The 56,551-nt window shown below is 70.8% G+C and carries 53 protein-coding genes (1 of these 53 running past the window's edge); 27 read left to right on the top strand and 26 right to left on the bottom strand.

Features of this window, described 5'->3' with window-relative positions; all coding sequences use genetic code 11:
* Together OG417_RS13525 and OG417_RS13530 are read left to right on the top strand one after the other, a co-directional pair.
* Positions 1 to 274 carry the 3' portion of a family 2B encapsulin nanocompartment shell protein gene (locus OG417_RS13525; RefSeq protein ID WP_329255081.1) on the top strand. It extends 1,127 nt beyond the left edge of the window, so the window shows 274 of its 1,401 coding nt (coding positions 1,128-1,401); its start codon lies beyond the left edge, outside the window; its stop codon occupies positions 272 to 274.
* 80 nt (positions 275 to 354) lie between these two features.
* Positions 355 to 1,392 (top strand): family 2 encapsulin nanocompartment cargo protein polyprenyl transferase, encoded by a 1,038-nt coding sequence (locus OG417_RS13530; protein ID WP_329255084.1) that lies wholly within the window; start codon positions 355 to 357, stop codon positions 1,390 to 1,392.
* A gap of 27 nt (positions 1,393 to 1,419) precedes the next feature.
* On the opposite strand, the gene OG417_RS13535 is transcribed toward OG417_RS13530, so the two are convergent.
* Positions 1,420 to 2,007 (bottom strand): HD domain-containing protein, encoded by a 588-nt coding sequence (locus OG417_RS13535; RefSeq protein ID WP_329255086.1) that lies wholly within the window; start codon positions 2,005 to 2,007, stop codon positions 1,420 to 1,422.
* A gap of 105 nt (positions 2,008 to 2,112) precedes the next feature.
* On the opposite strand from OG417_RS13535, the gene OG417_RS13540 reads away from it, so the two are divergent.
* The 5 genes from OG417_RS13540 (at position 2,113) to OG417_RS13560 (ending at position 9,081) form a co-directional block, all read left to right on the top strand.
* Positions 2,113 to 2,712, top strand: a complete 600-nt coding sequence (locus OG417_RS13540) for a DUF7691 family protein (protein WP_329255088.1) — start codon at positions 2,113 to 2,115, stop codon at positions 2,710 to 2,712.
* Between the two features lie 84 nt (positions 2,713 to 2,796).
* Positions 2,797 to 3,543: a class I SAM-dependent methyltransferase gene (locus OG417_RS13545; protein WP_329255092.1), complete on the top strand. Its 747-nt coding sequence runs from the start codon at positions 2,797 to 2,799 to the stop codon at positions 3,541 to 3,543.
* A gap of 374 nt (positions 3,544 to 3,917) precedes the next feature.
* Positions 3,918 to 4,877, top strand: coding sequence for an ABC transporter ATP-binding protein (locus tag OG417_RS13550; protein WP_329255094.1), 960 nt, complete (start codon positions 3,918 to 3,920; stop codon positions 4,875 to 4,877).
* Between the two features lie 94 nt (positions 4,878 to 4,971).
* On the top strand, positions 4,972 to 6,324 hold the full coding sequence (locus OG417_RS13555) for an ABC transporter permease (RefSeq protein WP_329255098.1): 1,353 nt from the start codon (positions 4,972 to 4,974) through the stop codon (positions 6,322 to 6,324).
* Positions 6,325 to 6,327: 3 nt separating this feature from the next.
* Positions 6,328 to 9,081 carry a bifunctional YncE family protein/alkaline phosphatase family protein gene (locus OG417_RS13560; RefSeq protein ID WP_329255101.1) on the top strand — a complete coding sequence of 918 codons (2,754 nt, stop codon included), beginning with the start codon at positions 6,328 to 6,330 and terminating at the stop codon, positions 9,079 to 9,081.
* A gap of 78 nt (positions 9,082 to 9,159) precedes the next feature.
* On the opposite strand, the gene OG417_RS13565 is transcribed toward OG417_RS13560, so the two are convergent.
* A complete protein-coding gene (locus OG417_RS13565; RefSeq protein ID WP_329255103.1) occupies positions 9,160 to 10,089 on the bottom strand; it encodes an RNA polymerase sigma-70 factor in 930 nt (309 codons plus the stop codon).
* Between the two features lie 214 nt (positions 10,090 to 10,303).
* On the opposite strand from OG417_RS13565, the gene OG417_RS13570 reads away from it, so the two are divergent.
* Both OG417_RS13570 and OG417_RS13575 read left to right on the top strand, forming a co-directional pair.
* Positions 10,304 to 10,687 (top strand): DoxX family protein, encoded by a 384-nt coding sequence (locus OG417_RS13570; RefSeq protein ID WP_329255106.1) that lies wholly within the window; start codon positions 10,304 to 10,306, stop codon positions 10,685 to 10,687.
* Positions 10,688 to 10,775: 88 nt separating this feature from the next.
* Positions 10,776 to 11,750: a zinc-binding alcohol dehydrogenase family protein gene (locus OG417_RS13575; RefSeq protein WP_329255109.1), complete on the top strand. Its 975-nt coding sequence runs from the start codon at positions 10,776 to 10,778 to the stop codon at positions 11,748 to 11,750.
* A gap of 106 nt (positions 11,751 to 11,856) precedes the next feature.
* Here OG417_RS13575 and OG417_RS13580 read toward each other — a convergent pair whose 3' ends face one another.
* On the bottom strand, positions 11,857 to 12,330 hold the full coding sequence (locus OG417_RS13580) for a hypothetical protein (protein ID WP_329255112.1): 474 nt from the start codon (positions 12,328 to 12,330) through the stop codon (positions 11,857 to 11,859).
* A 76-nt stretch (positions 12,331 to 12,406) separates the two neighbouring features.
* Positions 12,407 to 14,542 carry an alpha-galactosidase gene (locus tag OG417_RS13585; RefSeq protein WP_329255115.1) on the bottom strand — a complete coding sequence of 712 codons (2,136 nt, stop codon included), beginning with the start codon at positions 14,540 to 14,542 and terminating at the stop codon, positions 12,407 to 12,409.
* A gap of 145 nt (positions 14,543 to 14,687) precedes the next feature.
* On the opposite strand from OG417_RS13585, the gene OG417_RS13590 reads away from it, so the two are divergent.
* The 7 genes from OG417_RS13590 to OG417_RS13620 all read left to right on the top strand — a co-directional run bounded on the left by OG417_RS13590 (position 14,688) and on the right by OG417_RS13620 (position 23,296).
* Positions 14,688 to 16,667: a hypothetical protein gene (locus tag OG417_RS13590; RefSeq protein WP_329255118.1), complete on the top strand. Its 1,980-nt coding sequence runs from the start codon at positions 14,688 to 14,690 to the stop codon at positions 16,665 to 16,667.
* A 141-nt stretch (positions 16,668 to 16,808) separates the two neighbouring features.
* On the top strand, positions 16,809 to 18,413 hold the full coding sequence (locus OG417_RS13595; protein ID WP_329255121.1) for an ABC transporter substrate-binding protein: 1,605 nt from the start codon (positions 16,809 to 16,811) through the stop codon (positions 18,411 to 18,413).
* 73 nt (positions 18,414 to 18,486) lie between these two features.
* The gene (locus OG417_RS13600; RefSeq protein WP_329255123.1) at positions 18,487 to 19,446 is read left to right on the top strand and encodes an ABC transporter permease; all 960 of its coding nucleotides are present in this window, start codon (positions 18,487 to 18,489) and stop codon (positions 19,444 to 19,446) included.
* Positions 19,443 to 20,330 carry an ABC transporter permease gene (locus OG417_RS13605; protein WP_329255126.1) on the top strand — a complete coding sequence of 296 codons (888 nt, stop codon included), beginning with the start codon at positions 19,443 to 19,445 and terminating at the stop codon, positions 20,328 to 20,330. The genes OG417_RS13600 and OG417_RS13605 overlap by 4 nt, the downstream gene beginning before the upstream one ends.
* Positions 20,331 to 20,344: 14 nt before the next feature.
* The gene (locus OG417_RS13610) at positions 20,345 to 21,364 is read left to right on the top strand and encodes an ABC transporter ATP-binding protein (RefSeq protein WP_329255129.1); all 1,020 of its coding nucleotides are present in this window, start codon (positions 20,345 to 20,347) and stop codon (positions 21,362 to 21,364) included.
* The gene (locus OG417_RS13615; RefSeq protein ID WP_329255132.1) at positions 21,361 to 22,365 is read left to right on the top strand and encodes an ABC transporter ATP-binding protein; all 1,005 of its coding nucleotides are present in this window, start codon (positions 21,361 to 21,363) and stop codon (positions 22,363 to 22,365) included. The genes OG417_RS13610 and OG417_RS13615 overlap by 4 nt, the downstream gene beginning before the upstream one ends.
* 55 nt (positions 22,366 to 22,420) lie before the next feature.
* A complete protein-coding gene (locus tag OG417_RS13620; protein WP_329255135.1) occupies positions 22,421 to 23,296 on the top strand; it encodes an IclR family transcriptional regulator in 876 nt (291 codons plus the stop codon).
* A gap of 9 nt (positions 23,297 to 23,305) precedes the next feature.
* Here the strand turns inward: OG417_RS13620 and OG417_RS13625 are convergent, their stop codons facing one another.
* From OG417_RS13625 to OG417_RS13635, 3 genes are all read right to left on the bottom strand, one after another.
* Positions 23,306 to 24,196 (bottom strand): hypothetical protein, encoded by an 891-nt coding sequence (locus tag OG417_RS13625; protein ID WP_329255137.1) that lies wholly within the window; start codon positions 24,194 to 24,196, stop codon positions 23,306 to 23,308.
* A 166-nt stretch (positions 24,197 to 24,362) separates the two neighbouring features.
* The gene (locus OG417_RS13630) at positions 24,363 to 24,758 is read right to left on the bottom strand and encodes a helix-turn-helix domain-containing protein (RefSeq protein WP_329255140.1); all 396 of its coding nucleotides are present in this window, start codon (positions 24,756 to 24,758) and stop codon (positions 24,363 to 24,365) included.
* Positions 24,758 to 25,084: an ATP-binding protein gene (locus OG417_RS13635; RefSeq protein ID WP_329255143.1), complete on the bottom strand. Its 327-nt coding sequence runs from the start codon at positions 25,082 to 25,084 to the stop codon at positions 24,758 to 24,760. The genes OG417_RS13630 and OG417_RS13635 overlap by 1 nt, the downstream gene beginning before the upstream one ends.
* Positions 25,085 to 25,323: 239 nt before the next feature.
* On the opposite strand from OG417_RS13635, the gene OG417_RS13640 reads away from it, so the two are divergent.
* Genes OG417_RS13640 through OG417_RS54295 form a run of 3 tightly spaced genes read left to right on the top strand, consistent with a single transcriptional unit; the run spans position 25,324 to position 26,317 of the window.
* Entirely contained in the window at positions 25,324 to 26,136 is an 813-nt protein-coding gene (locus OG417_RS13640) for a helix-turn-helix domain-containing protein (protein ID WP_329255145.1), read from the top strand.
* Complete coding sequence (locus tag OG417_RS54290; protein WP_442875747.1) at positions 26,133 to 26,219, top strand: DUF397 domain-containing protein; 87 nt, start codon at positions 26,133 to 26,135, stop codon at positions 26,217 to 26,219. Before OG417_RS13640 ends, OG417_RS54290 begins: the two co-directional genes overlap by 4 nt.
* A gap of 2 nt (positions 26,220 to 26,221) precedes the next feature.
* Positions 26,222 to 26,317: a DUF397 domain-containing protein gene (locus OG417_RS54295; protein WP_442875681.1), complete on the top strand. Its 96-nt coding sequence runs from the start codon at positions 26,222 to 26,224 to the stop codon at positions 26,315 to 26,317.
* Here the strand turns inward: OG417_RS54295 and OG417_RS13645 are convergent.
* Entirely contained in the window at positions 26,296 to 26,679 is a 384-nt protein-coding gene (locus OG417_RS13645; protein WP_329255147.1) for a RidA family protein, read from the bottom strand. The genes OG417_RS54295 and OG417_RS13645 overlap by 22 nt on opposite strands.
* Positions 26,680 to 26,777: 98 nt before the next feature.
* Between OG417_RS13645 and OG417_RS13650 the strand changes: the two genes are divergently transcribed.
* Both OG417_RS13650 and OG417_RS13655 read left to right on the top strand, forming a co-directional pair.
* A complete protein-coding gene (locus OG417_RS13650) occupies positions 26,778 to 28,544 on the top strand; it encodes a sialidase family protein (protein ID WP_329255150.1) in 1,767 nt (588 codons plus the stop codon).
* Entirely contained in the window at positions 28,541 to 29,386 is an 846-nt protein-coding gene (locus OG417_RS13655) for a PIG-L deacetylase family protein (RefSeq protein ID WP_329255153.1), read from the top strand. Before OG417_RS13650 ends, OG417_RS13655 begins: the two co-directional genes overlap by 4 nt.
* 87 nt (positions 29,387 to 29,473) lie before the next feature.
* On the opposite strand, the gene OG417_RS13660 is transcribed toward OG417_RS13655, so the two are convergent.
* Genes OG417_RS13660 through OG417_RS13685 form a run of 6 tightly spaced genes read right to left on the bottom strand, consistent with a single transcriptional unit; the run spans position 29,474 to position 35,768 of the window.
* The gene (locus tag OG417_RS13660; protein WP_329255156.1) at positions 29,474 to 30,556 is read right to left on the bottom strand and encodes an alanine racemase; all 1,083 of its coding nucleotides are present in this window, start codon (positions 30,554 to 30,556) and stop codon (positions 29,474 to 29,476) included.
* Entirely contained in the window at positions 30,553 to 31,380 is an 828-nt protein-coding gene (locus tag OG417_RS13665; RefSeq protein WP_329255159.1) for an amidohydrolase family protein, read from the bottom strand. The genes OG417_RS13660 and OG417_RS13665 overlap by 4 nt, the downstream gene beginning before the upstream one ends.
* Complete coding sequence (locus OG417_RS13670) at positions 31,377 to 32,951, bottom strand: N-acyl-D-amino-acid deacylase family protein (RefSeq protein WP_329255161.1); 1,575 nt, start codon at positions 32,949 to 32,951, stop codon at positions 31,377 to 31,379. Before OG417_RS13670 ends, OG417_RS13665 begins: the two co-directional genes overlap by 4 nt.
* Positions 32,951 to 33,796: a fumarylacetoacetate hydrolase family protein gene (locus OG417_RS13675; protein ID WP_329255164.1), complete on the bottom strand. Its 846-nt coding sequence runs from the start codon at positions 33,794 to 33,796 to the stop codon at positions 32,951 to 32,953. Before OG417_RS13675 ends, OG417_RS13670 begins: the two co-directional genes overlap by 1 nt.
* The gene (locus OG417_RS13680; RefSeq protein ID WP_329255167.1) at positions 33,793 to 34,752 is read right to left on the bottom strand and encodes a Gfo/Idh/MocA family protein; all 960 of its coding nucleotides are present in this window, start codon (positions 34,750 to 34,752) and stop codon (positions 33,793 to 33,795) included. The genes OG417_RS13675 and OG417_RS13680 overlap by 4 nt, the downstream gene beginning before the upstream one ends.
* Positions 34,749 to 35,768, bottom strand: a complete 1,020-nt coding sequence (locus OG417_RS13685) for a Gfo/Idh/MocA family protein (RefSeq protein WP_329255169.1) — start codon at positions 35,766 to 35,768, stop codon at positions 34,749 to 34,751. The genes OG417_RS13680 and OG417_RS13685 overlap by 4 nt, the downstream gene beginning before the upstream one ends.
* A gap of 195 nt (positions 35,769 to 35,963) precedes the next feature.
* On the opposite strand from OG417_RS13685, the gene OG417_RS13690 reads away from it, so the two are divergent.
* The gene (locus tag OG417_RS13690; protein WP_329255171.1) at positions 35,964 to 37,292 is read left to right on the top strand and encodes an aspartate aminotransferase family protein; all 1,329 of its coding nucleotides are present in this window, start codon (positions 35,964 to 35,966) and stop codon (positions 37,290 to 37,292) included.
* A 182-nt stretch (positions 37,293 to 37,474) separates the two neighbouring features.
* On the top strand, positions 37,475 to 38,767 hold the full coding sequence (locus OG417_RS13695; RefSeq protein ID WP_329255172.1) for an SGNH/GDSL hydrolase family protein: 1,293 nt from the start codon (positions 37,475 to 37,477) through the stop codon (positions 38,765 to 38,767).
* A gap of 24 nt (positions 38,768 to 38,791) precedes the next feature.
* On the opposite strand, the gene OG417_RS13700 is transcribed toward OG417_RS13695, so the two are convergent.
* From OG417_RS13700 to OG417_RS13720, 5 genes are all read right to left on the bottom strand, one after another.
* Complete coding sequence (locus OG417_RS13700) at positions 38,792 to 39,631, bottom strand: alpha/beta fold hydrolase (protein WP_329255174.1); 840 nt, start codon at positions 39,629 to 39,631, stop codon at positions 38,792 to 38,794.
* 123 nt (positions 39,632 to 39,754) lie between these two features.
* The gene (locus tag OG417_RS13705; protein WP_329255177.1) at positions 39,755 to 41,752 is read right to left on the bottom strand and encodes an N-acetylmuramoyl-L-alanine amidase; all 1,998 of its coding nucleotides are present in this window, start codon (positions 41,750 to 41,752) and stop codon (positions 39,755 to 39,757) included.
* Positions 41,753 to 41,907: 155 nt separating this feature from the next.
* A complete protein-coding gene (locus OG417_RS13710; RefSeq protein ID WP_329255180.1) occupies positions 41,908 to 43,086 on the bottom strand; it encodes an FAD-dependent oxidoreductase in 1,179 nt (392 codons plus the stop codon).
* A gap of 53 nt (positions 43,087 to 43,139) precedes the next feature.
* Positions 43,140 to 44,066: a 2-hydroxyacid dehydrogenase gene (locus OG417_RS13715; protein ID WP_442875682.1), complete on the bottom strand. Its 927-nt coding sequence runs from the start codon at positions 44,064 to 44,066 to the stop codon at positions 43,140 to 43,142.
* Positions 44,063 to 45,358 (bottom strand): MFS transporter, encoded by a 1,296-nt coding sequence (locus OG417_RS13720; RefSeq protein WP_329255182.1) that lies wholly within the window; start codon positions 45,356 to 45,358, stop codon positions 44,063 to 44,065. Before OG417_RS13720 ends, OG417_RS13715 begins: the two co-directional genes overlap by 4 nt.
* Positions 45,359 to 45,522: 164 nt before the next feature.
* Here OG417_RS13720 and OG417_RS13725 point away from each other — a divergent pair, with 164 nt between their 5' ends.
* Positions 45,523 to 46,296, top strand: a complete 774-nt coding sequence (locus tag OG417_RS13725; protein ID WP_329255185.1) for an IclR family transcriptional regulator — start codon at positions 45,523 to 45,525, stop codon at positions 46,294 to 46,296.
* 26 nt (positions 46,297 to 46,322) lie between these two features.
* Here OG417_RS13725 and OG417_RS13730 read toward each other — a convergent pair whose 3' ends face one another.
* From OG417_RS13730 to OG417_RS13740, 3 genes are all read right to left on the bottom strand, one after another.
* Positions 46,323 to 47,315 (bottom strand): threonine ammonia-lyase, encoded by a 993-nt coding sequence (locus OG417_RS13730; protein ID WP_329255188.1) that lies wholly within the window; start codon positions 47,313 to 47,315, stop codon positions 46,323 to 46,325.
* Between the two features lie 91 nt (positions 47,316 to 47,406).
* Positions 47,407 to 48,564, bottom strand: coding sequence for an epoxide hydrolase family protein (locus tag OG417_RS13735; protein ID WP_329255190.1), 1,158 nt, complete (start codon positions 48,562 to 48,564; stop codon positions 47,407 to 47,409).
* A gap of 52 nt (positions 48,565 to 48,616) precedes the next feature.
* On the bottom strand, positions 48,617 to 49,378 hold the full coding sequence (locus OG417_RS13740; protein ID WP_329255193.1) for an SDR family oxidoreductase: 762 nt from the start codon (positions 49,376 to 49,378) through the stop codon (positions 48,617 to 48,619).
* A 188-nt stretch (positions 49,379 to 49,566) separates the two neighbouring features.
* Between OG417_RS13740 and OG417_RS13745 the strand changes: the two genes are divergently transcribed.
* Positions 49,567 to 50,382: a helix-turn-helix domain-containing protein gene (locus tag OG417_RS13745; RefSeq protein WP_329255196.1), complete on the top strand. Its 816-nt coding sequence runs from the start codon at positions 49,567 to 49,569 to the stop codon at positions 50,380 to 50,382.
* Here the strand turns inward: OG417_RS13745 and OG417_RS13750 are convergent.
* Positions 50,379 to 50,753 (bottom strand): TetR family transcriptional regulator C-terminal domain-containing protein, encoded by a 375-nt coding sequence (locus tag OG417_RS13750; protein WP_442875683.1) that lies wholly within the window; start codon positions 50,751 to 50,753, stop codon positions 50,379 to 50,381. The genes OG417_RS13745 and OG417_RS13750 overlap by 4 nt on opposite strands.
* 217 nt (positions 50,754 to 50,970) lie before the next feature.
* Here OG417_RS13750 and OG417_RS13755 point away from each other — a divergent pair, with 217 nt between their 5' ends.
* Positions 50,971 to 51,771 (top strand): SDR family oxidoreductase, encoded by an 801-nt coding sequence (locus OG417_RS13755; protein WP_329255202.1) that lies wholly within the window; start codon positions 50,971 to 50,973, stop codon positions 51,769 to 51,771.
* A gap of 144 nt (positions 51,772 to 51,915) precedes the next feature.
* On the opposite strand, the gene OG417_RS13760 is transcribed toward OG417_RS13755, so the two are convergent.
* Positions 51,916 to 52,896: an alpha/beta hydrolase family protein gene (locus OG417_RS13760; RefSeq protein WP_329255205.1), complete on the bottom strand. Its 981-nt coding sequence runs from the start codon at positions 52,894 to 52,896 to the stop codon at positions 51,916 to 51,918.
* A 118-nt stretch (positions 52,897 to 53,014) separates the two neighbouring features.
* Here OG417_RS13760 and OG417_RS13765 point away from each other — a divergent pair, with 118 nt between their 5' ends.
* Positions 53,015 to 53,932: an AraC family transcriptional regulator gene (locus OG417_RS13765; protein ID WP_329255208.1), complete on the top strand. Its 918-nt coding sequence runs from the start codon at positions 53,015 to 53,017 to the stop codon at positions 53,930 to 53,932.
* Between the two features lie 339 nt (positions 53,933 to 54,271).
* Here OG417_RS13765 and OG417_RS13770 read toward each other — a convergent pair whose 3' ends face one another.
* Entirely contained in the window at positions 54,272 to 55,186 is a 915-nt protein-coding gene (locus tag OG417_RS13770) for a hypothetical protein (protein ID WP_329255212.1), read from the bottom strand.
* An 840-nt stretch (positions 55,187 to 56,026) separates the two neighbouring features.
* Positions 56,027 to 56,215: a hypothetical protein gene (locus OG417_RS13775; protein ID WP_329255214.1), complete on the bottom strand. Its 189-nt coding sequence runs from the start codon at positions 56,213 to 56,215 to the stop codon at positions 56,027 to 56,029.
* Positions 56,216 to 56,551: the final 336 nt, after the last annotated feature.

Here is a 56,551-nt window from a genome sequence, read left to right on the forward strand (position 1 = left end):
GCGCGGGGTGCCGATCTTCCCCTGCGACAAGATCCCGATCGGCGACGACCGTACGACCTCCATCATCGCGATGCGGACCGGTGTCGACGACCAGGGCGTCATCGGCCTCCACCAGACCGGCATCCCGAACGAGGTGCAGCCGAGCCTGTCGGTGCGCTTCATGGGGATCAACGATCAGGCCGTCCTCTCCTATCTCGTCAGCGCGTACTACTCCGCGGCCGTTCTCGTGCCCGACGCACTGGGCATCCTCGAGAACGTCGAGATCTCCCGCTGACGAGAGGTGCCCATGACTGAGCCGAGCGAGGGAATCGAAGGCATGCCCCAGTGGTCACGCCCTCTGGCGAAGGAGGACTCATGACCACCACCGACCATCCGAGGACCACCCGCGCGGCGGGCGAGATCCTGGCGTGGAGCCGGAGCATGGTCGATCCGGCACTCCGGTCGGCCATCGACACGCTCCCCGCGTCGATGCGGCTGGTCGCGGGCCACCACTTCGGCTGGTGGGACGAGCGCGGTCAGCCGACCAACGCCGCCGGAGGCAAGGCGATCCGCCCGACGCTCACCCTGCTGGCCGCCGAGGCCGTCGGTGCAGAGCCGTCGTCGGCGGTGCCCGCCGCAGCCGCGATCGAGCTGGTGCACAGCTTCTCTCTGCTGCACGACGACGTGATGGACGGCGACCGTACGCGCCGGCATCGCCCCACGACCTGGGCCGCGTTCGGGGTGGGCGCCGCGATCCTCGGCGGCGACGCCCTGCTGACGCTCGCCTTCGACGTGCTGGCGGCCAGCGAGCACCCGGCCGCCACCGCCGGCATGCGGTGGCTGAGCACCGCCGTGCAGAGGCTCGTCGCCGGTCAGAGCGCCGACATCGCGTTCGAGACGCGTGCCGACGTGGAGCTGTCCGAGTGTCTGTCGATGGCCGGCGGAAAGACCGCGTCGCTGCTGGGCTGCGCGTGCGGCCTGGGCGCGCTGTTCGGCGGGCAGCCCGACCAGGCGGTCCGGCTGCGCGCCTTCGGCGAGCAGCTGGGCCTGGCGTTCCAGCTGGCCGACGACCTGCTGGGCATCTGGGGCGACCCGAAGCTCACCGGCAAGCCCGTCTACGCCGACCTGCGCCGGAGAAAGAAGTCGCTGCCGGTGGTCGCCGCACTGACCTCGGGCACACCGGCCGGCCGCGAGCTGGCCGCGCTCTACCGCCGAGACCTGCCGCTGTCCGACGCCGAGCTCATCCACGCCGCCGATCTGATCGAACGCGCCGGAGGCCGCGCCTGGTGCCGGCGAAAGGCCGGCGACCTGCTCGCCGACGCCCTCCACCACCTGCGCTCGGCCAACCCGGCCGCGCGCCCCGCCGAGGAACTGACCACACTGGCCCGAATGATCACTCACCGCGATCACTGATGGGGCGTCGGGGACGCGAGGTCCGAATCAGGAGGTGATGGGATAAGCGGACTGGAAGGCCAGCCGCCGGTCGGCGCCGGCGGCGAGTTCGGTGAGCAGGTCGTCGAGCGCCATGAACACCTCCCACGGCTCCCGCCCGGCCGTGGACACGAGGTGGTCGACGACGCGCTGCTCCAGGTCGGGCACCCGTTTGCCCTTCCACACCTTGTCGGCCAGGCTCACCAGCAGATCCTCGAACGTGACGTCCGGTCCGTCCCAGGTGCCATGGGTCCCGGCGAACCGCGCGAGCCTTTCGTCCACACCGTGGTCGAGGAGCAGCCGATGCCCGCGCGGCTCGTGCTCCGAGCCGGGTCCCGAGAGCTCCTCGGTCACGTAGGCCTTGCCGACGTCGTGCGTGGCCGCGCCGTACCGCACCGCCTCCTGGTCGACGTCGACCCCGGGAAACCGCTCGCCCAGTGAGTCGAGCAGCCGGCACGCGACGTCGTGCACCGCCCGCAGATGCGCTCCGAGCCGAGGAGGCGCGTCGAGCCGGTGGAGCAGCCCCTCCACATCCTCGGGCAGCCGCCGGAGCCCCGCCTCGTCCCGCAACGCCCGATCGAGAGCCGAGGATGCCATCCGCGCACGATAGTGAACCCCGGCCGATCCGCACCACCCGGCCGACGTACGTCCCGGCGATCTGGCGAGGACGGCGCTGTCGGCGCCGGACGCTACGGTCTCGGCATGAGCTACTCGCTGACCCTCTATCTCGTCGACCTCGAGAAGGCCCGGGGCGCCATCGGCTCCGGGGACGACAAGCTCCGCCGGATGATCGGAGGCCGGTTCAAGACCGCGCTCGCTCACGCGGACGAGTGGTTCGACAGCGAGATCGAGTCGGGTGCTCCCACGCGGTACGAAGCGGTCAAGGCCGTGATCAACGGCGGGCCCTACGACGCCGCGCACGGCTTCCAGTACGGGTACGCGTACCAGACGATCTGCGAGTTCTACGGCAGGTTCCTGGACAACAACGATTTCTCGCCGTTCCGCGGTGAGTGGCTGGAGATGGTCGACGAGGGCCTCGCCAAGCTCGGCATCGGTGTTCGCGTCACCGACTTCATGTACGGCTCCATTCCCTCGCAGCTGCCTCGTCCTGAGCATCTGCCCTGCTACGGCGAATGGTCGCCGCAGGAGTGCGCACAGGCCTTGGCCGAATGGGAGGCCACGACGGCGGAGCAGCGCGACGCTCTCGACCGCGAGGTTCTCGCGGCGATCAACTCGTGCATCGGCTGGACGCGCGAGGCGCAGGCCAGGCCTGGTTGGGGCGTCGCCGGCTTCGGCTTCTGACTCCCGGACGGCATCGCCCTCACCTTCGCGGCGCGCTGCCATGGCCGGACACATCGCCATCCGCGGCAGGAATGCGCGGGCCGAATGGGAGGCCGCAGGGCGATCGCAGAAGAGATTCTCACCGGCGTCGCGGCCGGTGGAACCGAGGCGGGCGGAGACGCGGCGTACGACTGTGCGAGGCTGGTCGGCATGGTGGCATTCGACAGCCATGATGGTGTTCGCCGGACTTACGACGCGGTCGCCGAGCCGTACGCGGCCGGCTTCCGGGACGAGCTGGCCCACAAGCCGCTCGACCGGGCGTTGCTCACCGCCCTGCTGGAGCAGGCCGGTGCCGGCGCGCCGGTGGCGGATCTCGGCTGCGGGCCCGGACACGTCACCGGCTGGCTCGCCGGCCAGGGTGCGGCCGCGGTCGGCGTTGATCTGTCGGGTGCGATGGTCGAGCTGGCCCGCAAGGAGCATCCCGCCGTCGAGTTCCGCCAGGGCGACCTGCTCGATCTGCCCGCCCGCGACGGGGAGTTCGCCGCCGTCGTCGCCCTGTACTCGATCATCCACCTGACCGCGGCCGAGCTCACCCGCGCCTTCCAGGAGATCCACCGGGTGCTCCGCCCGGGCGGCCGGCTGCTCGTCTCGTTCCACATCGGCTCCGAGGTACGGCACCTGACCGAGTGGCTGGGCCGCGACGTCGACGTCGACTTCCACTTCTTCACCCCGGACGACATCGCCGACGAGCTCGACGCCGCCGGCCTCACGACATACGCGCGGCTCGAACGCGGGCACCACCCCGAGGAGGTCGAGACCCGCCGCGGGTACCTCATGGCGCACCGCCGATGACCACCCTCGCCTGATCCTCGCCCGCCACGGAGCGGTCCGCCGCACCTGCCGGCCATGCTGGGTGCCTGTCAGGCCTGTTGACCGCGCCGGGACCCAGCCCCGCCTGCCGGGCCTTGCCGGAGCGGCCCGTTGTGCCTGTCGACGGTGCCTGAGCGATCCGCTCCACCCCCTAGCCGGGCCGGGCGTGACCTGCCCCGCCTGACGGACTGGGTGGGGCCGTTGCCCGGTGTGGCCGGGCCATGGCCGGGCTGAGCGCTATGGCCGGTTTAGGTCATATATCGGCGAGTTTGCCCAATGTTTGTCTGCACGCTCTCCCCGCGCAAACCGTGATCTTTAGGTTCCTGGTGCTGAAGATCAAGCCAAGGGAGATCCACATGCACGGGAGCCCCGCAGTCCGGGGTCGCGGGATCACGAAGTCCTTCGGCGACGTACTCGCGCTCGACGGCGTCGATCTGGACGTGGCGTGCGGGCAGGTGCACGGCCTGGTCGGGCCGAACGGCGCGGGCAAGACGACGCTCCTCGGTCTGCTGCTGGGCCTGGCGATGGCGGACAGCGGCAGCCTCGAGATCCTGGGTTCGCCGGTCGGCCGGACGCTCGCCGTCCCCGACGGCGTCGCGGGCTTCGTCGACGGGCCCGGGCTCTATCCGTCGCTCACCGCGCGGCAGAACCTCTCCGCCCTGCTCTCCCTGCGCGGGTACGACACCGGTCACGCGGTCGGCGTCGACGACGCACTGGAGCAGGTGGGGCTCACCGACGTCGCCGACGATCGCATCCGGGGGTTCTCGCTGGGCATGCGCCAGCGACTCGGGCTGGCCGCCGCCCTGCTCACCACACCGCGGCTTCTCGTGCTCGACGAGCCGTCCAACGGCCTGGACCCGGCCGGCAAGCACCACGTGCACCGCGTCATCACCCGGCTCGCCGAGGACGGGACCGCGGTCGTCCTGTCCAGCCACCGGATGGACGACCTCGCCGCGCTGTGCTCCGAGGTCACCCTCCTCTCCACCGGGCGGGTCGTCTTCTCCGGGCCGGTGGGCAAGCTCGCCGCCGAGAGCGGGGAGCTCGACTACCGGGTACGCACCTCCGACCGAACGGCGGCCCACCAGATAGCGGTGGACACGCCGGGGCTCCGCGTCGTACCCGGTCGTGACCGCGTCGAGCCGGACGCCGACGTGCTCGTGGTCCGCGGCCCCGTACCGGCCCTCGACGAGCTGGTGGTGCGGCTGGTGCACGCCGACGTGGCGGTACGAGAGCTGGCGCCCGTGGTGACGCCGCTCGAGGCCGCGTTCCTGGCCCTCACCGGGGCCGGGCAGACCGACGAGGAGGACCTCTCGTGACCGGGCGAAGCGAGCGAACCGGAAGACACCGCACCTCGGCAGTCCCCCAGTGGGAACGCGGAGTGCTTTCGCCGGCTGGGCCGGGGGAGGGTTCATGACCGCGACCGTCGCTCCACCGCCGGTCGAGGCCCGGCCGGCGCCGGTGTCGCGGAGCTACCGGTTCGAGCTGGTCAAGCTGCTGTCCCAGTGGCGGATCCGCGTGCTGCTGCTCGCCTGCTGGATCGCCCCCGCGGGTTTCGTGGCCGTCGTGAGCCTGCAGAGCATGCTGCCCGCCGACACGGTCTTCGGCCGCTGGATGCACAGCACCGGCTGGGCGGGGGCACTGGTCGTGCTGGACTTCTCGCGCAGCTGGGCGCTCCCGCTGCTCACGGCCCTGGTCGCCGGGGACGTCTTCGCGACCGAGGACCGGCTGGGCACCTGGCGCCACCTCCTCGTCTCGGTCCGCTCGCCGAGGCGGATCTTCGTGGCCAAGGGCATCGCCGCCCTCACCGTGCTCCTGCTCCTGGTCGCCGGGCTGGCCGTCTCGGGCATCGCCGGCGGCCTGGCCGCGGTCGGCAACCGGCCGCTCGTCGGCATGGACGGCCATCTGCTGTCCCCGGGGGACGCGGCCGGCACGGTCCTGCTCTCGTGGGCCTGCGTGCTCGCGCCGACGCTGGCGTTCGCCGCGATCGGTCTCCTCGGCTCGGTGGCCCTGGGGCGTTCGACGATGGGGCTGCTGACGCCCGCGCTGCTCGCGTTCGCGCTGCAGCTCGCGCAGCTGCTCCCGCTGCCGGTGGCCGTACGGCTGGCCCTGCCGAGCCACGCCTTCCTCGCCTGGCGCGGGCTGTTCACCAGCCCGGCGCAGGTCGGCCCCCTCCTCATCGGCCTCGTGGTGAGCCTGGCGTGGGCGGTCGTCGCCACCGCGTTCGCCTACCACCTGTTCGTCCGCCGCGACTTCACCGACCTGGCGTACGACGGGTCGGGCCGGCGTGTGCTCGTCGCCGGGGCGCTGCCGCTGGCCGGGCTGGTCGCCCTCACCGTCGTCGTGCTCATCGGCGCGACACCGGCCACGGGCTCCGGGATCGAACGGGCCAAGGTCCAGGACTCGCTCGCCACGGCGTACGCCCACCTGTACCGGATGCAGACGCGGGAGCTCCATCGCCCCGGCGTCACCGAGGCCCGGCTGCGGGCCACCGCGTCCTGCGACAAGGGCGGCCCCCGCGTCCCCGACCACGGACCGGGCAACGACTGGCGGTGCGTCGTGTCCTGGCATCTGCCCGGCACGACCGCCGTCGGCCAGGCCATCTACCAGCTCGACGTCACCGCGGACGGGCGGTACGTCGCCGACGGAGACGGACCGAAGGAGGTGAACGGCTACTTCCAGGTGCGCACCCCGACCGGGGACGCCCCCAATCCTCTGTGGCAGTTCGACGGGAACGTCGACCTGCTCGCAAGCACCAAGGGATAACTCATGCACGTCACGCGCCAGCGCGTCGCGAAGTCCCGCCGTAGGTTCTTCGAAAGACGCACGGGCCGCCGGATCAACACGGTGGCCGCCGGCACCGCGGCCATCGCCGTCGCCAGCGGAAGCATCGCCTACGCCTCCACCGAGGGGTTCGGCACCCAACAGGTCGGCCAGACCACCAAAAAGGGCCAGGTCGTCTCCAGCGACCAGTACATCAACCCGATCGGCAAGCGCCTCGTCATCAACAACGGCAAGATCATGTCGTCCACGGTCAGCCCGGACGGCACCCACGTCGCGGCCTCGGTCACCGACGGTGGGATGGCGCTCGCCATCGTCAACCTGAAGGACTGGAAGGTTCAGCAGCTCGTCGGCAACAGCGCGGCGGCGAACCTGAAGATCGGCGGCAACGACGTGGGCCAGGAGGGCCCCACGTACTCGCCCGACGGTTCGCAGCTGTGGCTGGGCCAGACCGACGGCTACACCAGGTTCACCGTGAACTCGGACGGCACCCTCGCCGACCCGACGTCCATCAAGATCCCGGCGGACGGGCCCAAGCACGCGCTGGTGGCCCAGGCGGTGTTCTCGCCCGACGGCAAGACCGTGTACTCCGCCGTCAACGGCCAGAACCGCGTGGTCGCCATCGACGCGGCGACCGGGGCCATCCAGCAGAGCTGGAACGTGGGCAACGCCCCGCGTGGCATGGTCAAGGTCGGCAACAAGCTCTACGTCAGCAACGAGGGCGGGCGCCCGGCGAAGGCCGGCGACACCACGATCAACTCCTACAACACCCAGGTGCCGGCCGACCCGAAGACCGGTGCCACCACCACGGGCACGGTCAGCGTCATCGACCTGGCGAACCCGGCCGCCGCCCCGGCGAGCATCGCCGTCGGCCTGCACCCGACCGCCCTGTACGCCACGAACGGCGCGTTGTTCGTCACCAACACCGCCACCAACGACGTGTCGGTCATCGACACGTCCAAGGACAAGGTCGTCCAGACCATCGCCACCCGGCCGTGGCCGGAGGCGTCGGTGGGCTACGAGCCCGACGCGGTGACGCTCACCAAGGACGGTCACCTGCTGGTGACGCTCGGCCGCGCCAACGCGGTCGCCGTCTACCGGTACACCAGGCCGCTGGAGCCGGTCAGCTACGTCGGCCTGCTCCCGACGGACTACTTCCCCGCGGAGATCACCACCGTCGGCAAGGACGTGCTGGTCTCCAACACCCGGGGAATCGACGCCCTCCGCACGCCGCCCGCCAACAGCGCCGGGCACGGTACGCACGACACGACGTCGAGCCTGCAGAAGTTCACGCTGCCGAACGACGGCGTGATCAGGTCCTACACGGCCAAGGTCTTCCAGCAGAACGGCTGGACCCCGGGCTCGGTCAAGACCTCCAAGGGCAAGGGCGCCAAGCCGGTCCCGGTCCCGGTGAAGCTCGGCGATCCTTCGACGATCAAGCACGTCTTCATGCTCGTCAAGGAGAACCGGACCTACGACCAGGTCTTCGGCGACATCGCGAAGGGCAACGGTGACGCGTCGGTGGCCCAGTTCGGCGAGAACGTGACGCCGAACCAGCACGCGCTGGCCAACCAGTTCGGGCTGTACGACAACACCTACGACATCGGCACGAACTCCGCCGAGGGGCACAACTGGCTGATGCAGGCCGACGACCCGGAGTACACCGAGTCCTCGGCCGGTGAGTACCTGCGCAGCTACGACACCGAGAACGACGCCCTCGGCCACCAGCGGAGCGGCTTCATCTGGACCGGTGCGCAGGCGGCGGGCAAGACCGTGAAGGACTACGGCGAGTTCCAGTCGATCGAGACCAAGCCGTCCGGTGCGACGTGGCAGAACCTGTACTGCGACGCCAAGACCATGTCCGCGACCGGGAAGCCCACCGCCTACCCCATCGGAACGGGCTCGGCGATCCCGTCGCTCAACCAGGTGTCGGTGCCCGGCTTCCCGATGTTCGACACCAGCGTCCCGGACGTCTACAAGTACGAGATCTGGAAGCAGGACTTCGAGAAGAACGGTCCGGCGAACCTGAACATGTTCTGGTTCTCCAACGACCACACCGGTGGTCCGGCGAACGCCGCCGCCCAGGTCGCCGACAACGACCTCGCCGTCGGCAAGGTGGTCGACGAGATCTCGCACAGCAAGTACTGGAAGGACTCGGCGATCTTCGTCGTCGAGGACGACTCCCAGGCCGGCCTCGACCACGTCGACGGCCACCGTGCCCCGATCCAGATCATCAGCCCCTGGGCCCAGCACGGCACCGTCGACAGCCACTACTACTCGCAGATCACCATGATCCGCACCATCGAGCAGATCCTCGGGATCCACCCGATGAACCAGAAGGACAGCGCCGCCACCCCGATGACGCGGGCCTTCACCAACAAGCCGGACAACACGCCGTTCACCGCCGTGCCGAACCGCACGTCGCTGACGTTGGGCGTGTCGCCCCAGCCGACCTGTGGCGCGGACACCCCCGCGGCGCAGAACCCGAAGGCCGCGCCCGCGCCGACGACGACGAAGGTGCCGGCGGCCGAGCAGCAGGTAGCGGCGCAGTGGCAGAAGTGGCAGTCACAGCAGCACTTCACCGGGCCGCTCGCCAAGGCGGACTCCGCCAACCCCGAGCAGATGAACCACTTCACGTGGTACCAGACGCACGGGTTCGCCAAGCCCTACCCGGGCGAGACGAAGATCTACGCGCCGGACAAGGTCCCCGGCGCCTACATCCCGTCGTCGGACAACGACTGATGTAGGGATCACATAGGAGGGCCCCTGGCCGGCGTCGGCCAGGGGCTTCTTCTGTTCCCCGTGCGGCGAACCGGGGACTCAGCGGCCCACCGCGATCTCCCGCGCCATGCCTGACAGCTTCTCGGGGTTGCGCATGAAGTACAGCCCGGTGACGAGGCCGCCCTCGACCCGCACCGCCATGACGCCGTCGATCTCTCCGCCGAGCCGCAGGACGAGACCCGGGGCGCCGTTGATCCGCACCGGCTCGAGCGATATCTGGGCGCCGACCAGGTCCAGCCCGGCGGCCAGCAGACGAGCCACCTTGCGGGCCCCCACGACGGGCCGTCTCACGGCCTGCTTGATCCCACCGCCGTCGCTCAGGGCGACGACGTCCGGCGCGAGGATGTCGAGCAGGCTCTGCAGGTCGCCGGTCTCGACCGCCCGCTGGAAGGCCTGCAGGGCGGCGCGGGTCTCGGCCGGGGAGACGACGTCGCGTGGTCGGCGCGCGGCGACGTGGGCCCGCGCGCGGTGGGCGGTCTGGCGGACCGCGGCGGGACTCTTGCCGACGCCTTCGGCGATCTCGTCGTACTCCAGCTCGAACACCTCGCGCAGCACGAAAACCGCCCGCTCGGTCGGCGTGAGCGTCTCCAGCACCAGCAGCATCGCCATCGAGATGCTGTCGACGAGCTCGACGTCATCGGCGACGTCGGGCGCGGTCAGCAGCGGCTCGGGCAGCCAGGGGCCGACGTAGGTCTCCTTGCGGCGGCGGAGCGTGCGCATCCGGGTGAGGGCCTGGCGGGTGGTGACGCGCACCAGGTACGCCCGCCGGTCGCGCACCGTGTCGAGGTCGATCTCGGTCCACCGCAGCCAGGTCTCCTGCACGACGTCCTCGGCGTCGGCGACGGAGCCGAGCATCTCGTAGGCGACGGTGAACAGCAGGTTCCGGTGGGCGACGAACGCCTCGGTGGCAGGGTCCGGGCAGGCGGCATCGCTCACGCCCGCGCCGGGTGCCGCGTCCTGCTCCGCCATCGGTGGCTCCTCATCCGTCACCCTCGCATGCCCCCCGCGAGACGCGGACCGCACTTTTGGGCGGCCCGGCAGACCGGCGAGGGGACGAAAACAGGATCACATCACGGCCGGCCGGCGGTCGCCATCTGCCTATGGTGCACGTCACACGCATGAGCTGTCACAAAGGTCGCGGCACCGGCACCTCGTGTACGAGAACGCACGAAGGAGACATCTCATGAACCTCGCCCTGTGGATCTGCGCCGGACTGCTGGCCGTGGTGGCCCTGACCGGCGGCATCAGCAAGACGTTCGTGCCCAAGGAGAAGCTGGCCGCGGCCCGTGGTGGGGGATGGACCGAAGACGCCGGCGTCGGCTTCGTCAAGGCCCTCGGCATCCTGGAACTCCTGGCCGCGGCGGGCCTGATCCTGCCCGCGGCGGTCGGCATCGCACCGGTCCTGGTGCCGGTGACCGCCGTCTGCTGGGTCTTGCTGATGGTCGGAGCGATGATCACTCACGGCCGGCGCGGCGAGGCCGGGTTCGTGATGCTGAACCTGCTCTACCTCACACTCGCGGCATTCATCGCGTGGGGCCGCTTCGGTCCGGGCTCCTTCATAGGCTGACCAAGTACCGGGCGCGTCGTCACCCGAGGCCGTGACCGCCGGATAGAACGGAGGTCCAGCGCCGGTGGGCCTCGTCTGGAGGGCTGTGATGCGTGCCATCGTGATCGAGGAATTCGGGGGACCGGACTGCCTGGTCTACACCGAACTGCCGGACCCCGAGCCCATCGAGGGGCATGTCGTCATCGACATCAAGGCATTCGGCATGAATCACGCCGAGATGCATATGCGCAGGGGCGAATGGGCCGAGGCCGCGAGGGTGAGCGGCATCGAGTGCGTAGGCCTGGTGAAGGCCTGTCCGGGCGGTGAGTTCCCCGTCGGTGCCAAGGTCGCGGCGCTGATGGGCGGCCTGGGGCGCACCATCGACGGCAGCTACGCGGAGTACACTCGGGCGCCGGTGTCGAACGTGGCCCTGATCGAGTCCGATCTCCCCTGGGAGGTCCTCGCCGCCATTCCGGAGACCTACGCGACCGCGTGGACATGCCTGTTCCGCAACCTGGAGATCGCCCGAGGTCAGACACTGCTCATCCGGGGCGCGACCTCCGCGTTCGGCCAGGCCGCGATCAACCTCGCGGTCGACGCGGGCGCACGGGTCATCGCCACCACGCGTAGCCCCGAGCGCTTCGCCATGCTGGAGGAGCTCGGCGCGCAACGCGCCGAACGCGAGCAGCCCGAGCTCTCCGGGCGAATCGCGGAGGCCGGGCGGCTGGACGCGGTACTCGACCTGGTGGGCAACAGCACGATCCTCGATTCCCTGCGGCTCCTACGGCGCGGCGGCCGCGCCTGCCTGGCCGGCTGGCTCGGCGGCCTCGACCCGATCCGCGACTTCGACCCGTTGGGGCAGATGGCAAGCGGCGTCTACCTGACCTTCTTCGCGAGCTTCGTCTTCGGCACCCCCGGCTTCCCGCTGTCGGACGTGCCCCTGCAGACGATCGCCGAGCGGGTCGCGGCCGGCCGGCTCAGGGCCAAGCCGTCGCGCGTGTTCCGCTTCGAGGAGGTCCGTGAGGCACACCGTGTGATGGAAGCCGGCCAGGCCAAGGGAAAGATGGTGGTCGTCAACCCCTGAACGCGACCGAATCGGCGCGGCAGGCGGGCGCCGCCCCCGTCAACTGGTGTAGAGGTCCGGCGTGCAACTGTCGCCCATCGGATGGCCGACACGGACCTTGACCGGGTCAAAGGATAGTGAATGTTCCCTTATGTCCTCTTCGCCCACTTCCCGGACAACTGAAAAAACCCTCCGTCGTTTGCAGGTACAGGCCACCCGGTCGATCGGTCATGCTTGCTGATCGACGGTCGGCGTAGTACAGAACAACGGCGAACCGGCCATCGGGGGAGACCGCCGCCACCCTCTGCTCGTTCGAGTAATCCACGAGTGTCGTGGTGAGCAGGCACCAGGCAATGCTCGCGAGTGCTGCCAGCGCCGTACAACCGGCGCAGAGCGCCGGCAGCCAGGACCGGACGCCACGCCCCGCGATCGACAGCCGCACACCTGCGACGCTGAGCAGGACGAACCCGGCGGCCGCCAGCGAACACCAAAGCCAGAGCCGGTCGCCGAGGCCGGTGAAGCCGTAGGGGTTGATCACCGCCGGCCCTGCGATGACGACCAGCAGGCCACCGAGCGCGAGCAAGAGACGGGTCCATCTCATCCCCGTATGATCGCGTAGGGAGTGCCGGACCTCGGTGAGGACTCCGTCGTCACAGCGGCACTCGATCAGGTTGCCGTTACGGTCGCCGACGGCGTTCCAGGTGGACGACGGTGCTGGCGTACTCGCCGCGGGGCAGGTCCAGCGGCAGGCCGTGGTGGGTCAGCACGCCCGCGTCGTACTCCGCTCCGGTGCTCGTGTCCCGGTAGCGGGCGGACCGCGGCAGGCCGGCCAGTGGCAGCGGCGGCACGCCGAAGCCCATCCGCGGTGTCTCGCGGAAGGCGAACACCACGACATCGTCGTCGTCGGCGAACTGCAGCGCGCACAGCCCGTCGGCGTCCGGCGGGCGCAGCCGGTAGAGCCGGCCCTGCTGCACGAGCGGGCGGATCCGCTTGTACAGCGCGACGAGTGAGGCCGCCTCGCAGCGTTCGTCGTCGGACCAGGCGGCCAGGTCGCCGCCCAGCCCGAGCACGCCGGTCATCGCCACGTGGAAGCGGAACGCGAGCGGCGTCCGCCGCCCGGTGACGGTGTTCGGGCTGTCGGTCACCCACGCCTCCAGCACGCCGGGCGGGTAGAGCCGGGTGAAGCCGTCCTGGATGCGGAGCCGGTCGGCCGCGTCGGTGTTGTCCGAGGCCCAGACCTGGTCGGTGCGCGCGAGGATGGCCAGGTCCAGGCGGCCCCCGCCGCCGCTGCACGACTCGATGCGCAGGTCCGGCCAGGCGGCGCGCAGCCGGTCCATGACCAGGTGGACGCCGCGCGTGTGCTCGATCCACAGCCGGTCCGGGTCCGCCGCCCCCGGCTGGCCGGCCTCGCTGAACGTCCGGTTCATGTCCCACTTGAGGAACACGGCGCCGGTGTCGCGGACGAGCCCGTGCAGCCAGGCGCCCGCCCACGCGCGCACGTCGTCGCGGCCGAAGTTGAGCACGAGCTGGTTCCGCAGCTCCGTACGGGCGCGGTGCGGCTGGTGCAGCACCCAGTCGGGGTGGCTCCGGTACAGGTCGCTGTCGGGGTTGACCATCTCCGGCTCGACCCAGATCCCGAAACCCATGCCGAGCGAGCGCACGTGCTCGGCCAGCGGCGCGAACCCGTCGGGGAACAGATCGGGGTTGACCCGCCAGTCGCCGAGGCCGGCGCGGTCGTCCTGGTACGGCCGGAACCAGCCGTCGTCCACGACGAACAGCTCGGCGCCGAGCTCGGCCGCCCGGGTGGCCAGCGCCGACTGCCGGGCGACGTCGATGTCGAAGAACGTCGCCTCCCAGGAGTTGTACAGGACCGGGCGGATCTCCTCCGGGTGCGGCAGGACGTGCCGCCGTACGTGGGCGTGCCAGGCACGGCTCGCGGCGCCGAACCCGCCGGGGGTGAACATCCCGGCGCTGACCGGGCTGTCCAGCCGCTCGCCGGGCGCGAGCCGCCAGGAGATGCCGTCGTGCCCGAACCCGGTGGAGACCGACAGCCGCTCGAGCGGTGTGCGCTGCACGGTCATGCGCCACGAGCCGCTCCACGCGAGCGCGACGCTCCACACCTCGCCGTGCTCCTCGCCGGCCGTGCCGTCGTCGGCCATGACCCAGGGGTTGGCGTGGTGGCTGGTGATGCCCCGCCGGCTGGTGAAGACCGTCTCGCCGGCGGCCGCGACCTCCCGCCGTAGCCGGGTCTCCGCGCCCCACATGCCCGTGACGTGGGACAGCCGGTAGTCGTCACGGTGCGGCAGCGCCCAGGAGGCCGCGTCGAACCGCAGCACCTCGATCGGTTCGGCGTCGCCGAGGTTCGTCAGCGACACGGAGCGTTCGAGCACGTCGGAGTCGGGCCGCAGGCGGTAGCGCAGGGCCACCTCCACGGGGTAGTGCCGGTCGCGCAGCCGGATCGTCAGCCGGTCCACGGTGATCTCGTCGCCGACGGGCTCGAGGTCGAGGCCCCGCGCGCCGTCGGCGAACCGGACCTGCAACGACGGCACGCCGTACCGCACGCCGCCGTCCCAGGCGTACTCCTCGGTGCCGTCGTAGCGGGCCTCGAAGCTGGTGCTGCCCCGCTGCCGGGCCCCCGACTCGGCCCGCACCGGCAGCGCGGCGGCCTCCGCGTCGGTGAGGGCGGCGCCCCAGTAGACGTGCGCCAGGCGGCCGTCGGTGAGCCGCAGCGCGTACGTGGTGTTCGGGGTGTGCAGGAACCAGGTCGCGGTGTCCGGGTCGAACCCGGTTCCCGTGGGCCGGAGCGCCGTCACTGCCCCTCCTGGTCGATCGTGTACGAGTACAGGTCGCCCCGTTTCTCCATGAAAAGGCATTCCATGTCAAGGCCTGCAGTCTTGACATGGAATGACATTCCACACCACTCTGAGCGCCCCGGACCCGGCCCACAGGAGGTCGTTCATGGTTCAACGCGATGGCCGGGCGGCCGTACGGCGACGTGTCGCGCCGGTCGCCCTGGTGACGGTCATGCTCGGTGCGTTCGTGGCGTACCGGCCCGCCGCGGCGGGCGGCCAGACGCCGCCCGGCACCGACCCCGGCAAGGCCATGACGTTGGTGCCGAACGCCGGCTTCGACGCCGGCGACCGCGCCGGCCATCCGATCGGCTGGTCCGTCGAGGGCGACGAGGCCGGCGCGAACATCGTGAACCTCTCCGCGTACCGCACGGCGGGGCTCGGCTCCCTGGAGGTGAACGACCGGGGCGACGCGGTCACCGTCTCCAGCGACCGGATCGTCGCCGCCGCGGGCCGGGAGTACCGCCTGTCGGCCAAGGTCAAGGGCAAGAGCGGCAAGCCGGCGGCGCTCTCGCTCGACTTCACCGGCTTCGACGGCAAGGACCTGGGCGACCACGTCGCCACGCCGGAGCCGGGCACGGACTGGCAGACCGTCACGGTCTCCGGCGTCGCGCCGGCCGGCGCCGCACACGTGACGGTGCGCGTCGCCGCAGGGGACGAGGGCGTCTCGTACTGGGACGAGGTGAACCTCGCCGAAACGCCGCAGGCCTACGACCCGAACCTCGGGCCGGCGCGGGAGCTCTTCCTCGACGACTACCGGATCGCCTCCTCCAAGGACGTCGGCCGGGTCGTCCACCCGGCGAAGAAGCTGCCCGAGCCGGTCATCCGGCCCGACCGTCCGTGGGAGTCGTCGGCCTACACCTACGGCTCGGTGTTCAAGATCGGGGGTGTCTACCGGCTCTGGTACGACTGCAACAACGACGTCGCGCCCGGCTACTACCTGTGTTACGCCGAAAGCCGTGACGGCAGGAAGTGGACCAAGCCGCTGGGCCGGGGGAGCGTCGGCTACAAGGACATCCCGGCGTCCAAGACCAACATCGTCATCGCCGGCGGCGGCACCGTCGCGTACAACCCGGAGGCGAGCCCGGACCGGCGGTTCGCCCTGATGCAGTTCCACTCGGGCGTGGTCAACCAGACGCTCGGCGAGGACAAGCCGGCCCTCCTCGACGGCGACGTCTCGCAGGTGACCTGGGATCCGCGTACCAAGCGGTACATCGCCACCATCAAGAAGCGGATGTTCACCTCGCGCACGCCCGGCATCTACGACCGCGCGGCGTTCGTCTCGACCAGCAAGGACTTCCTCACCTGGAGCACACCCCGGCTAGCGGTGGCCGGTGACTACGCCGACGACGGCGCGGCCGAGGCTCTGAACGGGCTGGAGGGGCAGATCTACGGCATGCCGGTGCTGCCGTACGAGAGCACCTATGTCGGCATCCCGTGGGTCTTCCTGACCACCGACTACACCACCGGATCCCAGTCGTCGGCCGGCGCCGGACCGGTGCTGCCGCAGGTCGCCTCCTCGCGTGACCTGACCGACTGGAGCCGACCCGTACGCGACCCGGTCCTGCGGCCCGGCGACCCCGGAGCCTGGGACGACGGCGCGCTCTACACCTCCTCCAACGCGCTGGTGACGGACAGGACGATCACCATGTACTACGGCGCGTTCAACGCCGGGCACGGCGGTCAGGACCAGACCGCGCCCGACCCCGACCCCTACGTCGGCCAGACCGGCATGGCGACGTGGCGGCGCGACGGCTTCCTGTCGCTGACCAACGCCTCCAGGCCGGGCACCGGCGAGCCGGGCGAGCTCACCACCAAGCCGGTCGTCTTCCACGGCGACACGCTCAAGGTGAACGCCGTCGTGCACTCTCGCGGCTCGCTCACCGTCGAGGTGCTCGACGCCGCGACCGGCAGCCCGATCCCCGGTTACGCCGAGAGCGACGCGCTACCGGTCACCGGCGACCAGTACGCGGCGACGGTGAGGTGGAAGGGCGGCAGGACGCTCGCGTCGCTGTCCGGCCGCCAGGTGCAGTTCCGGTTCCACCTCACCGGAACGGATCTGTACTCCTACTGGGTGCCGTCGGCCTGATGGGGCCGAAAACCCCCTGATCGGCCACGATGCCCTCTTGACGTGGGGGACTCCGCACCTTCATTGTGTACGTGAAATTTCGTTCCATGTCGGCGCGGACCCCCCGGTTCCCCATGAACAGACCGACTTTGCGAGGTTGCGATGGCAAGACGGTTCAGATACGGCGCCTTCGGCGTCGCCGTTCTCGCGGCCGTTTCGGCCGCCGCTTGCACCGGTCCGGCGGCGGACTCGGGCTCCGGCGGTGCGTCCGGTAAAAGCGCTATCAACGTCTACCTCTACCAGGAACCGGCCGGGATCTTCAGTCCACTGGCCCCCTCCAGCGGCCCGGACAACCAGGTCATGTCGTTCCTCGACCAGGGACTGCTGGCCGTCGACCCGAACTACAAGCTCCAGCCGCAGCTCGCCCAGAGCTACGACGTCTCCCGCGACGCCAAGACCTTCACGTTCCACCTGCGCCAGGGGCTCAAGTGGAGCGACGGGCAGCCGTTCACCTCCCAGGACGTGCTGTTCAGCTACCGGCTACTGGCCGACCCGAAGAGCACCAGCGCCACGGCGGGCAGCTACACCGCCGTCGAGGGCGTCAGCGACTTCGTGTCCGGCAAGGCCAAGACCATCTCCGGCTTCAGCGCGCCGGACGACGACACCTTCGTCATCAAGGCGACCAAGCCGGACATCGGGCTGCTCGCCCAGATCGGCACCGCGTACGTCATGCCCAAGCACATCCTCGGTGACGTGCCGGTCGCCCAGGTCGCCAAGAACTCCTACTTCCGCGCGCCGACGGCGACGCTCGGGCCGTACAAGTTCGTGGACTACAAGACCAACCAGTACGTCCACGTCACCGCCAACCCGGGCTATCCCTCGCCGGCGAAGATCAAGGACGTCTACCTCAAGCCGATGACCTCGGACGTGGCGACCGCCCAGCTCGGCAACGGCGGCATCGACATCGCGTCGTTCTCCCCGGCCGACCTCAAGACCGTGCAGGGCTTCGACGACGTCGCCGTGCAGGAGAAGCCCGGGGCCGGGTTCGTCCGCATCGCGCTCAACCAGACCAAGTCCTACTTCAAGGACGTCCGCGTACGCCAGGCGTTCCTGTACGCCATCGACCGCAAGGCGCTCGTCGACAAGGTGCTCGGTGGCAAGGCGACCGTGCAGAACTCCGACTTCTTCGCCGGCAACACCCCGTCCGGGATCAACGAGTACGGCTACGACCCCCAGAAGGCCAAGTCACTGCTCGCCGCGGCCGGCTGGGACCCGAACCGCACCGTCGAGCTGCAGTGGGTGCCCGGCCAGCGCGACCGTGACTCGACCACCACGATCGTGCAGAGCCAGCTCGCCGCGGTCGGCGTGAAGGTCAAGCTCAAGCAGGTCCAGGCCGCGCAGATCGCGCCGACCTACGACAAGAAGTCCTACGACATGACGCTCTACGGCGGCGGCAACTACGCGGTCGACTCGTGGAACGTCAACGTGATCACCGCCTGCGACCAGCAGTACCCCAAGGGCGGCAACATCGTCTGGTTCTGCGACAAGAAGCTGGACGACCAGATGGCCGAGGCCAACGGCACCGCCGACGCCGCGCAGCGCAAGGCGCTGTACGACCAGGCCGTGCTGGAGGAGAACTCCCAGGCCGACCTGATGTGGCTCTACGACCCGACGGGTCTGTGGGCGGTGAACAAGCGGATCAAGGGATTCCAGGCGCCCGGCTCGCAGGACAGCGCCTTCTGGAACCCGGCCGGCTGGTCCCTGTGACGACGGCACCGATCTCGGCGGGCCGCGCGCCGACGACGCCGCGCGGCCTGGCCGTATCCACGAGGGGAGGACGATGGGCGCCTACATCATCCGCCGCCTGCTGATCAACATCCTGGTCTTCTTCCTCATCACCGTCGTGATCTTCTGGCTGGTGCACAAGGCGCCCGGCGACCCGATCGCGATGATGGTGCCGCCGGACCAGCTCAACGCGGGGAGCGCGGCCTTCATCGCCGCCAAGCGGCACGAGCTGGGCCTGGACCAGCCGCTGGTCGTGCAGTACTGGCACTGGCTGACCGACGCCCTCCACGGTGACTTCGGGTACTCCCTGGTCAACGGCCGGTCGGTGACGTCGCTGCTGGGCGAGCGGTTCGGCCCGACGATCGAGCTGATGGGCACCGGCCTGCTGCTGTCGCTGGTGATCGCCTTTCCGCTGGGCATCGTCGCCGCGCTGCGGCGCAACAGCAGAGTGGACTACGCCGCGACCGTGGTCAGCCTCGGCTCGGTGTCGATCCCCGCGTTCTTCCTGGCGCTGATCGCCATCTACCTCTTCACGGTGAAGTTCCCGATCCTGCCGTCGTCGGGCATCTCCGACCCGAGCGCGCCGAGCCTGGTCGACTCCCTCCGGCACCTGGTGCTGCCCGCACTGATCCTGGGATTCGCGGGCTCCGGGCCGTACATGCGGTACGTCCGCAGCAGCATGATCACCGAGTTGGGCGCCGACTACGTGCGCACCGCCGAGGCCAAGGGCGCGACGCGGCGCCGGGTCGTGGTGCGGCACACGCTGCGCAACTCCCTGATCCCGGTGCTCACCTATGTCGCCGCGAACCTGCCGCAGCAGCTCGCCGGCGCGGTCGTCATCGAGCAGGTCTTCGCCTGGCCGGGCATGGGGCAGCTCGCGGTCAGCTCGGTCGGCCGGCACGACTACTCGGTGATCATCGGGTTCGCCTTGATCATCGCGGTGCTGGTGCTGATCTCCAGCCTGCTCGCCGACGTCCTGTACACACTGGTCGACCCGAGGGTGAGGCTCGGATGAGCGCGATCGAGCTGGAAGCGCCGGCGCCCGAGGTCGCGCGCCGGTCGCCGGGCCGCCGGGCGCTGCGCCGGTTCCTGCGCCACCGGATGGCCGTGGCCGGTGCGGTCGTGCTCCTGCTGATCGTGCTCGCGGCGGTGTTCGCCGGCCCGATCTCCGGGCACGACCCGAACGCCACCGACCTGTTCGCCACCCGCGCCGCGCCGTCGGGCGGCCACTGGCTCGGCACCGACGCCACCGGCCGCGACGTGCTCGCGCGCCTGCTGTACGCCGGCCGGGTCTCGCTCGGCGTCGGCATCGCCGCCGCGCTGCTCGCCGTCGTGGTCGGCACGATCGTGGGCAGCCTGTCCGGCCTGCTCGGCGGCTGGGTGGACCAGACGGCGATGCGGCTCGCGGACGTGTTCATGTCCTTCCCGTCGCTCGTCGTCATGGTGGTGATCGCGGGTGTCATCGGGCCCAGCGTCACCGCGATGGTCATCGCCATCGGCCTGTTCCAGTGGCCCCAGTGCGGGCGGCTGGTCCGCGGCGTCACCCTGGCGGTGCGCGAACAGGAGTACGTCCAGGCCGCGCGCGCGGCCGGCGCCGGACCGCTGTGGCTGATGCGCCGCCACATCGTCCCCGCGGCGCTTCCGCCCGTCAGCGTCGTCGCCACCCTCGCGGTGGCGCAGGCGATCGGCCTGGAGGCCACCATGTCCTTCCTCGGCCTGGGCGTGCAGCCGCCCGCCGCGAGCTGGGGGAACATGCTCACCGACGCGCAGAGCCTGACGGTCATCTCGAACATGCCGTGGCTCTGGCTGCCGCCGGGCCTGGCGGTCGCCGTCACGGTGCTGGCGGTCAACTTCATCGGCGACGGCCTGCGCGACGCGGTCGACCCCCGGCGGACGTGAGGAGGAGGACGCCCATGACCGATGCCCCGCTTTTGTCCATCGAGAACCTCGTCGTGGACTTCGACACCGACGACGGCCTCGTGCACGCCGTCGACGGCGTCAGCCTCACCGTGCGCGCCGGCGAGATCGTCGCCGTGGTCGGCGAGTCGGGCTCGGGGAAGAGCGTGACCGCGATGTCGATCCTCGGCCTGGTCCGCACCCCGCCCGGCATCATCCGCGAGGGCCGCGTCCTGCTGCGCGGCGAGGACCTGCGCGCGGCGAGCGGCGAACGGCTGCGCGAGATCCGCGGCGGTGAGGTCGCGATGATCTTCCAGGATCCGATGACCGCGCTGAACCCGGTCATGACGGTGGGCCGGCAGATCGCCGAGGCGCTGCGGCTGCACGACCGCGACCTGGGCGCCGCCGAGGCGCGCACTCGCGCCGTCGCGCTGCTGCGCGAGGTCGGCGTGCCGGACGCGGACAAGCGCCATGGCCAGTACCCGCACGAGTTCTCCGGCGGCATGCGCCAGCGCGCGATGATCGCCATGGCCATCGCCAACGACCCGGACCTGCTCATCGCCGACGAGCCGACGACCGCGCTGGACGTCACCATCCAGGCGCAGGTGCTCGACCTGCTGCGCACCGCGCAGCGCGACACCGGCGCGGCGACCATCCTCATCACCCACGACCTGGGTGTCGTCGCCGAGCTGGCCGACCGGGTGATCGTGATGTACGCCGGGCGGATCGTGGAGGAGGCCGACGTGCGCGCGCTGTTCGCCCGGCCGCGGCACCCCTACACCGTGGGGCTGCTGTCGAGCGTGCCGCGCGCGGACCTGGACGGCGAGCTGCTGTCCATCCCCGGCAGCCCGCCGAACATGATCGATCCGCCGAGCGGGTGCGCGTTCCACCCGCGCTGTCCGATGGCCCGCGAGCGGTGCCGCACCGAGCGGCCCGAGCCGTACGACCTCGGCGACGGGCGGCACAGCGCGTGCCACTACGCGGACGAGCTCGACGAGGGCCTGGCGCTGTACGCGGCGGGGGAGGAGGCCGGGTGACGACGACGGAGACCGAGCTGCTGCGGGTGGAGAACCTGCGCAAGTACTTCCCGATCCGGGGCGGCGTGCTGCGCCGGCACCAGGGCGACATCCGCGCGGTCGACGGCGTGAGCTTCACCCTCAACGCGGGCGAGACGCTCAGCGTCGTCGGGGAGTCCGGGTGCGGCAAGTCCACGACCGGCCGGATGATCGTCCGGCTGCTGGAGCCGACCGGCGGCCGGATCCTCTACCGGGGTGAGGACCTGACCGCGGCCCAGGGCGGCCGGCTGCGGGCGCTGCGCCGCGAGATCCAGATCATGTTCCAGGACCCGCACTCCTCACTGTCGCCGCGGATGACCGTGCACGACATCGTCGCCGAGCCGCTGCGCGTGCACGGCCTTTACCGCGACGGGGGCCCGGCGCGGGTGCGGGAGCTGCTCGACCTGGTCGGCCTGTCGGCGGAGTACGAGAACCGGTACGCGCACGAGTTCTCGGGCGGCCAGCGGCAACGCGTCGGGCTGGCCCGCGCTCTGGCCCTGGACCCGAAGCTGCTCGTGCTGGACGAGCCGGTCAGCGCCCTGGACGTGTCGATCCGCGCCCAGGTGGTCAACCAGATGCGCCGGCTCCAGCGGACGCTCGGGCTGGCGTACGTGTTCATCTCTCACGACCTGTCGATCGTGCGGCACATCTCGCACCGGATCGCGGTGATGTACCTCGGCACGATCGTGGAGATCGGCACCCGCGACCAGGTCTTCACGGCGCCGCGGCACCCCTACACGCGTGCGCTGCTGTCGGCCATCCCGGTGCCCGATCCGGAGCTGCGCGGCGAACGCGAGCGCATCACGCTGACCGGCGATGTGCCCGATCCCAGCGATCCGCCCTCCGGATGCCGGTTCCGTACCCGATGCTGGAAGGCGCAGGACGTCTGCGCCACCGAGACACCCGCGCTGACCGGCCGTACGGGCGATGGCCATGCCAGCGCCTGTCACTTCCCCGACAATGAGGTCGCGGTGGTCCCCTGACCGGGATCCCGCTCCCCATTCCTCGACCGTACCGCCCGTGCAGGAGGCAGATCAGGTGGCCGCTACATCGCGCCGCAAGCAGGCGCCGATCGACGATGCGCGTCCCGCGTCGGCGAACTACCACGCCAACGCTCTGGCCCGCGGCCTCGCACTGCTCGAACAGATGGCCATGCGGCCCGAGCCGCCCACACTGGGCGACTTCAGCGAGTCCACCGCGCTGCCCAAGAGCACCCTCGTACGGCTGCTGAGCGTGCTGTGCGAGCTGGAGTACGCCGTGCGGGTCGACGACCGGCCCTCCTACCGGCTGGGCCACAAGGTGCAGCGGCTGGCGACGGCCTACGTCTCCTCGCTGGACCTGTCCGAGGTCGCCGGGCGATACCTGCGGCCGGTGGCGGACCGGACCGGCCAGACCGCCAACCTCGGCGTGCTGGACGGCTCGCAGGTGTTGCACATCTGCGTGACCGAGCCCGACCGGCCACTGCGGTTCATGGCGCCTCCGGGCACGCGCGACCACGCGTACTGCACGGGGCTGGGCAAGGTGCTGCTCGCGCACACCGACCCCGCGCAGGTGCCCGCCTCGACGCCGGACGAGCCGTTCCCGGCGTTCACCGAGGCCACCATCACGACGCTGGAGGCGCTGACCGAGGAGCTGGCGCTGACGCGCGAGCGCGGCTACGCGCTGGACGACAACGAGCGCAGCGGCGGCCTGCGGTGCGTCGCCGTGCCCCTGCTGATCGGCGGTGAGTGCCTGGCGGCGATCAGCGTGTCCGGGCCGTCGGGGGAGTTCACCGAGGAGCAGCGGGAGCGGTACGTCGCGGAGCTGCGCGCCGCCGCCGAGGGCCTGACCTCCGACCCGGACTTCGACGCGGCCCTGCGCATCGTGCACCGCTCCCTGCGCCCGGCCGGTTTCACCCCGGCAGGGGAGCCGTGACCGGCCCGCTCACTGAGTGAAATAGCACGGCGGGTGCGCGGGGTCGGCGGAGCAGACGAACAGGCCCCCGTGGCCGGCGCGGCCGACCGTCATCCCGACCGGCTGCCGTGCCAGGTCGAACGCCGGGTCGTCCCGCTCCAGGTGGCGTTCCTCCAGCGGCCAGAACCGGTGCGGCTCCCCGTCCGGTCCCCAGGCGCCCAGGGCCCACTCGTAGGTGTCGAGTTGCAGGAGGAGGGTGAGCCGGGCCTCGCAGGAAGGGCAGGCCAGCGACCTGGGCATGTCGGAAACCGACCAGTTCATGCTGCCGCCGACCTTATAGCCGGGAATGGCGGAGCCGTTGTCGTACAGGTCGCTCTCGGCCGGCCGGGTCGCGACGCGGTCGCGGAGGTCCTCAGGGAGCTCTTCCTTCCATGGGTACTCGACCAGGCGTTCCGGCTGGAGGACGCAGGCGCGGGGGATCATGTCCCACTCGTAGTCCCAGTGTTTCTCCGGATCCGGCTGGTCGGCCAGGACGTCGGTGACGTCGGCGGCCCGGCGCCAGAACACCCGGCACGCCTGGCCCCAGCCCTCGGGGTGCGGCTGGTCGTGCCACTCGGGGCACCACAGGATCTGGAGCAGATCCGTGCCGGCGGGGAAGCCGGCCTCGGGGACGTCGGCTGCGGTGAGCTGGGCGATCGGGACCATCGGGTACGGCTCGCCGGCACCGCCGTGGCTCTTCCGGTCGGTGCACTCCGGCCACGCCTCGCCGGCCGGCCACAGCAGCGGGCCGCCGATGTGGCTGTCGCGCGTGCCCGGTTCGCCCCGCCGAGGATGCAGCCGGACGGTGGTCCGGGCGTACGGGATCAGTTCGGGGAACACTTGGCCGAGGTCGACGGAGGGCGCGCCGGTCGTGAGAGACATGTCCGGAAGCATCCCAGGTGCGGCGGGGCCTCCGGCCCGGAGGCCGCCTCGATCCCGTCGCACCCGATGCGAGGATCTGTGAGACCTGTGCGGGACAGGGCGCCGGTCCACGGTGCCACGCGGCGCTCGTCCTGCCGAAGGGACGGACGCGGGGTCGAGTCTGATCTCAGGAATCTGGTCCGCTCGCTCCGCGGCGTCGGAGCCGGACGCCGTTGCGCAGGAGGAGGCGGCGCGTCGCGCCGTAGCCGACGTCGAACTTCTCCGCGACCTGTCTGATGGACCATCCCTGGTCATAGAGGCGAACCGCGTCTTCCGCCGCGCGGCGGCCCAGGCCCGCCTCTGTCGGTACGGAGTGGTCGAGCAGGGTGCGCACGTGGCCCAGTCGATAACGGCGATGCCCGCCCGGAGTGGTGAGAGAAGTAAGACGTCCCTCGCGCGCCCACCGGGCTATCGTCGTCGTGCGTACGCCGAAGAGCTCGGCCACCTCCCGGGGCGTGAGCAGGTGATCGTCGCCGAGCTCGGAAATCCGCTGAATCGCTGCCTCCCTCTTCGCCGGGTTCATCAGCCGATGGGCTTCGGTTCGATCGGGAGAACGGCCCAGACGCATTTGCCCGAGGCCGCGACGCGCGAACCCCACGCTTCGGAGAGCGCGTCGACGATGCGCATTCCTCGTCCATGCTCGCCGTTGAGATCGAGAGGAAGCTTCTGCGGCCTGAACGGGGACGAGTCCCACATCTCCAGCCGGATCATTCCGCCGTTCCAGTCCACGGCCACCACATACTCGGGTGAGGGGGCGTGTGTGATCGCGTTGGTCCACAGCTCTCCCGTGATGACCTGGGCGTCATCGACGATGCCGGCCCGCCCCCACGCGCGGAGGCGGCCCGTCACGAAGTCGCGCGCCACTCCGTGGGAGGACCTGAGGGGCGGGAGACGCCGTTCATGTCTGAGTGCGTTATCGGGGTTATGGGTAGATGGCGTGATTGGCGGCATTTTGCGCGTCCTGCCTCCTCTATCGTGTTGTTTCCGCCGCCAATCGTCGCTGGTGGAGAATACGCTGGGAACCGATAACACGCCTGCACCTGACAGTAAAGACCTGCCCCCCACCTACCCGAGGAAGTAGGCACCCAATGGCATCGAAACGGTCCACTGCTCTGCAGCGCTGGGGTAAGGAGTTCGCGCGCGCGAGGGAGGCGGCGGGCTTCAGCCAGGTGACCCTCGCGCAGCATCCTGATGTGCACGTCTCCGCGCAGTTGATCTCCCATTGGGAGACGGGCCGGAAGATGCCAAAGATCACCGATCGGGAGACCGGGGAAATCAAAGACCTTGATGACTGCGAGGTCGCGATCGCAACCAACGGGTACCTCAAGCGGCTCCTGCTGGAGTGGGTCACTTTGGAGGTCTCGCCCGAGTGGTCCGAACGGATGGCGGTGGAAGAAGAGGCGCTAGGCCTTCTCGACTACGAGAACTTCGTCCTCCCCGGCCTCCTCCAGGCTCCTGCATACGTCGAAACCATTCTGCCGCCGGAAATAGTGGAACAGCGCCTGGAGAGGCAGCGCATCTTCGATCGGGGTACTACTCCCTTCTTTGAAACCCTGATAGACGAAAGCATCCTCTATCGCAACGTCGGTGGTCCCGAGGTGATGGCAGCGACGCTGACCCACCTCGTGGCGATGGGTGAACGAGACGACGTAATCATCCGAGTACTTCCGCTCGCGGCGGATTACGTCAGGCTCTCTTCTCAGTTCGTGCTGGCGACGGTGGAGACCGGCAAGCAACTCGCTTTCGTCGAGGACGCGCGCAGCGGTAGAATCTTGGAGCGCCCGTCAGACATAGCAGAGCTCCAGCGCTTGTGGGGCAGGTATGGTGCGCTCGCTCTATCGGAGCGGGAGTCGGTGGATTTGATCATGAAGGTGATTGAGGAAAGGTGGCCGGTCATATGAACTGGCAGAAGTCGAGCTATTCGTCGAACGGGACGAATGCCTGCGTGGAGGTCGCCGTTGTTGAGACCTCCGAGCGAGACTGAACATGAACTGGCAGAAGTCGACCTACTCGTCGAACGGGACGAATACCTGTGTCGAGGTCACAGTCGTCGAGACGGATCAGTCCTTTTCGCCGAGATAGGCGATCGCCTCGATTTCCACGCGTACGTCGGGGTGGCCGAAGTCGACCACGACCGTCGTACGGGCGGGCGGCACGTGGCCGAGGCGGCGCGCGTACAGCTCGTTGAACGGGGCGAACAGCGTCGCGTTCGACAGGTAGGCATTCACCTTGACCACGTCGGCCAGGCTCGCGCCGCCGGCTCGCAGGACCGCCTCGACATTGTCGATCGTGGTGTTCACCTCGGTGGCGAAGTCGCCGACGAACACCGTACCGTCCGGGCCGGTCGCCACCTGACCTGAGACGAACAGAAGGTCGCCGGCGCGCACGCCGTGGCTCAGTGGGACGGCGGGCGCCGGGAAGCTCTCGGGGTGGATCGTTCGCATGTCCTGCCTCTCTCTCGTGGTCCTGCAACCCTACCGTTGACATGGAACGGCATTCCGTGTCGTATTTGCGAGGAATGCCAAGAGAGAGGGCGCCGTCGATGTTTCGGACGACCAGACCCCTGCATGTCCTGCCCGCCTTCGTCCTCGCCGTCGCGGCGGCCGGCTTCGTCGCGAGCCCGGCGAATGCCACCGTCACGGTGCGGACCTATGAGACCGACCCGGTCGGCCAGGTGCCGTCCGGCTGCTCCACCCCGTCGGGCGCCGCGTCCGCCGTGGTCAGCTCCACCCGCGGGCGGGCCAGCGCACGGTCCCTGCGCGTGTACGACCCCAGCACCACCGCGATCACCAAGATCGCCTGCTCGCAGCCGGCGCAGCAGGGTGCGGAGCTGAGTTTCTACGCCTACCCGGCCGCGCTGCCGAACGGCTTCCTGGTCGACCTCCTCGGTCACCAGAAGGACGTCGCGTCCCAGCAGACGGCGTTCCACCTCGTCGTGGACGGCAACGGCCGGATCCGCTGGTACGACGCCGCCAACTGGACCCAGGTCGCGCCGGCCGGCACCGTGCCGCTCACCAAGTGGACCAGGATCGACATCCAGGTGCCCGCGGACATGAGCGCCGCGCACGTCTACGTCGGCGGGAAGTACGTCGGGGACGGCGGACCGGTCGGCGTGCGGGCCCTCACGGACATCACCGGCTACCAGTTCTCCAGCGACGGCACCGCCCCCACGGGCGACGACGTCTACCTCGACGACGTCGGCTACGGCCCGGCGGTGAACACCCCGCCGCCCGGCGGCACGGCGCCGTTCACCATCGCGCCGCCGGTGACGATCGACCAGTCCTCGGACATCGTGGAGATGCCCAACGCCGCCGTCATCGAGCCGCACGGCTCCGGCCGGCGGGTGCTGGTCGCCTACCCGGCGCACGGCGACAACAACACCACGAGCGGCACACGGATGGCCTACTCCGACGACATGGGCAGGACCTGGGTCGACGACCAGGCCGCCAACCCGATGCCGGACGCGGCCTCCTTCAACCTGACCCGGCTGCGCAATGGCGATGTGCTCGCCGTGTCCTACCACACCTACATGGTCGCGGGCTCCGGCGACCTCAAGGCCGAGGTCGACTCCAGCGTCTCCCACGACGGCGGCGCGACCTGGACCGCCCGTACGGGTCAGATGACGACGCCGACCGCCATGCGCCCGATCTCCACGCAGACCGACCGGCCGGGGTACTCCCAGGGCGGGTTCGTGCTGGTCCACCCGGCCGTGGAGGACCCGGACGGCACGCTCCACCAGTCCGGATACGGCTACTACGCGGGCGACACCAAGTACCGGCAGATCGTGCTGAAGTCCACCGACGGCGGCGTGAACTGGACCGTCGACGCGACCGTCGCGGTGAACCCGAACCTGACGACCGCCGCCGGGTACGAGGGCTTCTGCGAGGGCGCGCTCGAACGCGTCCGGGACGGGTCGCTGCTCATCGTCATGCGGATCGGCAGCTACCTGCCGATGTACGTCTCGCGGTCCACCGACGACGGCAGGACCTGGTCGGCGGCGACGCCCCTCGTGGCCGGGCCGGACAGGCAGAACGTGGTGAGCGTCTACCCGTCGCTGTCGCTGCTGCCGGGCGGGCCGCTCGTGCTGATGGTCGGCCGCCCCGGGCTGGCGCTGCTCAGCTCGCCCGACGGCAGCGGCCACACGTGGACCCGCCCGGTCGAGGCGGACTACCAGAACTCCGCGAACGGCGTGCTCCTGCCGACCGGCTCGCACAGCATGCTCGTCTTCGGCGACCGCGGCGCGAACTGGTCCCACCCGACCCCGTCGCCCTACTCGATCTGGTCGCGCGCGGTCACGGTGGCCCGATGAAGATCCTCACCATCTACGCCCACCCGGCCGACACGATCACCAACTGCGGCGGGACGCTGGCCCGTCACGCCGCGGCCGGTGACGAGGTCGCGGCGCTGATCCTCACCCACGGCGGGCGCATCCACGCCAACCGGTACGCCGAGGAGTGGCGCAAGGAGGCGCCCGACGAGGCGATCGCCGGCGCGGGGCTGGACGAGATCGTGGCGCACAAGAAGGGCGAGCTCGAACGCGCCGCCGAGATCGTCGGGATCGGGAAACTGCTCACCCTGGACCTCGACGACACGATGGCGGTGGTGCGCGAGGACGTCGTGGACGAGGTCGCCGCGGTCATCGCCCGGGAGCGGCCGGAGGTCGTCATCTGCGACTACCCGCAGAACCCGGCGATGACCGCCAACACCCACACGGTCGCCACGATGACCGCGCTCGCCGCCCTCGGCCGCGCCGCCACGCACCTGAAGAACCTGGACGGACGGGCGGAGACGAACGTCCGTCAGGTCTTCTTCACCTCGGTGCCGGTCGCGGTCACCGACGGGCTCAGCCTGTACGGGGTGCGCAACGACCTGTTCGTCGACATCACCCCGGTCGTGGGCACGAAGCTGGCCGCGATGGACTGCTTCGAGAGTCAGGGCTACGCGGGCCTGTTCGCGCGCAAGCTGGTCGAGTCGAGCAACGGGGAGTTCGGCCGGGCGGCCGGGGTCAACTTCGCCGAAGCCTACTCCCGCCTCTACAACGAGACCCACGACCTGCTTCCGCTGACGGAGGCCGCGCTGCGGACCGACCCGCTGACGAGGCACGTGGAGTACTCCCGCATGGACGTACGGGCGAGCTTCCCCACGTCGTGAGGGTGAGGACGGTGTCCCCGCGATCGTGGGGACACCGTCTCCTCCGGTGCGGATCGCTCGGTGCCGCTCGTTCGTGTGCGTGCTCGTTCAGCGGCGGGCGTGGACGAGCCAGTGGTCCACGACCTGGTCGTCCTCGACGACGTGCAGGCGGCTCCACATGTTCGTCGTGCCGCAGGCGTGGTTGGGGACCACGCGGAGCAGGTCGCCCACGCGCAGGCTCGCCGTTCCCGAACCGGTCAGGTAGCCGTGCTCCTCGTTGCCGTCGCCGAACACCACGCCCTCCAGCGGCCGGCCGGACACGTCGCAGACGGTGCCCAGGGTGCCGCCCGCGAGGCCGTCGGAGCTCATCGCCTTCACGCCCGCGTCGATGATGACGGTGCCCGGCCGCTGCGCGCTGACCACCCGGGTGAGCACGGTCTGGGCGCAGCGGTCGAGCGTCGCGCTGCCGAGGCGTACCTGGCCCGAGTCGTAGTACACGTAGGTCCCGGGCCGGGCCTCGGTGACGCCCTCGGCGAACGGCGCGGACGTCGCGCCCGGCGTCGAGCCGACCGACACGATCGGGCAGTCGAGCCCGGCCGCGCGCAGGTCCGCCGCGACGGAGGCCAGCAGCAGCCCCGCTCGCCGGCCCGCCTCCTCCAGAGCCGTACGGTCCCGGTGCCTGCCCAGGTGTCCCTCATGGGTCATGACGCCGCGCAGCTCCAGGCCCGGCAGCCCGACGATCCGCGTCGCCGTCTCCACCGCGCGGTCCGGGTCGACGCCGGTACGGCCGAGGCCCGTGTCGACCTCCAGCAGGAACGGCACGGTCACGCCGCTCGACGCCAGCGGCGCGGCGACCTCGGCCGAGTCCAGCCCGAGCGTCAGCCCGCCGCGCCGGAGCGCCTCGACCGCGAAGGCGACCTTGGCCGGGCCGACCGGCTGGTGCGCCCACAGCAGGTCGCCGACTCCCTCGTCCTGCAGCAGCCGTACCTCGGCCGGCGTCGAGCAGGTGAAGCCGATCGCGCCATGGTCGAGCTGGCGGCGGGCCACCTCCAGGCACTTGGAGGTCTTGAAGTGCGGACGCAGCGCGACGCCCGCGCCCCGCAGGGAGGCGGCCATGTCCGCGACGTTGCGCTCCAGTCTCGTACGGTCCACCAGCAGCGCGGGGGTCGCCGGCTCGGCGAGCGGTGTCACGCGAGCCCCATCTCGGCCCGGGGGTCGCCGTCCAGCAGCCACTCGATCGTCGAGGGCCTGATCGGCGGGAACCCGGACGGATGGGAGGACGCGAGCGACCGCAGGCCCTCGGTCGCCTCGGCCGGGGTCCACAGCGGGAAGTCCGAGCCGAACACCAGCTTCTGCACGACGTCCCACTCTTGCGCGCGGGCCAGTGCGAGGTAGCCGTCCAGCGGGCGGGCCCAGGAGGCCGACACGTCGGAGTACACGCGCCGGTTCTTGCGCAGTGTCACGATCGTCTCGCGCTGCCACGGGTGGCCGAGGTGCGCGATGATCTGTACGAGGTCCGGGTGCCTCCGCGCCACCTCGTCCACGACGAGGGGGTTGCTGACGGACAGGTCGCCGGCCGGGCTCGGCGTCGCGCCCATGTGCCAGAGCACGACCAGCCCGTTGTCGGCGGCGGCCCGGTAGAACGGGTCGTGCTTCTCGTCGCGCGGGTCGAACAGGGCCAGCACCGGGTACAGCTTGATGCCGCGCAGCCCCCGCGCCACACCGTCGGCGAGCTGGTCGAGCACGTCCGGATCGGTCGGGTCCAGCGCCATGAACCCGATCGTCTCGGTGGAGGTCTCGGCGCAGAAACGCTCGGTGAAGTCGTTCGGCGTGAGCACCCCGGCGGCGGTCGCCCGGATGCCGAACACGCACGCCGCCGTCACCGGGGCCATCGCCCGGTCGTACTCCTCCGGCCCGTAGTCGTGCGCGTCGCGGCCGTACACCGGCCGCCAGTGCTTCTCCCACTCACAGCCCCAGTGCTCGGGCCGGTGACAGTGGGTATGAAAGTCGATCACTTGTCCTCCTGCTTGGCGCGGAGCACCTCTCCGGGGCGTTCGCCGAGGTGGGTGCCGTCCTGGACGACGATCCGCCCGTTGACCAGGACGGCGCGGACGCCGTCCGGGTACTGCTGGGGGTCGGCGTAGGTGGCCCGGTCGCCGATCCGGTCCAGGGCGAACACGACGACGTCGGCGGCCTTGCCGGGTACCAGCTCGCCGCGGTCGGTCAGCCCGGCGCGGGCGGCGGCGGCCCCGGTGCACTTGCGGACCGCCTCGGCGAGCGGGATCCGGCCGGTCCGTACGTGGTCGGCGAACAGGCGCGGATAGCAGCCGAACGAGCGCGGATGGGGAACGCCGGCGCCGGTCGGCCCGCCGGGATCGAGGGCCTGGCCGTCGGAGCCGATCACGGTCGCCGGATGCCGCAGGACGGCCAGCAGGTCCTCCTCGCTCCGCCCGCCGGCCACCATCATCACCGCGTTGCCGAACTCCCCGACCAGGTCGAGAACGACGCCGGCACCGTCATCGGCCAGGTCCGCGACGGTACGGCCCTCGATCCCGGGCCGTTCGGCGGGGATGCGGCTGACCGTGATGTCGGACCAGGCGTTCGGCAGGTCCCGCCACTCCTCGCGGATCCGGTCCCGTACGCCGGTGTCGGCGAGCCGCTGCCGCATGGCGTCCTCGCCACCGGCCTGGGCCCAGGCGGGCAGCAGCTGGGACAGCGGCGCGTTGCCCGCGAGGTAGGGGTACACGTCCGCGGCGACGTCGACGCCGCGGTCGCGCGCGGCGTCGATCAGCTCCAGCGCACGGGCGACCTTGCCCCAGTTGCGCCGCCCGACCGCGATCAGGTGGGAGACCTGGGTGCGGCACCCGGTGGCCTCGGCGACGCGCAGCACCTCGCGCACCGAGTCCAGCAGGTGGTCGCCATAGTCGCGGATGTGCCAGGAGAACAGCCGGTCGCGCGAGGCGGCGACACGGCCCAGCGCGGTCAGCTCCTCCTCGCGGGCGAAGGTGAGCGGCGCGTACATCAGGCCGGTGGAGACGCCGGCGGCGCCCGCGTCGAGAGCGTCGCCGAGCAGCCCGCACATCCGGTCCAACTCCTCCGGCGACGCCGGCCGGTCGCCGAACCCGACCACGCCCGCGCGCAGCGGGATGTGCGCGACGAGCGAGGCGACGTTGACGGCCGGGCGCGCGGCGGCCAGCACGTCGAGGTAGCCGGGCAGGTCGGTCCAGTCCCAGGCGACCGTGGGGTCCAGATCGAGGTACCCGGCGGCGCCGCGCAGCGCGGCGACGTCGCCCAGCACGGGCGTGACACCGAGGCCGCAGTTGCCGATCAGCTCGGTCGTGACGCCCTGCCGGACCTTGCTGTGCGCGTACGGGCTGGACAGCAGGGTCAGGTCGGAGTGCGTGTGCACGTCCACGAACCCGGGGCACACCACGCACCCGGCCGCGTCGAGGGTTCGGGCGGCGGGCCGCCCGGCCAGATCGCCCACGGCCTCGATCCGCCCATTGGAGATCGCCACATCGGCGGTGCGCTCCGGCGTCCCCGTCCCGTCGGCGACCAGGCCGCCCGTGATCAGCAGACCCGTCATCAGAGCACGCTGTTGACCAGGTCGCCGACGCCGGCCAGCCGCGCGGTCATCCGGTCTCCGGCCTTGAGGAAGCGGCCCGACGCGAGCCCGACGCCGGAGGGCGTCCCGGTGTAGATCAGGTCACCGGGTTCGAGGGTCATGATGCGGGAGGCGAAGGCGATCTGCTCGGCCACGCTGAAGATCATGTCACCCGTGCTGCCGTGCTGCATGACCTCGCCGTTCAGCTCGAGCGAGATCTCCAGGGCCTGCGGGTCGGGCACCTCGTCGGCGGTCAGCAGCCACGGGCCGAGCGCGGCGAACCCGTCGAGCCACTTGCCGTTCAGCCAGTCGAAGAACCCGACGGCGGAGTCATCGGTGTCCCGCTCGTAGCCGTAGTCCATGGCCCGCGCGGACACGTCGTTGCCGACGGTGTAACCGGCGACGTGGTCGAGCGCGTCGTCCACCGCGATGTCCTTGCCGCCGCGTCCCAGCACGACGACCAGCTCGACCTCCCAGTCGATCCGGTCGCTGACCGAGGGCAGCGCGATGTCCTCGCCGGGGCCGCTGATCGCGGTGGGCGGCTTGAGGAACAGGCGCGGCGAGATCCGCGACTTGTCGATCCGCTCGCCGCCGGTCTCGGTGACGTGGTCCTGGTAGTTCGCGGCGACCGCGAGGATCTTGCCCGGCCGCAGGAGCGGCGCCAGCAGGGTCACGTCCTCCAGCGGGTACCGCACGCCGTCCGTGCCGGGTCCGGGGCGGCCGAGCAAGGGGGTGACGTCGCCGGGACCGAGGTCGGTCACGTGGGTGTCGTCGATGATCCGGCCATGGCGGACCTGGCCGTCCTTGCGGTACGTGGCGAGCTTCACTTGCGGCCTTCCTGCGAGTGTTCGGGGGAGAGGGAGACGGGCCGGCCGGTCTCCAGCGACCGCCGCGCCGCCTCGACCACGCGGATCGCGGCGAGCGCGTCGGCGGGGCCGACTTCGGCGGGACGTCCGCCGGTGATCGCGGCGTGCAGTTCGGTGAGCATCCGCGCCACCGTGTCCGGCCCGGTCCAGGCGGTCCGTACGCCGGTGGCCGTGCGCAGGGTGGCGCCGGGCTTGGTGGCGTCCACGTTCATGACGCCGTTCGAACCGCTGATCCGGTAGCGGTGCACCGCGAGGCCGCCGGGCCGGACATCGGCCGTACCGGTGATCCGGCCGACGGCGATCGCGCTGGTCAGGGCGCGGTCGTGGTCGAGCAGAAGCAGCGTGACGCCGTCGCCCGCGCGGGCGTGCACGCGGCGTACGGGCAGGCCGGTAAGGGCGAGGACGACGTCGACCGGGTACACGCCGAAGTTGGTCAGCTCGCCGAGCGGGCACGGGTCGCCACCGGCGACGAGGAAGTCCGCCTGGACGTTCCAGGGCAGGCCGACCCGTCCGGAGGCGAGCGCCGTCCTGGCCGAGCGGAGCGCCGGCGCGAACCGCTGGTGGTGCGCCGGCATGCAGACGGTGCCGGACTCGGCCGCCGCGGCGGCGACCGCCTCGGTGTCCTCGGCGGTGACGGCGAGCGGTTTGTCGGCGAGCACGTGCCGGCCGGCGCGCAGCGCGGCGACGATCGCCTTGGCACGCTCGCCGGGCGGCAGGCACACGCTCACGACCTCCGCGTCGCTCTCCGCCAGCGCCGTGTCGAGGTCCGGGTAAGAGGGGACGCCCAGGTCGTCCGCGCCGACGGCGCCGGCGACCGTGAAGCCGGGGTGGGCCTGGAAGGCGGGCAGGTACATGGCGCGCTGGTGGTCCTGCCCACCGCCGAGGCCGCCGAACCCGGCCAGCAGAACGCGCGTCATGAGCCTTCCTCCGTCAGTACGTCGTCGATCCGTACGGGCTCGCCGGTCGCGATGGACCGCTCGGCCGCGACCCCCATCGCGACGGCGAGCACACCGTCGTCGGGACTCATGAGCGGCTCCGCGCCGCCGATGGCGTCGAGCCAGGCTCCGAGCTGAACGGCGAAGCCGTTGGCGCCCGCGGGCGGGAGCAGTCCGGCGCCGGACTCGCCGGTGACGAGGCTCGCCTCGGCGTCCCAGGGCAGGGTCAGCACGCCCCGCTCGCCCACGATCAGCACGTCACGCGCGGCGTACGTGGCGGGGCGGTGGCCCCGGCTCATCTCGCACACGGCGGTCGCGCCGCCCGCGAACCCGACCGTCATCTCCAGGTAGTCGTAGATGTCCAGCTCGGCGGAGGTCTGCTTGCCGCCTCGCGCGTACACCGTCTCGGGCCGGTCGCCGGTCCACCAGGTGACCAGGTCGAGCAGGTGGACGCCGTTGTGCAGGGCGTGTCCGCCCGAGCGCGCCGGGTCGAGCACCCAGGCGCGCCAGTCGGGCCAGATCCACCCGCCGAGGATGGCCAGGCGGAGGAACTCCGGGCGGCCGAGGTCGCCGAGCGCCTCCTTGACCGCGCGGGCGTAGTCGTAGCAGCGATGAGTGTGGGCCGGCATGAGCACGCGGCCGGAGCCGGCGAACGCGGCGGCGATGCGGCGCGCGCCGGCCACGTCCGTGGCGAGCGGCTTCTCGATGAGCAGATGCCGGCCGGCCTCGGCGACGGCCACCGCGATCGGAGCGTGGGTGTGGTTGGGCGTGCAGACGACGACCGCCTCGACCTCGGGCCTCGCGAGCGCCTCGGCCAGATCGGTCCACCAAGGCACGCCGCCGTTCGCGCGCGCGGCCGTGGCCGCGCGGCCCGCGTCGACGTCGACGATGCCGGCGAGGTGCGACCGCGGGTCGGCGTGGATCGCCGCGGTGTGCTGTTCGGCGATGAACCCCACGCCCACGACCAGCATGCCGATCGACGCGGAATGATGTTCCATGTGAACGGATACTGAAGCGCCGCGCCGAGGGCTGTCAAGGGTCCGCCGGGGCGATATGGACCAGGTCACACGCTGTGGCGACCCTTGACATGGAATGACTTTCCATGAACGCTTCGTGGAACACGGCCGCGGCCCGGTGCCCGCCGCGACGGTGGCCACGCATGCGCCGGGGCACCACGACTTGGGGGCCTGTCCATGACACCCGCGGATCACACCGGCGACACCTCGACCGGCGCGAAGCTCCTCACCGCCGCCCGGGACGTGATCCCCGGTGGCGTCAACTCGGCGACGCGTCTGGTCGGCGCGCCGTACGTCCTCACCGAGGCCGCCGGCGCATACGTGACCGACGCCGACGGCCGCCGCTACCTCGACTACCACGCCGCGTTCGGCGCGATCCTGCTCGGGCACAACGCCCCGGTGGTGGACGACGCCGTACGGCGTGCGGTCGGCGGCATCGACCTCGTCGGCTGGGGCGTGACCGAGCCGGAGATCGAACTGGCCCGGCTGGTGGTGGAGACGATCCCGTCCGCCGAGCAGATGATCTCCGCGATGAGCGGCAGCGAGGCGGTCGCGCAGGCCGTACGGCTGGCCCGCGCCGTCACCGACCGGCCGCTGATCCTGAAGTTCCAGGGCGGCTTCCACGGCTGGCAGGACGCGGTCGCGCGCAACGTCATCTCCACGCCCGAGCGGGCGTACGGGCGCGACCCGCTCTCGCGCGGCATCCTCGACGACGCGATCGAGTCGACCGTCATCGCCGAGTTCAACGACCTGGACTCCGTACACGAGCTGTACGAGCGGTACCCCGAGCGCATCGCGGCGGTGATCCTGGAACCCATCCCGCACAACGTGGGCGCCCTCGTGCCGGAGACGGAGTTCCTCCAGGGGCTGCGGACGATCACGGCCGAGCAGGGGTCGCTGCTCATCTTCGACGAGGTCATCACCGGGTTCCGGCACGCGCTGGGCGGCTACCAGCAGATCTGCGGCATCCGTCCCGACCTGACCACGTTCGGCAAGGCGATGGGCAACGGTTACCCGATCGCCGGGCTGGCCGGGCCGCGCGCCCTCATGGAGCGGTTCAGCTCCGCGGGCGGCGACGTGCTGCTGGCCGGCACGTTCAACGGCAACGCGGTGTCCTCGGCGGCGGGCATCGCCACCATCACGTACCTGCGCGACCACCCGGACTTCTACGAGCGCACGCACGCGCTCGGCGACCGGATGCGTACGGGTCTGGGAGCGATCGTGTCGGAGCTCGGCATCCCCGCGGTGCCGGCCGGCTTCGGCGGCGTCTTCGCCCTCTACTTCACCGAGGGCCCGATCCGCGGCTACCGCGACCTGCTCCGCGACAACAACGAGGCGTACGTGGCCTTCCACCGTCGCATGACCGACCGCGGCTTCTTGATGCTGCCGCTGGCACTCAAGCGGAACCACATCTCCGCCGCGCACACGGAGGAGGACGTCGACCGCACGCTGGAGGCCGCCCGCGACGTGCTGCGAAGCGTCCGCGACGACGGCCTGCTGAGCTGAGCGCTACGCTCGCTTTCCTTCTCGAGCTCAGGACGGCGACGACCGGCCGATACCGGTCACACTGTCTGTATTGTCCTGCCGGAGCCGATCAACGCATACTTCGCACCGCTCCAACAGGACCACCGTTCCCGCCGGGACCGGTCGGCCCTCCGTCGTCCGCGTCAAAAGTCAAGGCGGGTAGCGTGCGCAGTCCTCTCCCAGTCTTCCGGCACTCCCGCCGCGCGATCGCGTTGGCGGCCATCCCCGTCCTTATCGGCATCGCCTCCACCTCCGCCGGCGGCGCGCCGGCGGCGGCGGGCACCAAGGCGGCTCGTGCGCCTCATGCCGCGGGGTGGGTGACGACCTGGAGCGGCTCCGCGATGTCACCCACACCGCTGGCGTCGTCGGTGCAGTCCCTGAACGACCAGACGGTGCGCGACATCGTCTACACGAGCGCGGGCGGGGACGCCGTGCGGATCAGGGTCACCAACGCGTTCGGCGACGCACCGCTGACCGTGCGCTCGGCGACGGTCGCCCGCCAGTTGCGCGGCGCGGCCCTCGACCCGGCCACGACGCACCGGCTGACGTTCGGCGGCGGACCGTCCGTCGTGGTGCCGAAGGGCGGTTCGGTGCTCAGCGACCTGATCCGGATGCCGGTGCCGGCGCTGAGCTCGCTCGCCATCAGCCTGTACGCGCCGGGATCGGTCACGCAGGCCACGTATCACCAGTACTCCCAGACGACGAACTACCTCGCGGGCGGCGACCACGCCGCCGACGCCGACGGTGTGGCGTTCACGAAGAACGTGAGCACCTGGTTCCTGCTCGACGCCGTCCAGGTCCGCTCGCACGCTCGGGGCACGATCGTCGCGATCGGCGACTCGATCACCGAGGTCCAGCAGCAGCGGGACGACAACAGCCGCTGGCCGAACTTCCTGGCCCGTTCGCTCGCCGCCCGGTACGGGAAGAACGCGCCGGCCGTGGCCAACCAGGGCATCTCCGGCAACCGGGTGCTGTCCCCGTCCGCCTGCTACGGAGCCGCGCTGGTCACGCGCCTGGACCGCGACGTGTTCAGCCAGCCCGGCGTACGCGACGCGGTCCTCCTCGAGGGCATCAACGACCTGGGCTTCAGTCAGGAGCCGGACACCGGCTGCTTCACACCGAACACCGACGTCACCCCGCAGGACCTCATCGACGCGTACCAGCGGATCGCCGCCGCCGCGCACGCCCACGGCGTCCGGATCCTCATCGGCACACTGACGCCGGCCGAGGGCTATTCGTACTGGAGCGCGACGGCGGAGAGCAAACGCCAGGCCGTCAACGCCTGGATCCGCGGAAACCACGTCTATGACGGCGTGATCGATTTCGACGCGTTGTTGCGCTACCCCGGGCATCCCGAACTGCTGGACCCGCGGTACGACAGCGGTGACCACCTGCATCCGAACGCCGCCGGCCGACAGGCGATGGCCGACGCCGTCGAACCCGCCCTCACGCGGTGATGTGCGACACGGGCCGGGCGACCTTCATACCAAGAACGCCGCGATGGTCGCGGTGAACCGGGCGGCGTCGTCCAGCCAGGGATAGTGGCCCGCTCCCGGCTGAATGACGACCTCGGCGTCCGGGAACAGCGCGGCGTATTCGGCCACGGCGTTCGGAGGGGTGTTCGGATCGGTCTCTCCGCCGAGCAGCAGCACCGGCGCGCCGAACGCGGCGAGCGCCGCGCGAGTCGCCGGCGGGTCGAAGGCGCCCGCGGCGCCGAAGGCGGCCGCCACTTCCTCGTTCCGCTCGGCGTTCGCGGCCGCGTTGTGCGCCTGTGCCGCCGCGTCCCAGCGTCCGTAGAAGAGAGGATCGATGGCCTTCCAGCGGTCGTCGGTGACGTCGCCCGCCACGACCGCTTCAAGAGCCGAGAAGGCCGCGGCGAACCAGGGCTCGGCCTCGTGGAGCCGCGCGATCTCGAGCCGCGCCTCTCCGGTGACCTCGATGCCGACGGCCCGGGTGCTCGGAGTGATCAGTGCGAGCCTGCCGACGCGTTGGGGGTGCCGGGCCGCGTACAGCGCCGCGAGGTTCGCGCCGGCGCTGTGCGCGAGCAGGTCCAGCCGGTCGAGGCCAAGGTGCTCGCGCAGCGCTTCGACGTCGTCGACGAGCCGGTCACAGCGGTACGAGGCGGCATCCTTCGGTATCGCGGACCGGCCGGTGCCCCGAGGGTCCACCATGAGCAACCGCCGATGTGCGGACAGGCCGCCGAGCTCGCCGAGGTAGGCGGAGCTGAGCATCGGGCCGCCCGGCAGGCAGACCAGCGGGCTACCCGCTCCGAACACGCGGTAGGCGAGATGGGTCCCATCATGTGCGAAGTAGGTGGGCATGACGGGAATCCTGTCAGCGGCGTTCCGGCCAGGGCAATCAGCCGACCGGGCCGGTGGACGCGAGAGGGCCCTTGCGCCCGGATGGTCCGGAGGCAAGGGCCCCGTGCGGTCGGCTCGGGTCGCTCACCTGGCGCGCAGGGACACGTCCGATGTCTTGACGTAGCCCACCCGGTGGCCGATCTGGATCTGGTAGTAGGCGGTCTTTCCCCTCACCATCACGTGCTCGCTCAGGTTGAAGGTCTTGGCGTAGTAGTACTGGCTGCGGTTTCCGCCGCCCACCGCGTAGCCCTGGCCGGTGGTGAACTGGTACGGCAGCGCCGAGATCTGCTGCACCGGCACGTTCTTCGGGTAGGCCGACGCTTCGGGGAAGGGCCACCCGTACACCGGTACGGAGGTCACCCCCTTCCGCGGGACCGCCACGAGGCCGTGTACGGGAACCGAGACCGGTGCCGAGGCCGGGTCGTGGAACCAGGCGCGCTGGCCCAGGTACCAGATCGCGGTCCAGTCGCCCTGCCGGCCGGCGACCAGGTACCGCTGGCCGGTCGCGGCGTGTGCGCCCATGTCCGCCACGTCCATCGTTGCCGTGCCGCCGTTCGCCGGGTGCATGGCGACGTCCTTCACCAGCGGCGCGGACTCGCTCGGCGCCATCCGCAGGACGACCGCCGACGAACCGTGCTGCGGGCAGGGGGTGCTGGATCCGCTCTTGTCACAGCCCGTGTAGGGCACGGTGTTGGTGGCGTACTCCGGGCGGATCATCACCAGGTCGGACGAACCGGCCTTCGCCGTCCCCTTCAGCGGTTTGCCCATCAGAGCGAAGTAGTGCGCCCAGTCCCAGTACGGGCCGGGGTCGACGTGCATTTCCGCGACGGCGCTCGTCGTCTGGCCGGGCACCATGTCGTGGCCGAGGATGTGCGCCCGGTCCAGCGGTATGCCGTACTCGGCCGCGAGATGGCGGACGAGCTGGGCGGAGCTGCGGTACATCGCCTCGGTGTACCAGGTGCCGCCCTGAGCGAGAACGCCCTCGTGCTCGACGCCGATGGAGGTCGTGTTGACGTACCAGTTGCCCGCGTGCCAGCCGATGTCCTTGGCCCGCAGATGCTGGGCGACGGCACCGTCCGCCGACCTGATCGTGTAGTTCCAGGCCAGGTAGGTCTTGTCCTGGGCGAGCTGCAGCGACTGGTCGTAGGTGGCCTCGGTGTCGTGGATGACGATGTACTTGATCTTCGTCGTCCGCGGCCGGTCCGAGATGTCGTGGTTGCCGTACTTGGTGGAATCGTTGGGATCAAGCTGGACGTACGGCGCGGGGACCCAGCTGCAGTCGAGGGAGGCCGGGCAGTCGACCTCTGACGACTGCCGGTTCGCCTGAGCCGGGGCACGCAGGGTGGGCTGGGCGGCGAGCCGCATCCCCTGCCCGTCGTCGGTCGTGCGCGACGCGCCGCTGCGCATCACCGAGAAGACCTGGTCGGCGAACCACTGGTCGCCGGTGCGCAGGCTCGACGCCGCGGTGGAGGCACCGCTGGAGGCCGCGCCGTAGGCGGCGATCGCGTCGTGCCAGGCGGCGGGGTTCTGGCTCAGCGGGTGGTGCAGGGCGCGCTGGTACGCCGCGAGCAGTGCCGCTCCACCGACGATGTTCGCCGCGGGATCCGTGCGCAGCCGGGTGACCGAGATGCCGGTGCGCCGCGCCGCCTGCTGGAGCGTCTGGGACGCGTAGTGCTTCGCGGGGTCGGCCGCCGGCGCGGCGATCGGCCGGCCGCCCTGGCCCCGGGGGTCACCGGTGCCGTTCTCGATGCCGCGGACGGCGCGCGTCAGCGTGCCGTCGACGAGGTGCATCGGGCCGTACCCGGCGCTGACGCTCGGGTGCCCGGCATTGGTGTTCCAGCCCGACTCCAGGTAGGAAACGGCCAGGAGCACCGACTCGGGAACGTGGTAGGCCTTCGCCGCCCGGGCGTAGTTCTGTTGGCGGGAGACATCGTGTGTCGAGGCCGTTGCGGCGAGTGCCGCCTGCGCGGCGGGCACCGGCCGGTCGCCCTGCCGCTGGGAGACGTACACGGCCGTCAGCGAGGCGACGGCGGCGGTCGACGCGACCAGCGCAACGGTCAGACGAGTGGGGGACTTCGGCAATGTCGGACCTTCGGGAGCGGGGGGTGGCAAGAAACCAGGCGTAAACCCGGAGGTGTCAAGTTAGTGGATCTTTGCGGTGAGTAAGGATGTTCGGTGGAATTCGGCCGGTGGAGCGTGAGCCGGCGGCGATGGCCGTGGCCGTGCCGGGCCTCACGTCACCATTCGGAATCGCTCGTCCGGGCCTCGCCGACTGTCAGCAGCCCGGCCAGGCTGTGCGCCGTGTCGCGGCCGGCGCGGTTGGCTCCGACCGTGGACGCGGACGGGCCGTAGCCGATCAGATGCACGCGCGGCTCGGCGGCCACCATCGTCTTGTCCATGACGATGCCGCCGCCCGGCCCGCGCAGCCCCAACGGGGCCAGATGGTCCAGCGCCGCGCGGAAGCCGGTCGCCCAGAGGATCGCATCCGCTCGCTGGAAGCCGCCGTCGGCGAGCCTCACCCCGTCGCGTTCGATCCTGGTGAACATCGGATGACGTTCCAACTCGCCGCGGGCCGCGGCGGCACGCAGCGCCGGCGTCCATATCAGGCCGGTCGCCGACACGACACTTCCCGGCGGCAGGCCCTGCCGTACCCGCTCCTCCACGCGCGCGACGGCGGTGCGACCGAACTCCTGCCGGTCGAACGGCTCATCGATCCAGACCGGCGGGCGCCGCGTGAACCACGTCGCCGTGGCGACCTGGGAGATCTCCACGAGTAGTTGCACGGCCGAGATGCCGCCGCCCACCACCAGCACGTGCCGGCCGGAGAAATCCTTGGCCGATACATAGTCGGCCACGTGCAGCTGCCGCCCGGCGAACTCCCCCTGCCCCGGGTAGTACGGCCAGAACGGCTTCGTCCACGTCCCCGTCGCGTTGACGACCGCTCGTGCCGACCATGTCCCCGCGCTCGTCTCCACGAGCAGCCGGCCACGCGGATCGTCGTCGGCGCGGCGCACGGCACCGACCCTGACCGGCCTCAGCACCGGTAGCTCGTGCTCCGCCTCATAGGCCGCGAAGTACCTCGGCAGCGCATCGACGCTCGGCTCACATGGATCCGGCTCCGGCTGTGCCATTCCCGGCAGGTCGTAGATGCCGTTCACCGTCGCCATCCGCAGCGAACGCCAGCGGTGCCGCCACGCGCCTCCGGGTCCCGCCTCGCCGTCCAGGACCACGAATCCTCGGCGCTCCGCCGAGGTCCGGCCGGCAACGGCCGCCGGGACGAAGCCTCGGCGCCGCAGGTGATACGCGGCCGAGAGACCGGCCTGGCCCGCGCCGATCACGACCACGCCGACCGGCCGGACGGGTGTCTCGGCGTCGGGCGGCCGGTACTCGAGAGAACGGACGCTGCTTGACCCCACGTCCCGACAACACCCGCGCCGCCCGGCGGCTTCCTTCGTTCAGCCCTTGCGGCTCATGCCCGGTCGACCACGTTGAGGAGCGGGCGGCCGTCGGCGAAGCGGCGCAGCTGCTCGGCGATCAGGCGTTCGGCGCGGGGGTAGAACGTCGCCGAACCGCCCGCGACGTGTGGGGTGATGAGCACGCCCGGGACCCTCCACAGGGGGTGGTCGGCGGGGAGCGGTTCCGGGTCGACCACGTCCAGCGCCGCGTACAGCCGGCCGGACGCGGTCTGGTCCAGCAGGGCGGCCGTGTCGATGGTGCCGCCCCGGCCGACGTTCACCACCAGCGCGCCGTCCGGCAGCGCGGCGAGCTGTTCGGCGCCGAGCAACCCGGTGGTGGTGGCGGTCTGCGGCAGCGTGAGGATCACGATGTCCGCGTCCGGGAGCAGGCCGGGCAGTTCGTCGATGCCGTGCACGCCGGGCCGGGCCCGGCGCGCCACCCGAACGACCTCCACCTCGAACGGCAGCAGCCGTGCCTCGACCGCGGCGCCGATCGATCCGTACCCGATGAGCAGGGCGCGGGAGCCGGCCAGCGAGCGGGTGAAGTGCGGCGCCCAGCGGTGGTCGTCCTGCCGGCGTACCCAGTGCGGGATGTCGCGGAGCACGGCGAGGATCAGGCTCAGCGCGTGCTCGGCGACGCTCGCGTCGTGCAGGCCGCGCCCGTTGCACAGCACCACGCCGGGCGGAAGCTGCGGGAGCAGTTTGTCGACCCCGGCGCTGAGGCTCTGCACCGCCTCCAGCGCGGGCATCCGCGCCAGCAGGGCGGTGGCATCGGGCTTGGCGTACGGCAGCACGTAGAACCGTACGGCGGACAGGTCCGGCGGCGGTTCACCGGTGCCGTCGTAGACCGCGACCGGCAGCTCGTCCGGCCAGCCGTCCATCAGGTCGGCGACGTGTGCCCAGGGGACCAGCGCCCGGGGAGCGCGAGGTGTCTGCGTCATGCGGTTCTCCCGCCCGTCCGTACGAAAGGCATCACCGCCGAGGCCGCGGCCAGGGATCCGGCCAGCATCAGGAAGGACGCGCTCCGGCCGCCCGTCGCGTCGTCCAGCCAGCCGACGAGGTATGTACCCAGGAAACCGCCCAGGGCGCCGAAGGCGTTGATGAGCGCGACCGACGGCCCCGCCACGGGCCGGGGAAGCAGCTCGGGGATGTAGGCGAAATAGGGGCCGTACGGCGCGTACATCGCACCGCCGGCGATCAGCAGCAGCACGAACGAGGGCCAGAAGTGCGCGGCGCCGACCAGGTACGACCCGTAGAAGGCCAGTGCGCCCAGCACGAGCCACGGCCACACGTGGCGGCTTCGGCGGGCGCTGCGGTCCGACATCCGGGAGTTCACCACCATCAGGATGGCGGCCAGCAGGTACGGCGCCGCCGAGATCAGGCCGGTCGCGCCGATGCCCGCGCCGGAGCCGGCCTTCACGATCGAGGGCAGCCAGAAGACGAACCCGTACACGCCGAGGCTCCACAGCAGGTACTGCACCGACAGCAGGACGACCGCGCGTGAGCGGAAGGCCGCCCAGTAGCCGTTGACCGGGGTGATGTCCTGCTGCTCGTCGGCCAGCGTGCCGGTCACCGCGTCCCGTTCGGCCGGGTCGAGCCAGGCGGCCTGCTCGGGGCGGTCGTCCACCTTCGCGCGGAAGTAGAAGGCCCACAGGATCGCCGGCAGACCCTCGATGACGAACATGCCGCGCCAGGACGTGAGCTCGATCAGATAGCCGGACAGCGCGGTCAGCCACAGCACCGTGACCGGATTGCCCAGGATGAGCACGCTGTTGGCCTGTCCGCGCTCGGATCTGGTGAACCAGCGGCTCAGCAGGATCACCATGGCCGGGAGCACCGCGCCCTCGACGACGCCGAGCAGGAACCTCACCGCGACGAGCGCCGTGGCCGAGGACAACAGCCCCTGCACCGACGCCAGCACGCCCCACGCGAGCAGGCTCCAGAAGATCAGCCCTTTGACGCTGCGGCGGTCGGCGTAGATGGCCCCCGGCACCTGGAACAGGAAGTAGCCGAGGAAGAACGAGGCCCCGATCAGCGCGGACGTGCCGCCGGTCAGGCCGAGATCGCTCTTCATGCCACCGGCGATTCCCACCGAGAAGTTGGATCGGTCCAGGTAGGCGAGGCTGTAAGTGACGAAGGCGATGGGCAGCAGCCGTACCCAGCGCTGCCGGCCGGGCAGGGCCTGCCCGCGCGGGATGGGCCGGAGGGGACTGTCTGGGGCGGAGGCGGTCACGGAGCACTCCTTTGTCTGCGGGGAGATCTTTCCGTAATATGGAAAGCCTATCCGGAATGCGGTAAGGTGAGTGTCGTGCTTGCGTGTCGTCGGCGTCAAGGGGCTGTTCACGTGGGTTTCGGACGCCGAGGCTGTCCGTATCCGGCGGGAAAGGTGCTGACGAAATGGCCGCGAAGGGGGATCGGTCGGACTCCGACGCCGTGGGCAAGGCGCTGCGTCTGCTGTGCCTGCTCGGTGAGCATCCCGAGGGCGTCGGTGTCTCACGGCTGGCCAGAGACGCCGGCTACCCGGTCAGCACCACCCACCGGCTGCTCGGCTCGTTGCAGCGGGACGGGTTCGTCCGCAGCGACGACGAGAGCCGGCGCTACAGCCTGGGGCTTCGCATGTTCGAGCTGGGGCAGCGCGTGTCGCAGGCCCGCGGCTTCACGGGCGTGGCGCTGCCGGTCATGCGGAGGGTGACGGAGCTGACCGGCGAGCCCACCCTGATGTCGGTGCTGGACGGCCGGCACCAGCTCTACGTCCACCATGTGCAGGGCCCGCGCCGCATCCGGGTCATCGGGGAGCCGGCCAAGCACGGGCCGCTGCACTGCACGTCGATGGGCAAGTGCCTGATCGCCTTCGCGCCGGACGAGGTACGCGCGGAGCTGGTCGAGGAGTTGGAGCTGACGCCGCTGGGCCCGGCCACCATCACCGACCGCGCGCGGTTCCGCGAGGAGATCGATCGCGTACGGGAGCAGGGCTACGCGGTGTCCGACGAGGAGCACGAGGCCGGCATCCGCGCGGTGGGCGTGCCGATCGTCGGGCCGGGCGGGACCGCGCTGGCGGCCCTGTCCACACCGGCACCCGCGTACCGGGTGACGATGCGGGAGCTGACCGGGTCGTTGCCCTTCCTGCTCGAGGCGGCGGCCGAACTCGCCGTCCTTCTCCCCACCGTCTGATCCCGCGCGCCGGATGCGAGCGACCGTCAGGACCGGTGGACGGGAGCCGCGCCGACCCAGCGGTGATAGGCGTCCACGTCGACGTTGCTGCCGCACACGATGGTGACCACGTGGCGGCCGGCGAAGCGGTCAGGGTCTTCGAGGATCGCCGCGACGCCGAGCGCGGCCGACGGCTCGACGACGAGGCCGGCGTGGTCGAGGAGCATCCGCATGCCGGCGATGATCGAGCTCTCCTGGACCAGGACGGCGTCGTCGGCGACCAGGAGGAGGTCGTCCAGGACGGCCGGGATGGGACACCGGCCGGCGACGCCGTCGGCGATGGTGTCGGCCGAGTCGGTGGTGACGACGCGCCGCGTGCGCCAGGAGTGCGTCATCGCCGGTGCGCCGAGCGGCTGGACGCAGATCACCTCGACGCCCGGTGCAAGGTCCTTCACCACATGGCCCACGCCGGTGGCCATCGCCCCGCCGCCCAGAGCGATCAGAACGGCGTCGAACGGCGGCACGGTGTCCGCCAGGTCTTCCACGAGTTCCAGGCCGATGGTGGCCGCGCCCTCGCAGGTCTCGATGTCGAGGCTGTCCTCGACCAGCCGGATTCCGTCGTGCCGCGCGATGGCCGCCGCCCGCTCGCGGGCCAGTTCGTGGTCGCCGTCCACCAGCTCCAGCCTGGCACCCAGTGCGCGGATGCGATCGAGCTTGGCCACCGTCGCGTGGCGGGATGCCACGACGGTGACGTCGAGCCCCCGGCCGCGACCGGACCAGGCGAGGGCCTGGCCGAGGTTGCCCGCGCTGGCGCACACCACGGCGCGCGGACCGTCGTCGGGGAGCAGGCTCGCGACCAACTCCGTGCCCCGGGCCTTGAAGCTGCGGACCGGGTTCGCCGTTTCGAGCTTGATGCTCACCGCGCACCCGAGGCCGGGCTCCAGCGCCTCACAGCGGTACAGCGGAGTGTCGAGGAAAACCGGGTCGATCACCCGGCGAGCCGCCCGGATCCGAGCGGTGTCGAGGCGCGTCTGCTGCACGACACAGGAGCGTAGCGTCGCCGGCGCCGCTCCCCTCGGGCGAGCGCCCGGTGCCCGAGCCGTTCGGCGCGACGCTCCGCGCCACCGCGTGTCAGCGGGTGGCGTCGGCCTTCCGCAAGGGCCGGAAGAACGTACGGATCTGCTCGGCGACCGTTTCGGGCTCCTCCAGCGGCATGAAGTGCCCGCCGGCATCGGCGTCGCGCCACTGCCGGATGTCGGAGTAGCTGCGCTGGGCGAGTTCCCGCGGGTAGTCGGCGTCCTCGGTGCTGAGGGTGACGGCCGTCGGCACGTGGATCAGCGGTCGCGGCGGGTTGTGCGGGTAGTCGTGATAGGTGCGGAACGAGGTGCCGATCGAGCCGGTCGCCCAGTAGAGCGTGATGATCGTCAGCAGCAGGTCCTTGGAGAACCGCGACTCGACGTCGCCGTGGCAGTCGCCCCAGGCGCGATACTTGTCCACGATCCAGGCGGCCAGGCCCGCAGGGGAGTCGAGCAGGGCCGCGGCGAGCGTGTCGGGGCGGGTGATCTGCATGGCGCTGTAGCCGCCGTCCTCCTCGTCCTCGACGGCCCGCCGATCGAGATAGGCCTGTTCGGCCGCTGAGAGCGGCCGCTCGGGATCGAGCTCGGTGGGCAGCTTCGGATGGATCGTGTGGATGCCGACCAGCCGGTCGGCGTGCTCGATCGCCAGCCAGTTGGTGACATCGGCGCCGATGTCACCGCCGTGCGCGCCGAACCGCTCGTACCCGAGCTCGGACATCAGCCGCACCCACAGGCCGGCGATGACCGGACGGGTCACCGGCCCGTCGGGAACCCCGGAGAACAGGTGCCCCGGCAGCGAGGGGATGACGACGTCGAACGCGTCGGCCGGATCCGCGCCGTGGGCGCCCGGGTCGGTGAGCAACGGCACCAGCGGCAGCATCTCCACGAAGCTGCTGGGCCAGCCATGGGTCAGCACGAGCGGCAGCGGCGGGGCCGCGTCCGGAGCGTGCACCCCTCTCACGTGCAGGTAGTGCACGGGAGTGCCGTTGATCTCGGCCAGCCGGTGCGGCAGCGTGTTGAGCTCGGCCTCACGCGCTCGCCAGTCGAAGCCGTGCGCCCAGTAGGCCACCAGCTCCCGCAGGTAGGACGGGTCGGTGCCGGCCGCCCACGGCCGTCCCGGGGTCGCCTCCGCGAACCGCGTGTGCTCCAGGCGATGGCGGAGGTCCTCAAGAACATCCTGCGCGATGCCGATCGTGAACGGCGTAGGTGTCATGGGCTCAGCATGGCCGGGTGCGGTGACAGATCACCGGCCCCGGCTGTCGTGCCTACTGGCGGCTCGGGAGCATCGCCAGCGCCTGCGACCGCTGGGCGACCAGATCGTCGTAGGTGCCGTCGCGCTCGGCCCACCGGTGCATCAGCACGCCCTTGACGAGGATCTCGCGCGGGGTGGGGTCGGTCTGGAGCAGGTCCATCACCTCGGTGGCGAACTCGGCCAGGTCGAGCGCGCGGGGGTTGAGCCGAGCCTGCTCCGGCGTGGTGGCGACGGCCGGGGGGACGAGTTCGGAGACCTCGACGCCGGTGCCGTCCAGCTGCGCGCGCAACGCCTCGGAGTAGGCGTGCACGGCGGCCTTCGATGCCGCGTAGGTCGGCATGACCGGGAACGGCAGGAACCCGATGCCCGAGGTGACCGTGATGATGGTGCCGGCGCCGCGCCCGACCAGGTGCGGGGTGAACGCGTCGATGACGCGGATGGTGCCGAGGAGGTTGGTGTCGATCGTCTGCCGTGCGGCACCGAAGTGCGCGGGATCGCGCAGGTCCTCGGGGATCATGACCCCGGACATCGTCACGATCGTGTCGAGGCCCGGGTGGCTGCGGAGCACCGCGTCGCGGGCACGGTCGACGCTGTCCTGGTCGGTCACGTCGATGGGAACGGTGTCGAACCCCTCGGCCGCGAGCCGGTCGAGCAGATCGGCTCGCCGGCCGCCGACGACGGCGGAGCTGCCGGCCGCGGCGAAGCGGCGAGCGAGCTCGAGACCGATGCCCGAGGTGGCGCCGGCGATGAAGACGGTGCGTTCGGTGATGTCCATGGATTACTCCCGCTCAGGGCGCGCCGGTCGGCGACAGGCCTGTGACCGGCGCGGTTTCGGTATCGCCGCCTCTTCCGCGGCGACACCTTCAGTGTTGGCCCGTTCTCCGCCGGGAGGGAGTGCCCCCGTCTTCCGGGGTCCTGTCAGGGCCCCCTTTGAGGGAGAGAGTCCGAATTACGATGGCGGACATGAGCGACGACGACCGCGCCAATCTGCTCGGCGGTTACCTCCGTGCCCGGCGGGCCCTGGTCACCCCGGAGCAGGTCGGGCTGGCGCGGGGGCGGAACCGGCGCGTTCCGGGGCTTCGCCGTGAGGAGATCGCCATGCTCGCGGGCATCAGCGCCGACTACTACCTGCGGCTGGAGCGCGGCCGCGACAGGAATCCCTCACCGCAGGTTCTCGAATCGCTCGCGCGGGTCCTGCGCCTCGACGAGCTCGAACAGGAGTACCTCCTCGCCCTGGCCGCCGCACGCCCCAGGCCTCAGCGGCGCAGGAAGCCCGAGCGCGTCCCCGCCCGGTTGCACCAGCTCCTGGCGAGCGTGCAGATTCCCGCCTTCGTGGAGGGGCGCGCGTTCGACGTGCTCGCGTCCAACCGGCTCGCGGTCGCGCTCTCTCCGCGCCTCCAACCCGGGTACAACCGCCTGCGGTCGCTGCTCCTCGATCCCGAGGAACAGGCGTTCCAACAGGACTGGACGCGCGCCACGGAAGGATTCGTCGCCGCCTTCAGGAAGAGCGTCGGCGACGACATCGACGACCCGAGGTTCGTGGAACTGGTGGGCGAACTCGCCCTGTCGAGCGAGCGCTTCCGATCCCTCTGGGCACGCCACGACATCCGCAACCTCGACGGCGGCACCACGACCGTGAACCATCCCGTCGTCGGTGAGCTGCGCCTGCACCGGGACAAGCTTCCAGTGGACGACCTGCTCGTGGTCCTCTACTACGCCGATCAGGGCAGCGAGAGCGACGAGAAACTACGCCTCCTCGCCTCCCTGCAGCCGTACTAGCCGGAACGCCCCGTGTGCGTCCGTCGCACGCCATTTGGCAGCCAGCACTCCAGTGCCATGTCGGCGATGTCCTGGAGCTCGTCCCGGCCGAGGCCGCTGGCGGCCTGGACGGCGATGCCGAACGTCACCGTCATGACATATCGGGCGAGCCGTCGGGGGTCGGCGTCGCGCGGCAGATCGCCCTCGTCGACGGCCCGCTGGAAACGCTCCTCAAGGCGTAGAGCCGAAGCGTTCCGCCACTCGACCAGCATGTCGTGCGCGGGCCGCCCCGCTTCGCTCAACGCCAGCGCGACCTGCACGCCCAGGCATCCCGCAGGGCCGTCGGGACGCGTCGTGGTCCGAACCGCTCCGCGGAGAATCGCCTCGGCCACGCCTCGTGCGGTCGGCTCCTCCAGGGCGCGCGTCCCGTAGTCGGCCGGGCCCTCGGTGTAGCGCTCCAGGGCTTTGCGGAACAGCTCTTTCTTGTCGCCGAAGGCCGCGTACAGGCTTGGCTTCGCCCCTCTGCGACAGCCGACGCGACGAGAGCGCGGGAGCGTCGCACGTCATCAGCACCCGGTACCGCCCGAGCCCGGGCGACAGAGAGGCATCATGTCTGACACCGACCTGCGCGACATCGAAGCGCTCAACGCCCGTAAGTCCGACGGCATCGCTGTTGTCACCGGCGCCGGCCGCGGCATCGGGGCGGCCATCGCCGGCCGTCTCGGCGCCGACGGGTACACCGTCGCAGTTCACTACCGCCAGGACTCGGCCGCCGCGGCCGACGTCGTCGAGAAGATCACCGCGGCCGGCGGCACGGCGTTCTCCTTCGCCGCCGACCTCGCCGAACCCGACATCGGCACCGCCTTCTGGGCTTCCTACGACGCGGCCGCGGGCGCGCTGCGCGACGTGCCCGTGCGGGTGCTGGTGAACAACGCCGGGATCGTCGTGAACGGCGTCATCGAGGAGACCGCCGCCGAGGACTTCATCCGCCAGCAGCAGATCAACACCACCGCGCCGTTCCTGATCATCAAGGCCGCCCTGCCGCGCCTGGCCGACGGCGGACGCGTGGTGAACGTCTCCTCGGGCGCCACCCGCGTCCCCATCCCCGGCATCATCGGATACACCATGACCAAGGGAGCCCTCGAAGCTCTCACGCTCCCGCTCGCCCAGCACCTCGGCCCACGCGGCATCACCGTCAACGCCGTCCGACCCGGCACCACCGACACCGACATGAACGCCGACTGGTTGCGCGGCAACTCCGAGGCCATGGCCTCCATCGTCGCGCAGCGCGCCCTCGCCCGCGTCGGCGAACCCGCCGACATCGCCGACGTCGTCGCTCTTCTCGCCTCCCACGACGCCCGGTGGATCACGGGTCAGATCATCGACGCCACCGGCGGCGAGCGCCTGTAGGCGGTACCCCTCCGGGGACACGGGTGAGATCCGGGTCAGCGGTCACCGCTGACCCGGTTACCTCCCGAGGGCGGCGTTCTGTCGGGCCGGGCAGAACGCCACGTCGTCGTTGGTCCTTGCGGCGCCGCCGCGTGCGCGGAGGGTCTACTTCGACTCGACGCGTCCGATCGGTGCTGTGCTGCCGGCGAGCACTGCAGTGGCCTGCGTCCAGGCCGGATCTCCGGGGTAGAGCTCGCTGCGCAGATAAGCCCAGATGAGCGCTCGTACGGCAGCGACACGGTCGGGGTTCTCGTCGGTGGTCTCGGCTGCATCGAAGGTCGAAATACCGCCCAGCCCATGCTCAGCGTCGAAGATCTCCAGTCGAGTCTTCGGCGCGGGAGCCGCCGTGTAGGGGTCGCTTCGCCAGTCCTGTCGGTCGGAGAAGAAGGGGTGCCAGTCCTTCTCTCCGACGACGATGAGGACCTTCGGCGTCATGCCGTCGAAATTGGTGCTGGTGAGCGCCGCGTAGGGCTGCGCCGCCGGGCCGTTCAAGTCCTCGCCGCGGCCGGGAGCGGCAATCATGACACGGGCGCCGAAGCGTCCGTCGACGGCTCCCACCGTCGACCCGTCGCTGGTGTCGGTGATGGTCTGGCCCGAGATCAGGCCGACCGTGTGACCGCCGGCCGAGTGACCGACAGCGGCGATCCGGCCGGTGTCCAGGCGCCCTGCCAGTCCCGGAACGGTGCGCTCGATATCGCCGAGGTGGTCCACGATCTGGCGAAGATCTTCGGCCCGTGACTTCAGGTACAACGGTGCATCCAGGTCATCGACCTCTCGTAGGCCGAGGAAGGTGGCGTCGAGGTGCGTGGGCTGTATCACGACGAACCCGTGCGCGGCCCAGAAGTTCACCATCGGACCGTAACCGTAGAACGAGGGAACGAAGTTCGATGGGCCGTGCCCGTGTGAGAGAACGATTACCGGCAGATCACTGCCGACGGCCGGAGCCGACACGCGAACCGCCAGCGGAATCGGGCGCCCCGGAACGTCGATCAGGACGGGATGGTACGAAGAGACGGGCGTAGGGCTCGTCACCGGGAACCCGGCAGCATACGTCGACGGGTCTTTCGCAGAATCGTTGCGTTCCACGGAGTGCTCCTTCTCAGTTGTTTGCAACGTCCAGGTGCTGGTCACGGCTCCAGTCTGCGCTCGTTCGGTTGAACTCAGAATGCTTGACAGGGCGGATTTTCTTCGTGAGAGTTCAGCCATGGCCATCGATCTTTTGTCAGAGGTGTTCGACCTCGTCGAGGTTCGCGGCCAGATCTCCGGCGCGTTCGCCGCGCGCGGACACTGGGTCACGCGGTCCGTCATCGCGACCCCGCTGAAGCTGTCGGTGATGGTTCGCGGCCGGTGCCGGCTGTCGACCGACGGGCTCGATGCCCCGATCGAGATGGAGGCCGGCGATGTCGCGGTCCTGACCGGCCGCTCGTGGCTGCGTGCCGAGGGCGGCGCCGGTGACGGTCCGCCCGTGGAGTTCGAGCCCGAGGCGGGGAAGTACACCCTGCGCGTCGGCGGCGCGGACTTCGCCGTCGACGACGTCGTCCTCGGCGGTCACGTCGAGCTCGACCCGGCCGGTGCGGCGCTGTTGACGCAGGCGCTGCCGCCCGTGGCGCTCATCCGAGCATCCGACTCCGCCGCGCCCGCCCTGCGCGCGTGCGTCGATCGGCTGGTCGAGGAGGTAACGGGCGAGCGGATGGGGGCTGCCTTCGCGGTACGCCAGCACGCCCAGCTGTTCCTCCTGGAGGTGTTCCGGGCGTACCTCGGCCACGCCGGGCGGGGATGGCTGCGGGCGCTGGCCGACGACCGGCTGCGTCCCGCGCTGACTCTCATGCACGGCGACCCCGGGCGACCCTGGGGGCTGGAGGAGCTGGCTCGTGCGGCAGCGATGTCGCGGACGTCGTTCGCCGTGCGCTTCCGCTCCGTGGCGGGTGTCCCCCCGCTGACCTACCTCAACTCCTGGCGGATGCTGCTGGCCCAGCGGGCGCTGCGCGACGACGACGTCAGGATCGGGGCCCTCGCCGCGCAGCTGGGCTACACCTCGGAAAGCGCCTTCAGCACCGCCTTCAAACGCGAGGTGGGCGAGGCGCCCCTGCGCTACCGGCATCGGCTCCGGCAAGCGTCGTGACCATCGGCGTCGACGCCGGATCCCGTGTGCTCCCTGCAGGCAAGGACCGTCGACGATGCCCTCGCCGACTTCCTCGGCACCACCGACCTGCAGCCTCCTGCTCGGCACCGGTGATGGCGAGGGTCTGTTCAGCGCCCAAAGCCGCGTGGCGCAGCGACGGACCAACACCTGACCGAGCCGGCGTTCTACCTGTGTTCCGGCCCGGACGACACCATCATCGACAACTTGTGCGTGTCGCCGGCGCCCGGCGCCAGTGACGTCATCGCCGTCCCTGTGGGCGATCCCGCTGAGCAGCGACGCATCGTGGAGCTGCTGGCCGCCCTCGACGAGCCGACCCGCCTACAGACCCCGCTCCTTGCGCCACGCGTGCACGTAGCCCGCGGCCGCACCGTACGCCTGCATGCTTAGATCGTTCTCCAGCGTGCGCACTGGAACGGACCGGATGGTCCCCGTGCGCACGTCGTACCCGCTGAGGACGGCCGTCCCATGAATGGTGGCCCCCGACTCCGTGCTGCCCGCGAAATGGCTGGCCATCATGTTCCTGGTGTGCACGTTCTTGTCGGCGTGGTAGTTGTCGTCCCACCGCAAAATCGCATCCTCGGGCAGGTGGGAACCACCACCCCGCGCCCTCGTGTGGAAGAGCGTCAGGCCGGGCGCGCGCCCGGGTCGGGACACGGCGGCCGGGCCCTGGACGCGCGCCGGGTGGTCGGCCGGGTAGTTCAGCAGGTCGGCGATCTGACCGGCCGCCTCACGCGGATCCTTGGCCAGCGTCAGGAGCTTCAGTTCCTTCTCACCGGCCTCGATCCGGGCCACCACGATCCCGCCGCACACGTCCTCCGGCGTCCTCGGCTTGGGCGCGAAAACCCGCCAGGTGGGATGGACCTCCAGCGCGTCGCGATCGGCCGGTTCGGCCCGCGGGTCGTCCATGGCCGCCAAGGCCAACCCGGCCTCGGACGCGGGCCACCGCTTCTTCTGGCTCGCGTAGGCGTACAGAGCATCCGCGGATCGCGGATCGCGGAGCAACAGGAGTTTGTAGGCCGCCCATTTGGCCGTGTCCAAGCCCATATCCAGTTCTTGGCAGATCTTCTTGAGGGTCTTCTCCGTGACCTCGATTCTCTCGCCGCCCTTGAGGCGCGCCTCGCACTCGTTACAGAAACCCTTCGGGATGAGTTTTCGGCCCTTCCCCGTGAAGTTGCCAGGGTCACCCTGCCGGCAGAGCTGGCACTTGGGTCGGCGCCGTGAGAGCACTGACATGACCGGATCATACGACGATGTCGCCTTCGCCGGCCGGTCCGCGCCACAGCCGGCGCGTTCAGCGCGTGGCGCCGCCAACTGCTGGGCGACGGCGGCCTGGTGCCGGCTAGCGTCAACCAGGGCCTGGCCGGTGTGGACCTGCTGCACCATGTCGGCGCGGACCTGACCCTCACCCTGAAGCGGGCCCGGGTGCCCCAGCCCGGCGCCCTCAAGGCGCTGTATGTGAGGGGCACGTTCTCATGGTTCGCTGGTACCGAGCCAATTGCAGCGTGAGCGTCATCCGTTGCGTTCCAATCGATCAGGCTGAAGCCCAGCCGCGTCGCGCCGGTCTTGTTACCCACCGGCTCCCAGTCGCCGGCCAGCAACGTCCGCGCGGCGATCAGCTCTTCCGGCTCCCACTCCCGACGCACCCCAGCCGCCCTTCCACCCGATCGATCCCTGAGAACGGTCAACACGATCGGGCGGCGGGCCGACGCCACGACCCGGTATGGCCGACCTGTGATGGTTACGAACCGCAACCGTGGTCTTCCTCACCGCTACTTTGGGGCTGGGGTCACGTTGGGGAGAAGGACGCCGGATCGAGCACCACGTGTATGAGGTCCTCAAGGTCGCCCGGCTACCGATGAAGACCTCGATGGCAGGACGGAGATCGCCGTCACGTTGCTGGTCGGTACCGGCTCCCCGCCCTGATTACCGCCGGTCATGCGATACGAATGCCGGACTGGTGAGAGGTAAGAAGCTGCTCGCGCTCCTCGCTACCCAGGGATGTGTTGGATCAGGTCGGCGGGCAGTGTGCGGTAGACCTCGGCGGCCGCGCGTGCCACGGCCGCCTTGGCCGTTTCAGCGTCGGTCGTTCCTTGCCCGGAGCGCCGGAATGTGCGAGGGGTCCTCACACGGTTCGGTGCGTCGTCGGCCCTCGCGAGCGTAGGTATCGGCGACGTCGGCCGCCTCGTCGGCATCGAAGATGACGCGGATCGACGGCCAGGCGCCGGACCGCTCGGTCACCTCGATCAGGCCGGCGCGCTCCAACGCGGCAAGGCGGCGACGCCCGGTGGTCTGTGAGGCGTGAAGCCTGGCCCCCAGATGGGCCACAGTTGCCTCGAACGTCCGCGGCCGGCCGCTCCGGCATGCACGGTCGACGCAGACCGCGTACAGCTTCCAAGCCTCAGGGGAGACGCGCCCCGCTGGGCGGCGTCGTCCGGCCCACACCAGCTTGAGCGTTCAGGAGGGTACCGGGGCGAAGGCCTCGCCGGTCTCCCCTGGGCAGCCGGAGAGCCGTGTGTTCGACCTTGCGCTGGAAGCCGGGTGGGGCCGACCGAGACAGGAATGGGCCACCGGACGTCAGCGCCAACAGCTCACGTCGAG

The organism is Actinoallomurus sp. NBC_01490 (assembly GCF_036227085.1).
GTDB lineage: Bacteria > Actinomycetota > Actinomycetes > Streptosporangiales > Streptosporangiaceae > Actinoallomurus > Actinoallomurus oryzae.

Bases quoted from the DNA above. Each gene is read 5' to 3' on its own strand.
- OG417_RS13530 (WP_329255084.1), top strand. From the start codon at position 355: ATGACCACCACCGACCATCCGAGGACCACCCGCGCGGCGGGCGAGATC.
- OG417_RS13535 (WP_329255086.1), bottom strand. From the start codon at position 2,007: ATGGCATCCTCGGCTCTCGATCGGGCGTTGCGGGACGAGGCGGGGCTC.
- OG417_RS13540 (WP_329255088.1), top strand. From the start codon at position 2,113: ATGAGCTACTCGCTGACCCTCTATCTCGTCGACCTCGAGAAGGCCCGG.
- OG417_RS13545 (WP_329255092.1), top strand. From the start codon at position 2,797: ATGGGAGGCCGCAGGGCGATCGCAGAAGAGATTCTCACCGGCGTCGCG.
- OG417_RS13550 (WP_329255094.1), top strand. From the start codon at position 3,918: ATGCACGGGAGCCCCGCAGTCCGGGGTCGCGGGATCACGAAGTCCTTC.
- OG417_RS13555 (WP_329255098.1), top strand. From the start codon at position 4,972: ATGACCGCGACCGTCGCTCCACCGCCGGTCGAGGCCCGGCCGGCGCCG.
- OG417_RS13560 (WP_329255101.1), top strand. From the start codon at position 6,328: ATGCACGTCACGCGCCAGCGCGTCGCGAAGTCCCGCCGTAGGTTCTTC.
- OG417_RS13565 (WP_329255103.1), bottom strand. From the start codon at position 10,089: ATGGCGGAGCAGGACGCGGCACCCGGCGCGGGCGTGAGCGATGCCGCC.
- OG417_RS13570 (WP_329255106.1), top strand. From the start codon at position 10,304: ATGAACCTCGCCCTGTGGATCTGCGCCGGACTGCTGGCCGTGGTGGCC.
- OG417_RS13575 (WP_329255109.1), top strand. From the start codon at position 10,776: ATGCGTGCCATCGTGATCGAGGAATTCGGGGGACCGGACTGCCTGGTC.
- OG417_RS13580 (WP_329255112.1), bottom strand. From the start codon at position 12,330: ATGAGATGGACCCGTCTCTTGCTCGCGCTCGGTGGCCTGCTGGTCGTC.
- OG417_RS13590 (WP_329255118.1), top strand. From the start codon at position 14,688: ATGGTTCAACGCGATGGCCGGGCGGCCGTACGGCGACGTGTCGCGCCG.
- OG417_RS13595 (WP_329255121.1), top strand. From the start codon at position 16,809: ATGGCAAGACGGTTCAGATACGGCGCCTTCGGCGTCGCCGTTCTCGCG.
- OG417_RS13600 (WP_329255123.1), top strand. From the start codon at position 18,487: ATGGGCGCCTACATCATCCGCCGCCTGCTGATCAACATCCTGGTCTTC.
- OG417_RS13605 (WP_329255126.1), top strand. From the start codon at position 19,443: ATGAGCGCGATCGAGCTGGAAGCGCCGGCGCCCGAGGTCGCGCGCCGG.
- OG417_RS13610 (WP_329255129.1), top strand. From the start codon at position 20,345: ATGACCGATGCCCCGCTTTTGTCCATCGAGAACCTCGTCGTGGACTTC.
- OG417_RS13625 (WP_329255137.1), bottom strand. From the start codon at position 24,196: ATGTCTCTCACGACCGGCGCGCCCTCCGTCGACCTCGGCCAAGTGTTC.
- OG417_RS13630 (WP_329255140.1), bottom strand. From the start codon at position 24,758: ATGAACCCGGCGAAGAGGGAGGCAGCGATTCAGCGGATTTCCGAGCTC.
- OG417_RS13640 (WP_329255145.1), top strand. From the start codon at position 25,324: ATGGCATCGAAACGGTCCACTGCTCTGCAGCGCTGGGGTAAGGAGTTC.
- OG417_RS54290 (WP_442875747.1), top strand. From the start codon at position 26,133: ATGAACTGGCAGAAGTCGAGCTATTCGTCGAACGGGACGAATGCCTGC.
- OG417_RS54295 (WP_442875681.1), top strand. From the start codon at position 26,222: ATGAACTGGCAGAAGTCGACCTACTCGTCGAACGGGACGAATACCTGT.
- OG417_RS13645 (WP_329255147.1), bottom strand. From the start codon at position 26,679: ATGCGAACGATCCACCCCGAGAGCTTCCCGGCGCCCGCCGTCCCACTG.
- OG417_RS13650 (WP_329255150.1), top strand. From the start codon at position 26,778: ATGTTTCGGACGACCAGACCCCTGCATGTCCTGCCCGCCTTCGTCCTC.
- OG417_RS13655 (WP_329255153.1), top strand. From the start codon at position 28,541: ATGAAGATCCTCACCATCTACGCCCACCCGGCCGACACGATCACCAAC.
- OG417_RS13670 (WP_329255161.1), bottom strand. From the start codon at position 32,951: ATGACGGGTCTGCTGATCACGGGCGGCCTGGTCGCCGACGGGACGGGG.
- OG417_RS13680 (WP_329255167.1), bottom strand. From the start codon at position 34,752: ATGACGCGCGTTCTGCTGGCCGGGTTCGGCGGCCTCGGCGGTGGGCAG.
- OG417_RS13685 (WP_329255169.1), bottom strand. From the start codon at position 35,768: ATGGAACATCATTCCGCGTCGATCGGCATGCTGGTCGTGGGCGTGGGG.
- OG417_RS13690 (WP_329255171.1), top strand. From the start codon at position 35,964: ATGACACCCGCGGATCACACCGGCGACACCTCGACCGGCGCGAAGCTC.
- OG417_RS13700 (WP_329255174.1), bottom strand. From the start codon at position 39,631: ATGCCCACCTACTTCGCACATGATGGGACCCATCTCGCCTACCGCGTG.
- OG417_RS13715 (WP_442875682.1), bottom strand. From the start codon at position 44,066: ATGACGCAGACACCTCGCGCTCCCCGGGCGCTGGTCCCCTGGGCACAC.
- OG417_RS13725 (WP_329255185.1), top strand. From the start codon at position 45,523: ATGGCCGCGAAGGGGGATCGGTCGGACTCCGACGCCGTGGGCAAGGCG.
- OG417_RS13735 (WP_329255190.1), bottom strand. From the start codon at position 48,564: ATGACACCTACGCCGTTCACGATCGGCATCGCGCAGGATGTTCTTGAG.
- OG417_RS13740 (WP_329255193.1), bottom strand. From the start codon at position 49,378: ATGGACATCACCGAACGCACCGTCTTCATCGCCGGCGCCACCTCGGGC.
- OG417_RS13745 (WP_329255196.1), top strand. From the start codon at position 49,567: ATGAGCGACGACGACCGCGCCAATCTGCTCGGCGGTTACCTCCGTGCC.
- OG417_RS13755 (WP_329255202.1), top strand. From the start codon at position 50,971: ATGTCTGACACCGACCTGCGCGACATCGAAGCGCTCAACGCCCGTAAG.
- OG417_RS13765 (WP_329255208.1), top strand. From the start codon at position 53,015: ATGGCCATCGATCTTTTGTCAGAGGTGTTCGACCTCGTCGAGGTTCGC.
- OG417_RS13770 (WP_329255212.1), bottom strand. From the start codon at position 55,186: ATGTCAGTGCTCTCACGGCGCCGACCCAAGTGCCAGCTCTGCCGGCAG.